This window comes from Oceanobacillus sp. FSL K6-0251, assembly GCF_038004725.1.
Taxonomy (GTDB): Bacteria; Bacillota; Bacilli; order Bacillales; family Amphibacillaceae; genus Oceanobacillus; species Oceanobacillus oncorhynchi.
Genome location: NZ_JBBORS010000001.1, coordinates 1406274 through 1463570, shown reverse-complemented (window position 1 = coordinate 1463570; position 57297 = coordinate 1406274). Strand labels below are relative to the sequence as shown.

62 protein-coding genes, 3 pseudogenes and 1 riboswitch (2 of these 66 running past the window's edge) are annotated in these 57297 nt (G+C 37.7%); of the genes and pseudogenes, 23 read left to right on the top strand and 42 right to left on the bottom strand.

The features are described from left to right. Positions 1–2696, bottom strand: partial view of an efflux RND transporter permease subunit gene (locus MKY45_RS07530; RefSeq protein ID WP_246529042.1) — the 5' portion only. Its footprint begins 496 nt before the window's first position; the window shows 2696 of its 3192 coding nt (coding positions 1–2696); the start codon lies at positions 2694–2696; the stop codon falls past the left edge of the window. Positions 2697–2832: 136 nt separating this feature from the next. Here MKY45_RS07530 and MKY45_RS07525 point away from each other — a divergent pair, with 136 nt between their 5' ends. Further along, positions 2833–3450 carry a TetR/AcrR family transcriptional regulator gene (locus MKY45_RS07525; protein WP_139089090.1) on the top strand — a complete coding sequence of 206 codons (618 nt, stop codon included), beginning with the start codon at positions 2833–2835 and terminating at the stop codon, positions 3448–3450. Positions 3451–3572: 122 nt separating this feature from the next. Here the strand turns inward: MKY45_RS07525 and MKY45_RS07520 are convergent, their stop codons facing one another. Together MKY45_RS07520 and MKY45_RS07515 are read right to left on the bottom strand one after the other, a co-directional pair. Next, positions 3573–3704: a hypothetical protein gene (locus tag MKY45_RS07520; protein WP_256705961.1), complete on the bottom strand. Its 132-nt coding sequence runs from the start codon at positions 3702–3704 to the stop codon at positions 3573–3575. Further along, the gene (locus tag MKY45_RS07515) at positions 3697–5580 is read right to left on the bottom strand and encodes a heavy metal translocating P-type ATPase (RefSeq protein WP_256705960.1); all 1884 of its coding nucleotides are present in this window, start codon (positions 5578–5580) and stop codon (positions 3697–3699) included. The genes MKY45_RS07520 and MKY45_RS07515 overlap by 8 nt, the downstream gene beginning before the upstream one ends. A gap of 223 nt (positions 5581–5803) precedes the next feature. Here MKY45_RS07515 and MKY45_RS07510 point away from each other — a divergent pair, with 223 nt between their 5' ends. Next, positions 5804–5995: a DUF6366 family protein gene (locus MKY45_RS07510; protein ID WP_256705959.1), complete on the top strand. Its 192-nt coding sequence runs from the start codon at positions 5804–5806 to the stop codon at positions 5993–5995. Positions 5996–6582: 587 nt separating this feature from the next. On the opposite strand, the gene MKY45_RS07505 is transcribed toward MKY45_RS07510, so the two are convergent. The 7 genes from MKY45_RS07505 to MKY45_RS07475 all read right to left on the bottom strand — a co-directional run bounded on the left by MKY45_RS07505 (position 6583) and on the right by MKY45_RS07475 (position 11745). After that, complete coding sequence (locus MKY45_RS07505) at positions 6583–7131, bottom strand: DUF2812 domain-containing protein (protein ID WP_052485004.1); 549 nt, start codon at positions 7129–7131, stop codon at positions 6583–6585. Next, the gene (locus MKY45_RS07500; protein WP_042532730.1) at positions 7115–7456 is read right to left on the bottom strand and encodes a PadR family transcriptional regulator; all 342 of its coding nucleotides are present in this window, start codon (positions 7454–7456) and stop codon (positions 7115–7117) included. Before MKY45_RS07500 ends, MKY45_RS07505 begins: the two co-directional genes overlap by 17 nt. A gap of 194 nt (positions 7457–7650) precedes the next feature. After that, a complete protein-coding gene (locus MKY45_RS07495) occupies positions 7651–8328 on the bottom strand; it encodes a hypothetical protein (protein WP_139089088.1) in 678 nt (225 codons plus the stop codon). 218 nt (positions 8329–8546) lie between these two features. Continuing rightward, a complete protein-coding gene (locus MKY45_RS07490) occupies positions 8547–9263 on the bottom strand; it encodes an FAD-dependent oxidoreductase (protein WP_193063174.1) in 717 nt (238 codons plus the stop codon). Between the two features lie 149 nt (positions 9264–9412). Further along, on the bottom strand, positions 9413–10354 hold the full coding sequence (locus tag MKY45_RS07485; RefSeq protein ID WP_042532726.1) for an LCP family protein: 942 nt from the start codon (positions 10352–10354) through the stop codon (positions 9413–9415). 24 nt (positions 10355–10378) lie between these two features. After that, the gene (locus MKY45_RS07480; protein WP_042532724.1) at positions 10379–11008 is read right to left on the bottom strand and encodes a DUF1232 domain-containing protein; all 630 of its coding nucleotides are present in this window, start codon (positions 11006–11008) and stop codon (positions 10379–10381) included. Between the two features lie 275 nt (positions 11009–11283). After that, the gene (locus MKY45_RS07475; protein WP_256705958.1) at positions 11284–11745 is read right to left on the bottom strand and encodes a GNAT family N-acetyltransferase; all 462 of its coding nucleotides are present in this window, start codon (positions 11743–11745) and stop codon (positions 11284–11286) included. 180 nt (positions 11746–11925) lie between these two features. Here MKY45_RS07475 and MKY45_RS07470 point away from each other — a divergent pair, with 180 nt between their 5' ends. The 3 genes from MKY45_RS07470 to MKY45_RS07460 all read left to right on the top strand — a co-directional run bounded on the left by MKY45_RS07470 (position 11926) and on the right by MKY45_RS07460 (position 14438). Then, positions 11926–12438 carry a cupin domain-containing protein gene (locus MKY45_RS07470; RefSeq protein WP_256705957.1) on the top strand — a complete coding sequence of 171 codons (513 nt, stop codon included), beginning with the start codon at positions 11926–11928 and terminating at the stop codon, positions 12436–12438. A gap of 354 nt (positions 12439–12792) precedes the next feature. Beyond that, entirely contained in the window at positions 12793–13257 is a 465-nt protein-coding gene (locus MKY45_RS07465; protein ID WP_256705956.1) for a hypothetical protein, read from the top strand. A gap of 20 nt (positions 13258–13277) precedes the next feature. Next, positions 13278–14438 (top strand): DUF418 domain-containing protein, encoded by a 1161-nt coding sequence (locus tag MKY45_RS07460; protein ID WP_042532718.1) that lies wholly within the window; start codon positions 13278–13280, stop codon positions 14436–14438. 185 nt (positions 14439–14623) lie between these two features. On the opposite strand, the gene MKY45_RS07455 is transcribed toward MKY45_RS07460, so the two are convergent. From MKY45_RS07455 to MKY45_RS07435, 5 genes are all read right to left on the bottom strand, one after another. Further along, positions 14624–16597: a TRAP transporter permease gene (locus MKY45_RS07455; RefSeq protein ID WP_042536086.1), complete on the bottom strand. Its 1974-nt coding sequence runs from the start codon at positions 16595–16597 to the stop codon at positions 14624–14626. Positions 16598–16632: 35 nt separating this feature from the next. Next, positions 16633–17142 (bottom strand): DUF1850 domain-containing protein, encoded by a 510-nt coding sequence (locus tag MKY45_RS07450; protein WP_052485003.1) that lies wholly within the window; start codon positions 17140–17142, stop codon positions 16633–16635. Then, positions 17096–18070, bottom strand: a complete 975-nt coding sequence (locus MKY45_RS07445) for a TAXI family TRAP transporter solute-binding subunit (RefSeq protein WP_042532716.1) — start codon at positions 18068–18070, stop codon at positions 17096–17098. Before MKY45_RS07445 ends, MKY45_RS07450 begins: the two co-directional genes overlap by 47 nt. A gap of 121 nt (positions 18071–18191) precedes the next feature. Then, positions 18192–18779, bottom strand: coding sequence for a hypothetical protein (locus MKY45_RS07440; protein WP_256705954.1), 588 nt, complete (start codon positions 18777–18779; stop codon positions 18192–18194). A 108-nt stretch (positions 18780–18887) separates the two neighbouring features. Beyond that, positions 18888–19718, bottom strand: coding sequence for a helix-turn-helix transcriptional regulator (locus MKY45_RS07435; protein ID WP_256706291.1), 831 nt, complete (start codon positions 19716–19718; stop codon positions 18888–18890). Positions 19719–19969: 251 nt separating this feature from the next. Between MKY45_RS07435 and MKY45_RS07430 the strand changes: the two genes are divergently transcribed. Further along, the gene (locus MKY45_RS07430) at positions 19970–20410 is read left to right on the top strand and encodes a cell wall hydrolase (protein ID WP_042532712.1); all 441 of its coding nucleotides are present in this window, start codon (positions 19970–19972) and stop codon (positions 20408–20410) included. 459 nt (positions 20411–20869) lie between these two features. On the opposite strand, the gene MKY45_RS07425 is transcribed toward MKY45_RS07430, so the two are convergent. Further along, positions 20870–21226, bottom strand: coding sequence for an MmcQ/YjbR family DNA-binding protein (locus MKY45_RS07425; protein ID WP_042532710.1), 357 nt, complete (start codon positions 21224–21226; stop codon positions 20870–20872). Positions 21227–21383: 157 nt separating this feature from the next. After that, entirely contained in the window at positions 21384–22250 is an 867-nt protein-coding gene (locus MKY45_RS07420) for an aldo/keto reductase (protein WP_256705953.1), read from the bottom strand. 415 nt (positions 22251–22665) lie between these two features. On the opposite strand from MKY45_RS07420, the gene MKY45_RS07415 reads away from it, so the two are divergent. The 3 genes from MKY45_RS07415 (at position 22666) to MKY45_RS07405 (ending at position 25027) form a co-directional block, all read left to right on the top strand. Continuing rightward, a complete protein-coding gene (locus MKY45_RS07415; protein ID WP_256705952.1) occupies positions 22666–23283 on the top strand; it encodes a DUF47 domain-containing protein in 618 nt (205 codons plus the stop codon). 15 nt (positions 23284–23298) lie between these two features. Then, a complete protein-coding gene (locus MKY45_RS07410) occupies positions 23299–24297 on the top strand; it encodes an inorganic phosphate transporter (protein ID WP_289585183.1) in 999 nt (332 codons plus the stop codon). Positions 24298–24649: 352 nt separating this feature from the next. Beyond that, on the top strand, positions 24650–25027 hold the full coding sequence (locus MKY45_RS07405) for an FAS1-like dehydratase domain-containing protein (RefSeq protein WP_193063165.1): 378 nt from the start codon (positions 24650–24652) through the stop codon (positions 25025–25027). Between the two features lie 152 nt (positions 25028–25179). Here the strand turns inward: MKY45_RS07405 and MKY45_RS07400 are convergent, their stop codons facing one another. Next, complete coding sequence (locus MKY45_RS07400; protein WP_256705950.1) at positions 25180–25926, bottom strand: SDR family NAD(P)-dependent oxidoreductase; 747 nt, start codon at positions 25924–25926, stop codon at positions 25180–25182. 244 nt (positions 25927–26170) lie between these two features. Further along, positions 26171–27256, bottom strand: a complete 1086-nt coding sequence (locus tag MKY45_RS07395) for an NAD(P)H-dependent flavin oxidoreductase (protein ID WP_193063213.1) — start codon at positions 27254–27256, stop codon at positions 26171–26173. Positions 27257–27452: 196 nt separating this feature from the next. Between MKY45_RS07395 and MKY45_RS07390 the strand changes: the two genes are divergently transcribed. Both MKY45_RS07390 and MKY45_RS23275 read left to right on the top strand, forming a co-directional pair. Then, positions 27453–28325 (top strand): LysR family transcriptional regulator, encoded by an 873-nt coding sequence (locus MKY45_RS07390; RefSeq protein WP_212929585.1) that lies wholly within the window; start codon positions 27453–27455, stop codon positions 28323–28325. A gap of 561 nt (positions 28326–28886) precedes the next feature. After that, on the top strand, positions 28887–28982 hold the full coding sequence (locus tag MKY45_RS23275) for a hypothetical protein (protein ID WP_425313062.1): 96 nt from the start codon (positions 28887–28889) through the stop codon (positions 28980–28982). Between the two features lie 87 nt (positions 28983–29069). On the opposite strand, the gene MKY45_RS07385 is transcribed toward MKY45_RS23275, so the two are convergent. After that, a complete protein-coding gene (locus MKY45_RS07385; RefSeq protein WP_256705949.1) occupies positions 29070–29450 on the bottom strand; it encodes a DUF6220 domain-containing protein in 381 nt (126 codons plus the stop codon). 87 nt (positions 29451–29537) lie between these two features. Beyond that, the gene (locus MKY45_RS07380; protein WP_256705948.1) at positions 29538–30032 is read right to left on the bottom strand and encodes a hypothetical protein; all 495 of its coding nucleotides are present in this window, start codon (positions 30030–30032) and stop codon (positions 29538–29540) included. A 569-nt stretch (positions 30033–30601) separates the two neighbouring features. After that, positions 30602–30755: riboswitch (cyclic di-AMP (ydaO/yuaA leader) on the top strand. 490 nt (positions 30756–31245) lie between these two features. On the opposite strand from MKY45_RS07380, the gene MKY45_RS07375 reads away from it, so the two are divergent. Together MKY45_RS07375 and MKY45_RS07370 are read left to right on the top strand one after the other, a co-directional pair. After that, the gene (locus MKY45_RS07375; protein ID WP_212929588.1) at positions 31246–31911 is read left to right on the top strand and encodes a potassium channel family protein; all 666 of its coding nucleotides are present in this window, start codon (positions 31246–31248) and stop codon (positions 31909–31911) included. Further along, positions 31895–33241 carry a TrkH family potassium uptake protein gene (locus MKY45_RS07370; RefSeq protein ID WP_212929589.1) on the top strand — a complete coding sequence of 449 codons (1347 nt, stop codon included), beginning with the start codon at positions 31895–31897 and terminating at the stop codon, positions 33239–33241. The genes MKY45_RS07375 and MKY45_RS07370 overlap by 17 nt, the downstream gene beginning before the upstream one ends. A 315-nt stretch (positions 33242–33556) precedes the next feature. Here MKY45_RS07370 and MKY45_RS07365 read toward each other — a convergent pair whose 3' ends face one another. From MKY45_RS07365 to MKY45_RS07345, 5 genes are all read right to left on the bottom strand, one after another. Then, positions 33557–33757, bottom strand: a complete 201-nt coding sequence (locus tag MKY45_RS07365; RefSeq protein ID WP_212929590.1) for a hypothetical protein — start codon at positions 33755–33757, stop codon at positions 33557–33559. 240 nt (positions 33758–33997) lie between these two features. Further along, entirely contained in the window at positions 33998–34378 is a 381-nt protein-coding gene (locus MKY45_RS07360) for a VOC family protein (RefSeq protein WP_212929591.1), read from the bottom strand. Between the two features lie 245 nt (positions 34379–34623). Continuing rightward, positions 34624–34953, bottom strand: a complete 330-nt coding sequence (locus tag MKY45_RS07355) for a DapH/DapD/GlmU-related protein (RefSeq protein ID WP_246529058.1) — start codon at positions 34951–34953, stop codon at positions 34624–34626. Between the two features lie 51 nt (positions 34954–35004). Continuing rightward, positions 35005–35151, bottom strand: a complete 147-nt coding sequence (locus MKY45_RS07350) for a LysR substrate-binding domain-containing protein (RefSeq protein WP_246529059.1) — start codon at positions 35149–35151, stop codon at positions 35005–35007. A 123-nt stretch (positions 35152–35274) separates the two neighbouring features. Beyond that, positions 35275–35562 (bottom strand): hypothetical protein, encoded by a 288-nt coding sequence (locus MKY45_RS07345; RefSeq protein ID WP_212929592.1) that lies wholly within the window; start codon positions 35560–35562, stop codon positions 35275–35277. Between the two features lie 9 nt (positions 35563–35571). Between MKY45_RS07345 and MKY45_RS07340 the strand changes: the two genes are divergently transcribed. After that, complete coding sequence (locus MKY45_RS07340; protein ID WP_332094236.1) at positions 35572–35772, top strand: hypothetical protein; 201 nt, start codon at positions 35572–35574, stop codon at positions 35770–35772. A gap of 167 nt (positions 35773–35939) precedes the next feature. Here the strand turns inward: MKY45_RS07340 and MKY45_RS07335 are convergent, their stop codons facing one another. The 5 genes and pseudogenes from MKY45_RS07335 to MKY45_RS07315 form a co-directional block, all read right to left on the bottom strand. Then, positions 35940–36269, bottom strand: coding sequence for a hypothetical protein (locus MKY45_RS07335; RefSeq protein WP_212929593.1), 330 nt, complete (start codon positions 36267–36269; stop codon positions 35940–35942). 192 nt (positions 36270–36461) lie between these two features. Next, positions 36462–37484, bottom strand: a complete 1023-nt coding sequence (locus MKY45_RS07330; RefSeq protein WP_212929594.1) for a ZinT family metal-binding protein — start codon at positions 37482–37484, stop codon at positions 36462–36464. A 367-nt stretch (positions 37485–37851) separates the two neighbouring features. Further along, on the bottom strand, positions 37852–37980 hold the full coding sequence (locus MKY45_RS07325) for a hypothetical protein (RefSeq protein WP_256705946.1): 129 nt from the start codon (positions 37978–37980) through the stop codon (positions 37852–37854). Positions 37981–38150: 170 nt separating this feature from the next. Next, positions 38151–38495, bottom strand: a complete 345-nt coding sequence (locus tag MKY45_RS07320) for an LLM class flavin-dependent oxidoreductase (RefSeq protein ID WP_256705945.1) — start codon at positions 38493–38495, stop codon at positions 38151–38153. Positions 38496–38833: 338 nt separating this feature from the next. Beyond that, positions 38834–39580, bottom strand: a pseudogene (locus tag MKY45_RS07315) (SDR family NAD(P)-dependent oxidoreductase). Between the two features lie 227 nt (positions 39581–39807). On the opposite strand from MKY45_RS07315, the gene MKY45_RS07310 reads away from it, so the two are divergent. Both MKY45_RS07310 and MKY45_RS07305 read left to right on the top strand, forming a co-directional pair. Beyond that, a complete protein-coding gene (locus MKY45_RS07310) occupies positions 39808–40221 on the top strand; it encodes a MerR family transcriptional regulator (protein ID WP_341173474.1) in 414 nt (137 codons plus the stop codon). 745 nt (positions 40222–40966) lie between these two features. Continuing rightward, positions 40967–41551 (top strand): N-acetylmuramoyl-L-alanine amidase family protein, encoded by a 585-nt coding sequence (locus MKY45_RS07305; protein WP_256705944.1) that lies wholly within the window; start codon positions 40967–40969, stop codon positions 41549–41551. A gap of 157 nt (positions 41552–41708) precedes the next feature. Here the strand turns inward: MKY45_RS07305 and MKY45_RS07300 are convergent, their stop codons facing one another. Both MKY45_RS07300 and MKY45_RS07295 read right to left on the bottom strand, forming a co-directional pair. After that, positions 41709–42725, bottom strand: coding sequence for a phosphotransferase (locus MKY45_RS07300; protein ID WP_256705943.1), 1017 nt, complete (start codon positions 42723–42725; stop codon positions 41709–41711). Between the two features lie 182 nt (positions 42726–42907). Next, complete coding sequence (locus MKY45_RS07295) at positions 42908–43033, bottom strand: hypothetical protein (RefSeq protein WP_256705942.1); 126 nt, start codon at positions 43031–43033, stop codon at positions 42908–42910. A gap of 363 nt (positions 43034–43396) precedes the next feature. Here MKY45_RS07295 and MKY45_RS07290 point away from each other — a divergent pair, with 363 nt between their 5' ends. Next, a complete protein-coding gene (locus MKY45_RS07290; RefSeq protein WP_256705941.1) occupies positions 43397–44500 on the top strand; it encodes a DNA alkylation repair protein in 1104 nt (367 codons plus the stop codon). A 247-nt stretch (positions 44501–44747) separates the two neighbouring features. Here the strand turns inward: MKY45_RS07290 and MKY45_RS07285 are convergent, their stop codons facing one another. Together MKY45_RS07285 and MKY45_RS07280 are read right to left on the bottom strand one after the other, a co-directional pair. Continuing rightward, complete coding sequence (locus MKY45_RS07285; RefSeq protein WP_042532689.1) at positions 44748–44945, bottom strand: cold-shock protein; 198 nt, start codon at positions 44943–44945, stop codon at positions 44748–44750. A 258-nt stretch (positions 44946–45203) separates the two neighbouring features. Continuing rightward, positions 45204–45842 carry a type 1 glutamine amidotransferase family protein gene (locus MKY45_RS07280; RefSeq protein ID WP_341173473.1) on the bottom strand — a complete coding sequence of 213 codons (639 nt, stop codon included), beginning with the start codon at positions 45840–45842 and terminating at the stop codon, positions 45204–45206. 123 nt (positions 45843–45965) lie between these two features. Between MKY45_RS07280 and MKY45_RS07275 the strand changes: the two genes are divergently transcribed. Further along, positions 45966–46898 (top strand): helix-turn-helix transcriptional regulator, encoded by a 933-nt coding sequence (locus tag MKY45_RS07275; RefSeq protein WP_212929579.1) that lies wholly within the window; start codon positions 45966–45968, stop codon positions 46896–46898. A 36-nt stretch (positions 46899–46934) separates the two neighbouring features. Here the strand turns inward: MKY45_RS07275 and MKY45_RS07270 are convergent, their stop codons facing one another. From MKY45_RS07270 to MKY45_RS07260, 3 genes are read right to left on the bottom strand one after another with little or no spacing between them, the layout of a single operon-like run. Then, positions 46935–47681: an NAD(P)-binding domain-containing protein gene (locus MKY45_RS07270; protein ID WP_256705938.1), complete on the bottom strand. Its 747-nt coding sequence runs from the start codon at positions 47679–47681 to the stop codon at positions 46935–46937. 8 nt (positions 47682–47689) lie between these two features. Beyond that, positions 47690–49813: a heavy metal translocating P-type ATPase gene (locus MKY45_RS07265; protein WP_256705936.1), complete on the bottom strand. Its 2124-nt coding sequence runs from the start codon at positions 49811–49813 to the stop codon at positions 47690–47692. Further along, positions 49806–50174 carry an ArsR/SmtB family transcription factor gene (locus MKY45_RS07260; RefSeq protein WP_042532685.1) on the bottom strand — a complete coding sequence of 123 codons (369 nt, stop codon included), beginning with the start codon at positions 50172–50174 and terminating at the stop codon, positions 49806–49808. The genes MKY45_RS07265 and MKY45_RS07260 overlap by 8 nt, the downstream gene beginning before the upstream one ends. A 653-nt stretch (positions 50175–50827) precedes the next feature. Between MKY45_RS07260 and MKY45_RS07255 the strand changes: the two are divergent. The 4 genes and pseudogenes from MKY45_RS07255 to MKY45_RS07240 all read left to right on the top strand — a co-directional run. Further along, positions 50828–51113, top strand: a pseudogene (locus tag MKY45_RS07255) (ATP-binding protein); the annotation flags it as partial. Between the two features lie 128 nt (positions 51114–51241). Continuing rightward, positions 51242–51700 (top strand): DUF4183 domain-containing protein, encoded by a 459-nt coding sequence (locus tag MKY45_RS07250; protein WP_256705935.1) that lies wholly within the window; start codon positions 51242–51244, stop codon positions 51698–51700. Between the two features lie 145 nt (positions 51701–51845). Next, complete coding sequence (locus tag MKY45_RS07245; protein WP_042536064.1) at positions 51846–52229, top strand: DUF4183 domain-containing protein; 384 nt, start codon at positions 51846–51848, stop codon at positions 52227–52229. A 182-nt stretch (positions 52230–52411) separates the two neighbouring features. After that, positions 52412–52810: a hypothetical protein gene (locus MKY45_RS07240; protein WP_256705934.1), complete on the top strand. Its 399-nt coding sequence runs from the start codon at positions 52412–52414 to the stop codon at positions 52808–52810. Positions 52811–53767: 957 nt separating this feature from the next. On the opposite strand, the gene MKY45_RS07235 is transcribed toward MKY45_RS07240, so the two are convergent. Together MKY45_RS07235 and MKY45_RS07230 are read right to left on the bottom strand one after the other, a co-directional pair. After that, positions 53768–54193, bottom strand: a complete 426-nt coding sequence (locus tag MKY45_RS07235; RefSeq protein ID WP_193063145.1) for a YugN family protein — start codon at positions 54191–54193, stop codon at positions 53768–53770. Between the two features lie 183 nt (positions 54194–54376). Next, a pseudogene (locus MKY45_RS07230) lies at positions 54377–55038 on the bottom strand (spore photoproduct lyase family protein); the annotation flags it as partial. Positions 55039–55562: 524 nt separating this feature from the next. Between MKY45_RS07230 and MKY45_RS07225 the strand changes: the two are divergent. After that, complete coding sequence (locus MKY45_RS07225; protein WP_193063141.1) at positions 55563–55847, top strand: transposase; 285 nt, start codon at positions 55563–55565, stop codon at positions 55845–55847. Positions 55848–56339: 492 nt separating this feature from the next. Here the strand turns inward: MKY45_RS07225 and istB are convergent, their stop codons facing one another. Beyond that, complete coding sequence (gene istB / locus MKY45_RS07220; RefSeq protein WP_341172803.1) at positions 56340–57107, bottom strand: IS21-like element helper ATPase IstB; 768 nt, start codon at positions 57105–57107, stop codon at positions 56340–56342. Next, on the bottom strand, positions 57104–57297 hold the 3' end of the coding sequence (gene istA, locus MKY45_RS07215) for an IS21 family transposase (protein WP_341172802.1). It continues 1348 nt past the right edge of the window; the window shows 194 of its 1542 coding nt (coding positions 1349–1542); its start codon lies off the right edge, out of view; the stop codon is at positions 57104–57106. The genes istB and istA overlap by 4 nt, the downstream gene beginning before the upstream one ends.

Here is a 57297-nt window from a genome sequence, read left to right as displayed (position 1 = left end):
TTGGTAATTAACAGAGACAAAGCAACCCCAATAAATGCTAATGGAATTGTCATAATAACAGCAAATGGTGCTTTAAATGATTCAAACTGAGCAACCATGACAAGGTAGATAAATACGATTCCAAGTGCAATTGCAAGGATTAATTGCGGAATGGCATCATTGAGCATTTCCATATCGCCGCCCATAGAATGCTCTGTATCTTCATGCAGGTCAAGGTCTGTAATAACGTCATCAATCAGCTGACTTGCTTCATTTAAAGAAAGGCTGTCGCTGAACGAAACCGTTAATTCCCTTGTATCTGTCATCTCATCTCTATTTATAAGCGTAGGCGATTCAGCCTCTTCTAACGATGCAATATCGCCTAAATCGATATACTCTCCTTCATCATTTGGGATAGAGATATTCTCAAATGCCTCTTCACTTTCTAAGACATCTGCAGGATATTTCACATTGATTGTGGTGTAGCCGCCGGATTCTTCTATTGTAGAAGCTTCGACACCATTGGTTGCCTCATATAGAGCCTCTCCTACCTGTGCCGGCTGAAAACCATTTTCACGCGCTTCTGCTTTATCCACAACTACTTGCAATTCTTCCACTGTCCCTGAATTGCTGGATGTCACACTGTTAATATCCGCTTCGTCCTCCAATTCATTGATGATGTCTGTTTCTGCTTCATCCAGACGTTCTTCATCATTATCGGAAACATTCAGTACAACTGTATTTGGTTCCCCGGCGCCAGCCTGTGACATCGGGATAACATTGATTTCTGCGGATGCATCTGTATCTTGAATATCATCTTCCACTTCATTGATAAATTCAGAAGTGGTCATATTTCGGTTACTTGCATCTGTTAATTGCACGCTTATGGTTGCTGTATTGCTTTCATCTGCAAAAGACATCATACCGGATGAACCAGCTGTACTTAGATAAGCGTCCACTTCCTCATGATTATCCAGTTCTGCTTCAATATCTTCTACAGTTGCCAGGGTGTCTTCCAGTAAGGTTCCCTGTTCTTTTTCCACCTCTATGGTTAAAAACCCTTCATCTTGCTCTGGCATAAACTCCATTCCCTGCACAGCCAAACCAAAGGCACCAGCAAGGAACAGAATAACAGCTGCAAACAGTACAGAGGCCCTGTGCCGCAACGACCATGCAGTAGCCTTTCTCAATCGTTTCATATATCCTTTTTGCTTCCGCTTCGTTTCATCCATATTTTTCGGTACCGTCAAAATACGGCTTGCCAGCATCGGTACTACCGTGACCGCTACAAATAGGGAAGCCAGCAGACTGAATACAACCGTAATTGCTAATGGCGTAAATAACTGCCCTACCAGACCAGTAACAAACACGACTGGTAAAAATACAGAAGCTGTCGTTAATGTAGAAGCAAGGATTGCTGTAACCACTTCCCTGGTTCCTTCTCTTGCTGCTTGTTTCGGATTTTTACCCATCGACAGATGTCTATAGATATTCTCAATAACAACAATTGAGTTATCGAGCAGCATCCCAATTCCAAGTGCTAAACCACCCAATGTCATCATGTTAATGCTGATATTTGTGAAAAACAGCAAAGCAAAGGTAGTGATGACGGAAAATGGAATCGATAATCCAATAATCAATGGAGCTTTCAGATTTCGTATAAATGCAAACAGCACAAACATTGCTAATACCGCACCGCTGATCAAGGAAACATAGATACTGTCGATTGCCATATCTATATACTCGCCTTCGTCATAAAGTGTACTGACAGAAAGCTGTTCATATTCCTCGTCATCAAGCAAAGCATCCAATTCTTCATTAAATTCTGCGTTTACAGAAGATGCATTCGCCCCGTCAGCTAACATCATTTCAAGCTGAACAGCATCTTCCTCGTTAAAGCGGGTAATGACGCCGCCATTATCTTCGGAAATAGAAATATCTGCCACGTCATTCAATGTTACCTCTTCATCAGGCATGTCGAGCAAAACGAGTTCCCGCAGTTCATCCAATCCATCCAATTCATTCATGGTACGAGTAGAAATGTTATAACCCTGCTCTGTATCTTCAATTGTATTAATAGGCATCGAAATATTATTCGCTTCAATCATTCCGGCAATATCCGATTGAGAGAGATTATAGTCACTTAGTGCTTCTGTATCTAATTCAACAGCTACTTCCCTTTCCATTAAACCATTAATATTAATTGATGCGACTCCTTGAATCGATTCCAGTTCATTTGCCAAATCATTGACCTGATTTTCAAATTCTGCTGTGTCTCCATTCGTAGACGTCGCTGCCATTTGTATGCTCGGCATCATGGAAATATCAAATTCGATAAAACTTGGCTCTTCCGCCTGTTCCGGCAGATTCGTAGAGGATATTGTACGAGTTATTTCATTCTCCACCTCATCTATCGTCATATCATAATCAAATTCCAAAATAACGAGTGAGGAAGCTTCCTGTGATTGTGAGGAAATATTTTGTAACCCTGTAACGGTAGAAAGATCCTCTTCCAGAGGTTCTGTAACGCTGTCTAAGACTTCCTCAGGCCCTGCTCCAGGGTAGCTTGTTGCGACAACTGCAACAGGCGGTTCAATCTCTGGCATCATTTGAATTGGGAGCCTGGTTAGCGATACGCCGCCCAGAATTAAAAGGACCAACATCACAACTATCGTGAATTTTGGTCTCTTGATAGAAAAGTTCGATAAATTCTTCACTTGCAAAATTCCTCCTATTAAATTTTTTGTTGTCTATTCAAAATTTCAACAACATGTTGTATTATTTATTGTAAGGAGATACGTATCATTAAACAATGAACAATTAGGGTCCATTTGTTGAAAAAAGGAGGGATTCATGATGGGTGTCAAAGAACAGACAAAATTTAATTTGCAGGAAGCATTTTGGGATATTTATAAAGAGAAACCTATCAATAAAATTTCGATTAAGGAAATAACAGACCGCGCAGGATATAACAGAGGAACCTTTTATAATTATTATACGGACGTATACGATATACTGAATGAAATCAAACAAGGCCTTGTACCATCAGAAGAATTAATCTCAGCTGTTTTACAGTGGTTTCAAGACCATGATCTGGGCAGTATTACAAAGGAAGAGAAAGAACGAGCCCGCTTTGAAGTAGAACAATCCTATGACGACGAATTGAACGAAAAAATGAATGAACGGATTATGGTGCTGCTTGGACCAAATGGAGATCCAGATTATTTATACGAATATAAAAAAGAAGCTCGAACGAAAGTAATGGAGCAAGTAAAAGATTTAAATGAAAAAGATCAAATCAAATTGGAATATATCATTGAATTTTTGCTTTCAGGAATCATTCATACGTGGATGCTTTGGAATGAAAATAACATGAATATATCCAAAGAGGAAGTAGATGGGATGTTTGACGAAATCTCGGAAATTGGATTTGAGAAGGTGCTCAGCGATATATTTAATAATAAAAAGTAACGCAGGATAAAATAATGAATGAAGGATGAACAGGATATGAAGCGTAAAGCCGCTGCAGCATAGAAAAGAAGCTTTCCCTTCTGAAATAAGACAGGAAAAGCTTCTATACGGTTAATTCCGCATTATTGTTTTGCTTTATCAAAAAACATCAACTCTTCATCAATCGGCTCTCTTGATTGTATATGAGATGATGGTGAATCAGAGCTATCTTCATTTGGCATGTGAACGACGGTATCCGCTGACTTTTTATTCACCCTTTAACATCCGCAGCCCATTAAGAATAACAAGAATCGTACTTCCCTCATGCCCAATAACACCCAGCGGCATATTGATAATCTGCAGAAAATTGCTGGCAATCAGAATAGCTATGATAGCAAGAGAAAAAATAATATTCTGTTTTACAATGGCATTCATTTTTTTCGAAATCCGAATCGCGTTAACCATTTTTGCTAAATTATTTTTCATCAGCACAACGTTTGCTGTCTCCAAAGCAATATCGCTTCCTGCGCCCATCGCCACACCAATGTTAGCTGTCGCCAGGGCCGGCGCATCATTTACACCGTCGCCAATCATTGCTGTCTGCTGGTTGTGCGCTCTCAGCTGCTTTAAATAATTTACCTTATCCTCCGGCAAGCAATTGGCATGGAATTCTGTAATTCCAGCTTCCTGAGCAATGCTTGCTGCAGTTGCTTGATTATCACCTGTCAGCATAATCGTTCTTAAACCAAGCTTATTCAGCTCTTGTATTGCTTCAACAGCATCTTGCCGGAGAGTATCCTTCAGCAAAAATACAGCAATAATCTCCGCATCTTTTCGCACAAATATATTGGTCGTCGCTTGTTCTTGTGGAGTAAAGACTTGCAGGAACTGATCTGCGTCCTGCTTTCCAACCAATTCTGCATTACCAATCCACCAAGACACTCCATCCAATTCAGCTGACAGCCCTTTTCCGTTATGGTGCTTGACAGCTGCAGATAACTCTCTTAGACCTCCCCGGGATACGCTCGCCCATTGTTTCATAGCCTGAGCCAGCGGATGAATGGATTCACTTTCCATCGTATAAATAACATTTGCCAAGGATTCGCTATTCTCTCCTTGCTTTATAAAATAATCAACGACGGCAGGTTCTCCTTTGGTCAACGTCCCTGTCTTATCAAAAGCAACCGCATCTAATTTAGCTAAAGCTTCTACATACACACCACCTTTGAACAGAATCCCCTGACGCGCCCCATTGGAAATTGCGGATAAAGTCGCCGGCATAATCGAAGCAACTAACGCACATGGCGAAGCGACAACCAATAGAATCATGGCGCGGTAGATGGTATCAGTCCAGGACCAGCCAAATAAAAAATGTGGAAGAAACATCATCACAGCAACAGTAACCAATACAACGTTGACATATACCCCTTCAAATTTCTCAATAAATTGCTGAGAGGGAGATCGTTCTTCATGCGCATCTTGAACCAGCTCGATAATTTTTTGAAACATGGTCTCTGTCGGTAACGTATTTATTTCAATTTGCAGACTGCTGCCAAGATTAACTGTGCCAGCATAGGCCTCATCGCTTACTGTTTTAGTAATAGGAATCGATTCTCCGGATAATGCACTCTCATCTACGGTTGTATCTCCTTTGACAATAATTCCATCTGCCGGGATTCTCTCCCCTGATTTTACAGTAATGCAATCACCCGGTTTTAATTCACTAATGCTTATTATCTCACCATTTAGCAGGGTAGCACTTTCCGGCTGCAGCTTCATCAGGCTTTTCAATTCATTCTTATTTTTATTTTCCGTATAGCTTTCCAAAGCACCGGATAAAGAAAAGATGAAAATCAAGATAGCTCCTTCTGCCCAGTAGCCGATGGAAGCTGCTCCAATAGCTGCAATAATCATCAGCAGCTCTACATTTAATTTTTTGGTTTTATATGTCTCTGTGATTCCTTCCTTCGCTTTTGCAAAACCGCCAATTAAAAAAGCAGCAATCAATAAAGTAATCCATAAGGCATGACTAATATGGCCGGATAATATCCAGGCAGTCAAAATAAGTATTCCGCTTATTGCTGCGGCAATGATTTCTCCATGTATTTTGAGATACAATAAGAAAGTACCACTGCTGTTTGTTCCCGTCATTTTACACTCCCCCTTTTAACACCATACAAATCTCTGATATTGATTATCATTTTCATTTATTTATAATTAATATTATATTATAATTATTATAAATAGTATATCATACTTTTCATTGGATTGTTTGTAGAAATGGTGACAAATTTTATTTAGGATATGCTATAGTCACAGATAAGAGACTTATTTCAATGGTTAGAGGAAATATTATCAAAGGTGGGGTTCGTTTATGCGTAATGACAAAGAAACTCCCGAAGAAACCAGAGAAAGACTCCGGCAAGAGGAATTAAAAAAATCATCAAGCAGTATTCATGGTGGAGGCCTGTCCGATTTAGTTGGCGGGTTAGGGTGGAAAGGTACAGGTATTTTAATTCTGCTTCTAATTATTGCCGGTGTTATTGTATTACTATTTGTAAAGTAGACAGCGGATTTAAGTTGCATGGCTTTAGAAGATAGTTGTTATTATTTATAACTCAACTTTCGCACCTAAGAATAAGCAAATATATTTTGCTATTTCAGGGTGAACATGTTCTCCATTACCATGCTTGCATTTTGGTGAAATATCCGGCCTTTTTGGAATTGGTGATGGTGCTTAGCTCCGCTCCGGCCAACCACTCCGCTTTCCGACGTACAAATGTTTTCGATGGGGTGAGTAATCGCAACCCCATCGAAAACATTTGTTGCAACGTCTGCACTAGTACGTCCTGTACGTCGGAAAGCAAAATGGTCCGCCTCAGCGGTGCTTTACACTTCACCTTTTATTCTTTGTCAAGGGGTTATCGAAGGAACGATCACCCCCCTGTTTCTATAGAAATGAAGTTACTTTTTAATGTGCGGAAGTTGAGTTTATAATTTCCAGCGATTTAAGTTATAAGCGTTTAAAAAAGTGCCTAAGTCAAACTCTCAGGCACTTTTTATAAGAACATAAAGTCATTGATTTATCACTTTTTCCTACTAATAAAAAGACAATAATCCCTGACAAATAGGCGGTTTAAATCAATCCTATTTTTATTCTCTAAATTGTCGCTCTTCTGCCAGTTCTTTTTTTCGTTTATTTATTTGGATCAATCCATATAAGAACAAGCATAGAATTAAAACGAATATAACCGTTGTAATCATTGATAAAATATAAGGAGTAGAATTATTTATCATCAACACAGTTGAAAAAATTAAAATCGTTATAATCGAAATAAATCCAGCAAGAAGACGCTGAAACATCCTCTTTAAGTGTACAATCCTTGAATCCAAATCAGAAAAGATATTAAATTCTCCTAGTTCAGCGTTTTTACGAAAATAAATCCAGTTAGAAAACTCTCCAATTTTCTCCGCTCCGGTTTCTTCCATAAAATCAATGTAATCTTTGCGTTCTTTTTTCGTTAATTTTGGATCGAGTAATTCCAATCGATAAATGTATTTATTGGGAGTGCTTTTTATAAAACGATAATTGGGTACACTTACTTTTACCAACTCCCAACCATCTGAAGCCATTTCGTTTAACCATTGCTCTTCTTCGGCAAATTTCCAGACAGTGAAAAGCTTTTTAACTTTTTTCTCCATTGTCCTTTTCCTCCATTTCTACTATTTTCTTTCCGTTATTAATCAGCTCTTGCAGTCTTAACAGTTCCATCTCCACCATTTTCTTCCCTTGGGCGGTAATGAGATACTCTTTTTTTCGATTATTAACATTTTTAGGAAGAGCCTCAATCCAGCCCTTGTCTAACAGGTTATTCAAAGCACCATATAGCGTACCCGCTGCGAGAGTCACTCTTCCCGCTGACATCATTTCTACTTTTTGCATAATCCCGTAACCATGAAGCGGCTTATATAGAGAAAGCAGCGTGTAATAAACCGCTTCTGTTAAAGCTATCTGCTCATTCTGCATCTTATTATCTCCTCGTCTTTTTATATTTGTTCACGTTATATCGACTGACGATATAATTTAGTATATCGTAACCCGATATAACTGTCAACGATATAAAAAACCTCGTTTGAAAGGTTCATCAATGCGACAAACCTTCCAAACGAGGTTTTTCAATTCCAAACATATTATTTTTTGAGAAGTTGTATAAAAACACCTTAGAATTTCCCAGCTCGATTGGACTGCTTCTCATTCAAATCGCGATAGAACCGCTCCTTACGAGAAGGGTAGCGTCCATTCCCCCGGCGTTCTCTGGATTTTTTCATTTGTGCCTGGATATACATCATCAGTGGCAGAACACCAAGTGCATATCTCCCATAACGCCCCACTTCAAAATCTGGTAAAACCGACTCAACCACAACAGGAAATACAGTAAATACCAAACCAATCATAGCAACTAAAATAATTTCAGCATGGAACCTTCTGCTGACACGCGTAACCTTCCGCCCCATCGCCAAAATAAACGAAATAATATATACAGCCACCAGGCAAAAGCCAGCATAAAGCATCGTAAAAAATGCTGCGTCTCTCGCATTATCACCAATCAAAAAGTTTATCGGCTCTCCTTGGTATAAGATTCCCTCTTCGCTTCCATTAAACGTAAAGAACACGATCACCATATAGCCGACCATAAAGAACATAAAGAAAGTTAGACCTAAAATAACAATACTCCACAGAATCAGAAAAAGTCTGCGAATAAAACGAAAGATAAGGCCGGAACCAGGTATTTTGCTAAAAACATAAACAATAAGTAAAAGGATCAAAAAGCCGCCAACTACAAATAGCGTAGAAAGAATTTCATCTGTAATCATCATCTGCTCCTTCATTTTTCTCATAGAGAGAAGTTGCTATTATCATATACAGACTTCGCGTTAGCTGGCAATAGGTTTTTCTAATCAATTCATCATCGTTATAATAAGCCCAGCCTTCCTTCATTTATCCTATCGTTACTTTGGAAATCACATGAAACACCCCTGAAAACAGATTAAAAATCTAATTTCAGGGGTGTTTTCTCTTTATTATTTCAAAGAAATTCATTCTAGAATATAACCTTTTAGTACCCTGCAAACTCCTCAGACCGGATATTATCTTCATTGACACCGGCATCTACAAGCATTTTCTGCATGGCTTCTACCATATCGCCGGGTCCGGATAAATAATATATCGGCTTATTAATATCGGAAACATACCGCTTAAGCAGCTCGGCATCGATATGCCCTCTTTCTCCGCTCCATTCATCCGCATCCGACCTTGTCATGACTGGGACAAAGGTGAAATGACGATTTCTTTTTTCCATATCTTCAAAATCAGATAAAAACGGTGCATCCTCCGGTGTTTTATTCGAATACAGCAATGTAAGGTCATGGTCTGTTTTCTGATTGGTAGCCTCTGCGATCATGCTTCGAATCGGGGTGATACCGATACCGCCAATGAGAAATACTGCCGGCGTTGATTCCGTTTTATGCAAGGTAAAGCTTCCGTTTGCTCCGTCAAATTCGACTTCACTGCCTTCGGGAAGGTCTTTTAATTCTCGTTTAAAAGCGGAATCTCTCAGCCGGGTTGTTGTAACTAATTCTTTTTCACTCGGTGCATAAACGAATGACAATGCTCTTTCCGTTCCTTTCTCATCTATCTCGCTTGGATTAATCAATTTAATATGGGTCAGCTGACCTGCTTTAAATTCAAATCCATCTGGCATTTCCCAATGAAAAGCCATTGTATCTTTTGCAACCAATTCTTTTTTCTTTAATTTGATTCTGCTGTTTGCCATTTCTATTCGCTCCTTTGTATAGAGTAATTCACTTACTCAGAAAGTTGCTGATTGTAAGTTATCATATGGACATATAGTAATTTTACCCTTATTTCTCTATTTACAAACAGGCTGGCGAATATAAGCTTAGAAATCAGTAGTACAAATTTTTATTCCCTATCTGCTGATAAAAATTCTTCAAGAGCTTGTTTATTTTGTTCTGCATCGATTTCTAACACAGCTCCAACGTCGGTCCGGACGTTTTGATAGGAATTATCTACAGGAATTCTTAATGTTTCCATCGGGTGTTCACTGCCGCTAATCAGTCCTTTTCCTATTGTAAGAATGGTTTTACTATCTACATTCGTATCAATGTATGGATCAGCAACGCCTAAAAGCTTTGGCAATTTCATCAGACCGTGGATACTTACCGCTTCATCTTTCAGCTTGCCTATTATTTCCTGCTGCCGCTGCACTCTTCCGTAGTCTCCATCTGCATCCTTCCGAAAGCGCACATAGCCAAGCAGTTCGTCTCCATGTAAGACTTGTCGCCCTGGTTCAAGTGTCATTCCGATATCCTCTGACATTTGATGCGGGATATCCACTTCAATACCATCAGGAGCGATAATATCTGCGATTTTGGAAAAGCCTTCGAAATCGACCACTGCATAATAGTGTAAATCGATATCAAAAGTTTGCTTCAGCGTTTGTCTGAGCAGTTCGGGACCATCAAATGCAAATGCAGCATTAATCTTCTGCATGCCATATCCAGGTATCTCTACGTATGTATCACGCATAATGGAAGCTAGTTTTATATCATGGGTTTCCTGATTATAGTTGGCAATCATAATTGTATCCGAGAGCCCGCGCTCTTCTCCACGGGTATCACTGCCTATCATTAAAACATTTATTTCTCCAAATTGCGGTTCTGATCCTTCAAATGGAATAAAGGTTGTACCATCGTCCTTGTATTGACCTTCACTTGCTTCGGATAATCCTTGATAATATTGCGTAATGATATAGGCTCCTGCCGCAATGATGCAGACGAAAACAAGTAACAGAACACGCCGTATCCATTTCCGCTTTCCAGATTTTCTTTCACGTCTTTTCATATTGAATGCTCCTTGTATATTCTTTTAGTTAGAAAGTTTTTTTAAAGCAATTTGTACTGCGATAGCATCATCCATATATCCAATAGGGAAAATATAATCAGGAACTACATCGAACGGTGTAATAAAATATAATAATACACCTCCCATGACAGCTAAAGTAAAGGGATCCCTCTTATATTGTGCAAATTGTGCATAAAAATCCTTGAGTTGATTAATAAATGGACCAATGCTGCCTACTTCATCAAGCTTTTTCTTAAACTGATTATGAATAATTTGTTTTCCTTCCTCTGTTTGGGCATTTTGTTCATACCTGTCTAATTGCTGCTCAACGGCAGTTGTACTTAAATGATTATTGTAAAGATCCGATGCCTTTAGTATTTGCTGAATTTCTTCTATGGATGTATGCATATCTGAAATCTCACGCGCTTCATCAGCGTGTATGGAATAACCGGCAGCGTGCAGAAGTTCTATAAGCGGTATATCAAAACAAGAAGCAAACTTTTTTAAGTGCTGGATGTTTGCTTTTCGTTTTCCATTGATAATACGTGAAATGGTCCCTTTATCAATACCGGTCTGCTCACTGCATTTTCTTACCGTCATTGATTTAGCATGTAATAGCATTTTTAATTTATTACCAAAATTATCTGCAGACATATATGCTATCCCTTCATTTATAGTGATGTTTGATGGTTAGCGTCACTTGAGTTAAGACAATTACAAAAGTATCAGTGACGGCTGTATCGTTTAAAATATCGCCAGTCAGATAAGCTAATAATCTATTAAACAATATATCCAAACGTTGACAAAATGTCAACAACCAAATAAACACTACAGCCCTTTAAACTTCGGGAAGATATTTATGCCGTCGATAAAAAATAAGGTGCAATCCTTGTTATAACAGAATTGCACCTTATTTTACTCTGTGTTGATTACTTTTCCATTTTAAAAATTAATTTCATTCCTTCATGGCTTGCAGAAAAACCTAATCTTTCGTAAAAACGATGCGCATCATTGCGCTGTTTATCTGTTGTCAGCTGCACTAGCCCGCATTTTTCCGCTTTTGCGATAGCAATCGCTTCTTTAAACAAAGCTTCCCCTACCCTTTTTCCGCGATACTTCTTATCCACCCGCACGCCCTCAATTTGCGCCCGCTTCATCCCTAATCTTGCTAATCCAGGAATAATGGTCAATTGAATACAGCCGATAACCTCCTCTTCTTCCAAAGCTAAAATAACCTGATTTCCGATTTGAGCCTCCATTGCATCAAAAGCTTGATCATATTCCTCAGGCAAAGGATCTTCATACCTTTCACGTCCGGAACCTAATCCATCGTCAGCTAATAAGCGGACGATGGCAGGTAAGTCTTCTTTTTGAGCTTTTCGAAAATGCATTTGACTGTCTCCTTTCATGCAGCAGCTTCCTCATTTTAATTTGTAATACCCTTCCACCAAGCTTGTTCTTCTTTTCCATGTATCTATTATTATAGAAGAAATTATTTTACATTCACATGTTTTATTTCTTCGTTGCAGGGAAAGAAAGCAACAAAAGCTTTTTGAAGGAGGGGAAGAAGCATGAAACATCCGGAAGATGTGGAGATAAAATTCTTGCAATTCAAAGATGACGGCTCAATTCCAAACAATCCGACCTATCCGCTGCTTTTATACAGAGATGTAATAACTTCAACGGACGATGTAAAAGCAATTTTAACAAAAAATAACTGGCTGGGCGCATGGCGTGGAGGTGTTGCTTCTTTTCATCATTATCATAGTAATACACATGAAGTTCTTGCCGTAGTCAGCGGATCCGCTCAGCTTCAGCTTGGCGGGAAACAGGGAGAACAGATACAGGTTGAACAAGGCGATACAGCCATTCTTCCAGCCGGGGTTGGTCACAAACTGCTGGAAGGCAGTACAGATTTTGCTGTAATTGGCGCCTATCCGAATGGGAAAAGTTATGATTTTTGTTATGGAAAGGCTGAAGAGCGCCCCGAAAACTTGGCGAATATCAAGAACGTTCCATTACCTGATACCGATCCATTGTTTGGCGAACGTGGTCTCCTGTTTTCATATTGGGCGGATGAATAAAGCAGATGCTTCATCGTGTTTTAAAAAGCATTCTACGAATAAAATACAGAATATTTCCCTCACAAAGAAACCATGTTGATGACAGCCTTATCAAATGGTTTCTTTTTGTTAATGAAAAGATGATAACCAATACAAAATATAAAGCCAGCAACCTCTCTTCTACATACGCTTAAATTGACCTGCCTATTCCCTGAAATCCATCCTGCTGCCTCTTGAAGGCAGGATTTTTTGTCAGCTAATAGATTGATAGCTTACTTGACAAAGAAAGTCCTAAATGATAAATTTTAATTAAACAACCAAAAATATAATCAATCAACCAAATTACATGTTGATTACTTAATAAAGGAGTTTAAAATGGACAATAAAACTGATGAATTTCATCATCTCCCCCGCTGGTTCCAGCGTATCATACCGTTGCTAAGTATTATTTTATCGATACTTTCATTTTCCTATGTGATGCACCTTTACAGTTTAGAATCCTTGGTATTCGCCCAATGGATTCGTTTCATTATCTTTTCTCTTATAAGTGTGGTATTTATACTGGCTGCTATTATTTATTTTTTTAATGGAGCATTGGCTTGGAATTGGTTTATTGGCGGTTTTGGTCTGCTGCCAATCTTGCTTTTACTGCAGCTTATTATATTTCTGCTGACGATAGTCAGAACAGCTGTCGATGCAATCTTTCAAGGAAGCCTTCCTGAACCGGTCCGCACGTTTATTGACAATTATCCAAGCAAATTTGATGTTGTTATATTAGCTGTGCTTTTTATAGCTGGAGTGATATGGATGATTAATAAGCTAAGGAATAAAAAAGGCTGAAGAAATGAGGAGGAGGATTCATGGCTGATTTAGAAACAACTCAAACAAAGCGTGCACTTTCTTTGGATCTTGCACGAGGCTTCATGCTTTTTCTGATAATCCTTTCACATATCCCATTGTTTTTATATACCATCGAACCAGGCGTCATCACCAAAGTTTCCGGCAGTACAGCATTCGATCATTTCTTAAATTTTCTAATGGAAATCACCGTGGATAATCGGGCACGTCCATTATTTGCTATCCTGTTCGGCTATGGTCTCGTCATGATTTACCGTAAGCAATCAGAAAGAAAAGGTACAGCAGAAGCAAAGCGATTGATTAAGAGACGCTGCTGGTATTTGATATTATTTGGCGCTATCCTCGCCGGGGTTGCAGGCGGTCAGGATATCTTGATGACCTATGGTATTGCAGGTCTTTTGTTAGTCTCCTGCTTGAAAAAGGATAACAAAAAGATTAAAAAATATGTGCTTATCTCTACGGTTATCTGTATCATATACATTCCATTGTTTTGGGGTGGTGTCCTGACAGAAAACCAGTCGTACGGATTACCGGTAGAGCTAACTGGTCAGGAAACATATGCAGGTACGATACTGGAGCGTCTGGTTTCTATCCCGATTATTCCATTATTTACGCATATTACCTTCCCTGTTATCCCTTCCGTCCTAATTGGAATGTGGCTGGGGAATATAAATATATTAATTAAACCGCAGCATCATCTTAAGCTGTTAAAACAATTAAGCGTCATCGGGGTTACCATTTCACTTGCCGGCGCCATCCCGCTTGTGCTGATTAACGATGTTTGGTTTCCAAGTCTTTTCACCGCCGGGATTGTATATGGCATCCATATTCTCACTGGTTTTGCCGGCGGCTTAAGTTATGCAGCACTGTTTGGATGGTTAGGAGCCCGCATGAAACAGCGCGGCGGCCTCGTAAAAGCAATTGCTGCAATGGGCAAACGTTCCTTAACATTTTTCGTGCTGCACGAGGTTTTAATAGTGATCCTGTTGTCCCCCATTGCTTTTAATCTAGGGGCATCCTTAACTGTCACCACGTCGTTATTGATCGGTACCGTGATGTGGATGGTTACGCTGTCGATTGCGTATTGGATGGAACGTCGTCAAATAGCCGGGCCTTTAGAAAATTATCTGCGGTATTTAATTTATAATAAGCAGCGATCTTAAAGAAGAAGGCTGGAGAGGTTTCTGCTCCAGCCTTCTTCTTTCTTTGGCAGTTAAGTAAGTATAAACTTTCTTACTGCATAAGTGTAACTATGGTTGTCACCTAAAGGCTTGGTGCCAACCAAGTTTTCTAATATTCCACAAGCAGCAAGAACTGCATCACGACTCCTTCTAATCTTATTTGTTCCTTAAGAAACAGCTGCCGGCGTTTCTTTTTTACTCTTAATATAGTTTAAAACAAAAATCAAAATAATAATGGGGTATCCAATGATATCCGTCATGAACTCTGGTACGATCAAAAGCAACGAACTAATCCCAAGCACCAGCCTGGTTAAGACATTTAGATTCGTATGAATAAATCCTTCAACGGCAGCGCTGATAGCTACTACTGCTATGGCAGAGCTTACAGCAACCATTATAATTTGAGGGATCGCTGCAAAAGGAAACTCTGTGGCATTCGCAGGCAAGCCCGATGGATCAATCAAAAGCATGGCCGGTTCATAAACAAATATGAATGGGACGATGAATCCCGCTATGGCTAACCTCAGCGATATAAAGCCTGTTTTCATCGGGCTCCCGCCTGCCAGACCGGATGCCGCAAAAGAAGCCAACGCAACGGGCGGCGTGATGTTGGCAAAGATACCAAAATAGAATACAAACAAATGTGCAATAAGAACCGGAATACCGAACTCCGCCAAAGCAGGCGCAGCCATGGTAGCCGTAATAATATAGGCTGGAATGGACGGCAGACCCATCCCTAAAACAATCGACGCAAGCATCGTCAGGAGTAACGTGAACATCAATGAACCGGCACCAAGACTCGTTATAGCCGAAGATAATGTGGCCCCAAAACCAGTTAAGTTAACTACTCCGATAACGATGCCGACGACCCCGCAGGCAACGATTGTCGATAACGCTTGTCTGGTCCCGGTTTCCAATGCCTGCAGAATATCTTTGAAATGCATTCTTGTATGTTTTCTAAACCAGGATACAACAACGGTAATCATGATGGTGTAAAAGGCCGCATAAGAAACAGGCACATTAGCAAATAGCATCATAATCAAACTGATGAGCGGTATCAATAAATGCCAGCCTTCCTTCAACACCTTCTTTACCTGAGGAAGATCCGCTTTCGGCAAGCCTCTTAGATTTGCACGTCCGGCGCGGTAATGAACCTGCATGATACTGCTTAAAAAAAATAAAAATGCGGGGATAATTGCGGAAAGAGCGATTGTTCCATATGATATTCCTGTGGTTTCTGCCATAATAAATGCGCTCGCTCCCATAATAGGAGGTAAAATTTGGCCGCCGATCGAGGAGCTGGCTTCTACAGCACCTGCGAAATTTTTATCATAGCCTATTCGTTTCATTAAAGGAATTGTAAAGGCACCAGTGCTTACAACGTTTCCAACGGCTGAGCCGTTGACTGATCCCATAAAAGCACTTGAAATAACAGCTACCTTTGCCGGTCCGCCCTGCTTATGACCAGCAAGTGCCAGAGCCAAATCATTAAAAAATTTCCCCATTCCGGATTTCGCTAAAAAAGCGCCAAACAAAATGAATAAGAAAATGAATTGCACAGACGCACCGATTGCCGTAGAAAATAGCCCTTCAGTTTTTGTGTATAATTGCCCGAAAATATCCGCTAAATCAAAAGGCCTTGTTAATAGCATTCTCGGCAGCCAATCCTGATGGCTAAAGAAAGGGTAGGCTAGAAATAGCAGAGCCAATATAGGTAAAACCCAGCCGGTAACCCGTCGTGCAGCTTCAAACACTAAAACAACTGTCAGTATCGCCATCAAAATATCGGCAGTGTTCGCAACGCCGCCGCGTACCGTTACAATATCCTGATAGACGGTAAACAAATAAATACAGGAAGCGATTGTTAATCCAAAAAGCATCCAATCGTAAAAAGGAATTTTCCTGCGGTCTTGGGCTTTAAATGTTGGGTAAAGCAGAAAGACCATTCCTAAGCCAAACATTAAATGAAAATTACGCTGCAGGAGCGTGGGGAGCGGGTTAAATGTAATATACAAATGAAATATTGCATAGCTGATCGCCAGAATGCTGAAAAACCAGACAATCGACTTATTGTTCCATTTCCGTACATTGGATTCCAAATCATATTTTTCGAGTACCTTCTTTACCTTGTCCTGTGACATCTCAGAATCTGCGGCAGCGTGCAGCTTATCATTTTTCAAAAATAATCACCCCTTATGTATTCCCAGACAGGTAATTTTCGTGTTGTAATCATGACATTTTCATATTGGTCAAAATGGTGGTATAAAGGTATTTCACGATCGCCAATAAACAGCGTAGTTTGTACAAATTCAGAAATAGTTACATTTAAATCCTCATAATCTATATCAAGCTCCATTTGAATAAATCCATTTTCTGTCATTGTTTTCTTGGCTTGAAAGGGAGTTCCGGCACCAAATGTTTTAAAAAACGTATCGCTTAAAATGATTTTCTCATCTTTCCTCTGATATCTTTCAAACCATTCCTCTTTTTCAATCGAATGAATCCATCCTAAAACAAACGCTTCCTCTTTGATAAAAAAAGAAGTATCCTCTCCCGCTACTTCGATGACAGGAATACGATAGAAAAGAGGAAAAAGGAGCAAGATAAGCAACGAGCTCCCTATCCAAATTCTTTTTTTCTTATTGCTCATTAAAATATTTTTCAGCTCCCGGGTGTAACGGCGCAATAAGCCCCTCCTGAGCATTTTCTATTGAAATATCCTCTGCTGCTTGATGGGAATTACTTAAGGTATCCAGGCTTTCAAAGAATGTTTTCGTTAATTTATACACATCCTCCTCGCTAAAATCACTGCGCACAACCAGCGCATTGGGTACAGCTGCAGTTGGAACAGCCTCCTCGTTACCATACGTGCCAGCCGGAATTTCAAAGTCTATAAAGTAGGGATGTTCCTCTGCGATTTCTGTAATATTATCTGCATCGATGGTTACTAAATTAATATCCGTCGTTTCCGATAATTCTAATAAAGAAGCATTAGGCAAACCGCTTGTTAAAAAAGCCGCATCAATCCGCCCTGAAGATAAGCCATCCGCTGCCTCAGCATAGCCAAGGTAATCTGCCTGCAAATCGTCATAAGAAATGTCGTGTCCCTCCAATAACGCACGGGCATTCAGTTCTACTCCCGATCCCTGATCACCGACAGCAACGCGTTTTCCAGCTAAATCTTCTATTGTTTCAATCCCAGCATCTGCCCTGGCAACAATCTGAACCACATTCGGATATAAATTCGCAATCTGGGAAATACCCTCTAAGGGTTCTGAGAAGCTCGCTTCCCCATTTAACGCCTGACTCAACGCATCACTCATCACAAAAGCCATTTCCACTTTTTCCTCTGCCATCAGGTTTAAATTCTCAGCCGATGCTCCAGTTGTCTGTGTTCTTGAGTTTACATCGTACGTATTCGTGTAAATATCCGCTAAGGTAGTCGCTATAATATTGTAAGGACCAGACGCTCCGCCTGTAGCAATCGTTACGATATTGCTGTCCAAGCTCTCGCTCTCACTTTCTTCATCATCTCCATTGCTTCCACAAGCCGCAAGCAGCAGCCCAGCTAGTACAATAAATGAGATTAATAACCCCAGCTTCTTATGTTTCATCATTTTCTCCCCCTTTTCCCCTGCTCTCTTACATTTATAATCCTCCCATTTTTAAAATAGAACTTTTCTCAGGTATATTGACTATTTATTTTTGTCATGTAAAAACAAAGACGGCTCTCTATCAAGAGGAAGCCGCCTTTGTTGATTTATGAATGTTTTTTTGTCTATTTTTATTGAATTCATATTTCATGCTAAAAAATGTTAATGCTGCATTCACAAGTATATTCAAAAGTACTAACAAGATCGGTAAGTCGATATTTGGTGCAAAAATGGTATGAGCCAATGTAATAATCACTCCACTAAGAATGAAATAAGAACTGACCCCAAACACTTGAAAAATGAAGTTTTTACTCTTAACGGTATATATCCCCAAAGGAATCAATAAAACAATACTTAGATAAGAGCTTATCGCCAGCCAGCTCACTGCCTCAATGGAATGATTCGCGAGCAAGGAAGGCCATATATTTAGCAGCGTTTTTAATCCAAATATATAGAAGCTCATATAAAATAACAGCCCTGCTATGTTCAGAAAAATACGTTCCATCAGTAGATACCAAAAGCTATGTCTCTCATGTTTGGTTTCATATATAAGTTCATAAATAACCCCCAATAATAATCCTCCTGCTATGACATATAATTGCACCATTGGCAGGTTCCCTTTAAACATTTCGAGAAAGAATTTGGCAACCTCTATGAGCTCACCCAACATTGGATTCACCTCCCGCTTTTGTTATAGCTAAGCAGCCTCCCTTGATATATTGAGATTCCGTTTGCTTACTAACTCTTATACGAAAGCTAAATGAAATCAGCGCTTCCATTATATTTCTTCTTCAAATGATAAATTTACTGGTTCGTCCTGCAGTTCACCCTGTATCTCCAGATTTGTTGTGGGCGTATTTTCATCTACTTCTTCAAATGTAAATTGATCTGACCATACCGTTCCCTGACCGGCTAAATTGATGCCAAACGAAATAACCGCACTTTTTTCCGGTACATCTAACACAATCGAATAACGATTCCAGTTTGTCGTCCCTTTAATAGGGCGATTACTCATATTATCAAATTGAACGACATCCTCCGTCGTGTCATCTACCCGCATCCACATCCCAGCGTAGGTTTCTACATCTTTCGTGCGGATAAAACTCGACAACCGAATGCGTTTTCCTATAAAACGGTCTGCTTTAAATGCCTGCATCATCGTGGCGAAATGCGTTGAATCGAGTACGGTCTTGGATGTTAAGTAACCAGAAGCTTTGCCTTGGTGAACAATTTCATGATCCACACCCATTTCATAACTAAACGGATCTGACCCGCTCAAAAACCAGCCCTTTATTTTTGTTTCCATGTACGATTCCTCCTTGTTTTTTATCACATCAGACATCAGCCTGCGATATTGGCCAGGGGGCAGCTTATATATTTTTTTAAAAGCTCTTGTAAAGGATTCTTGTGATTCAAATTGATAGTAAAATGCAATATCCAAAATTCGTTCCTTTGAGTAGAGTAAAGCAGCAGAGGCATTTGCCAGCCTGCGCATCCGAATATACTCCGTAATCGTCATACCTGCCGATTTTTGAAATATACGGTGGAAGTGGAATTTCGAAAAATTGGATTGCCGCGCGATGTCTTCTATTGTAAGCGGCTCGTGCAGATGCTCTAATGGATTTTTTTACAACGAATTTATAGTTATTCAACGTAAGCTCCCCTCCTTATCTAAATATAGAATATCAAAATCCACGATTTGCTTTTTGATATATTTTGCGGTGTGCTTGTTTTCCTTCTTTCTAATTACTTTCACTCGTATAGCAGATGTTTTTCCACCTGTATTCATGTACTTCAAAATTATAGCTGACATGGTCATGAATGCAGCCTTTCCTTCATATTATATCTAGAGGTGAGATAATGGGAAGAATAGCTTACCGAGAAGCAGATGTTGACGTAATGGCGAGGATGATGAGAGCAGAAGCGGAAGGCGAAGGAAAACAAGGCATGCTATATGTTGGAAATGTCATTGTGAATCGCGTTGTAGCAGATTGCAGTGATTTTGTTGACTTGCGAACTGTTGACGATGTCATTTTCCATGTTCAAGGAGGAAATTATTCATTTGAAGCCGTTCAAAAAGGAAATATGTTTTATCAAAGAGCAAGAAATTTTGAAAAAAGATTAGCAAGACAGAATCTGGATTTTTGGAGGGAACACCCGGCGAAGTATGCTCTTTGGTACTTTAATCCGTATGCCCCATGCCCTCCAACATGGTATGATCAGCCTTTTTCCGGTCAATTTAAGCAGCATTGCTTTTATGAACCGGCGCCTGGAACCTGTGACAGCGTTTATATGAGATGATGCGTTTTCTTTTGGATACCTTTTGTAATGCTGATGAGAGAAATGATTTTTCACAATCAGGTTATTAGAACCTAGCCAATGAAAAATGGCTCTATTAAATGAATTATGATGTATGAGAAAAAGGGACTGTTGGACAATGGTTACTTCATTGTGCAACAGTCCCTTTTTTAAAGAATTAAAATTTTTAATAGTACCTATTCAAAAAGCAGGATAAAAAGGATCTAGAATTTCGAGGTGACGCAGCTTTGAATACTAAAGTATACATAAATGGTAAATGAGGAACGAAAAAGCAAGTCAACGGACTTCCACAGGAGGCGGTAACTTCTACGTTGCCCGCATGGTGTGGGCGTTTTTAGCAGAAGGTTCTCTTTCTTAAGTGTCATTTTCACCGAGCTTTTTAAACATCCTCCAATACCAACTCTAGTCGTGTATTAATTGTAAAGTGACTAAAAGTATTATTTAGGTAGTTAATTCATAGCTTTCTGCAATCAAATCTCGGATATCGTCTAAATCCTTTGTATAATCTAGAACAATGCTGACCCAATTATTTTTATCCATGTGATAAGCAGGATATATATTTTCATTTTTTCTTAATGAACCTATAAATTCTTTTCTAGCTTTTACATTTAATATATCAATTTTTCTATCGCTTTTTATTCCTAACTTATCCTCTGTGATATCCATAATTAAGCCAAACCATTTTTCATTATTTTTATGCCTTAAAGCTGCAAAATTTAGAGATTTTTCCCAGGGATAATCCGGTTTAACATCATATCTTTCTTTAACATATTCAAAAATATCTTTTCTTTTTAACATTGATAATCCCCCTATACGCTGGTTTATCTACTTATTTATGGATTGCTTTATCCAATAATTTGTTCCCTTTTCTGGGTAACATCAAACCTGCATAAGCGTTATCAATAAATTTACGATTTGGATAAGAAAAGCTATTTAAGTGAGGAGCTGTATTCTTTTATTTCAATTTCCCGCCAAACACAGGCATGTCACTCGCATCTCCATAATCTTTAATGCGCTCGACATTTTTCAAGAATTCCATATCCTCATCAGAAATGGTAAAGTCTACATCGGCATTATTTTTCATATGCTCCGGATTAGCTGTTTTAGGCAATGGCAGCAAGCCAAGCTGTAACGTATAGCGGATACTTAATTGCGGAATGGAAACATCATATTTTTCAGCAATAGCTGCAACTTCCTCATTTTTAAATAATTCTCCATGGGCAATTGGTGAATATGCCTCGACAAGTATGCCTTGTTCCTGCGTATATGCAATCAAATCAAATGGTGTATTGCTGATATGGGCTAAAATCTGGTTAACTATTGGTTTGACATTGCAATGATAAAGAATATTATCCAAACCCTCTTTTTGAAAATTAGATACCCCGATGGCACGAAGTTTTCCTGCTTCATATGCTTCTTCAAGAGCACGCCAAGCTTCGCGATTCCCTTCAAAGAAACGCTCTTCTCCGTCAAACTCCATCCATGGCTGCGGACTATGGATAATCATCATGTCAATATAATCAAGATTTAACTTCTCCAGGGATTGGTTAATCGATGAAACAGCTTCTTCATAGGATTTTACTTCTGCAGCAAGTTTTGTGGTAATAAATAAATCTTCTCGATTCACACCACAATTTATGATTCCTTGACTGATGCTACTTTCATTTCCATATGCCTGAGCCGTATCAATATGGCGATAACCAAGTTTCACAGCCTCTATCACTGCCTGAGCGGCATCATCATTATCAATAAACCACGTTCCAAGACCTATTTTAGGAATTTCAATCTTATTTGACAGCTGATACGTTTCATTTAAAATCATTTGAACATCTTCTCGTATTTATAAAACGAATAGACTTTATTTTATAGCTTACCCGCTTTGAAAATGATTATAGTACCTATAGTTAACTATAGGTCAATCGTTTTTATTATAATTGGATAAAACCTGTCTTTACATATCCTTCGTTCAGCACTTCCCGGAATAGAAATACATTGTTATTTCCTCTCCTCATCTATCCTCCAAGGATAATAGCAGAAAATTGCGGAAATTCAATATGAAAAATATTTGGATATTCTTTAACAGAAAGCTACAAAATATCAAATGAAAGTGTATAATGTACTTCGTGACGAAAATGGACAAAATCGGACAGTTATTTTTTATTTTCTATAAATCACTGGTAAAATATATAGGAAACAAGGATACGAAGTTTCTTTTTGTTTAATGGAGGTTAAGAAATATGTTCAAGAAAAAACCAGATAAATTTTCCCTTTATCTCGTTGATTTTGCAAAGCATTTACATGAAACGGCAGATTATTTTGTTCATTTCAAGGTAAAAGACTCGGAGACATTGAAACAATTTTCCGATACGATAAAAAAACATGAATCCGTCGCGGATGATAAGGTTCATGAAATTATTAAAGAGTTAAATCAGACTTTTATTACGCCGATTGAGCGTGAGGATATTCTTCAGCTTGTTAATAATCTGGATGACATTATGGATGGGATTGAAGAGTTCTCCTCCAGAATGGATATTTATCATATTTTATCTTCAGATGATTATATTGATCAATTTACAAATTATATATTGAAATGCGCCGAAGAAATTTTGACGTCCATGGAATTGATTGCTAACTATCAATTAAAAGATGTAGAAGGGCATGCCATACGGATCAAAGAATATGAAAGTAACTGCGACGAGTTATACCGTGAATCCTTAAGGAACTTATTCCAAACCGAAAAGGATGCTATTAAAGTCATTCAGTATAAAGAAATTTATGAGATTCTGGAAGAGATTGCTGACTATTGTCAAAATGCAGCAAGTACACTTCAAAGTATCATCATGAAAAACGCGTAAAAGAGTGGTTAAAAAATGGATTTTCTTACTGTAATTACCGTATTGATTGTAATTTTTGCTCTTCTCTTCGACTTTATAAACGGGTTTCATGATACAGCAAACGCCATTGCAACATCGGTATCAACAAAAGCCTTGACACCCAGAAGAGCAATTATATTGGCCGCTGTAATGAATTTTGTCGGAGCATTAACCTTTACCGGTGTTGCTCAAACGATTACGAGCGGCATTACGGACCCATTTGAATTGGATAATGGGTTAGTCGTTATTTTAGCTGCTTTGATTGCGGCAATCATCTGGAATCTGGTAACATGGTATGCAGGAATCCCGAGCAGCTCCTCTCACGCAATTATCGGAGCTATTACGGGAGCAGTTATTGTATCTGCAGGAGTTCATGCCATCCATTTTCAAGGATTTCTCTCGATTCTTGAAGGGCTGCTCTCCTCGCCAGTGATTGCCTTTATCATCGGATATATTATATACAGTATTATTAAAGTTATTTTTAAAAACAGCAATTTAGCAAAAACCAATAAACGATTTCGGCTCGTACAAATTTTAACAGCATCGGTACAATCCTTTGCCCATGGTACGAATGACGCTCAAAAATCAATGGGGATTATTACGATGGCATTAATTGTCGGCGGCATGCATCCAACGACAGATATCCCCTTTTGGGTACAAGCTTCATGTGCTACAGCAATGGCGCTTGGAACTTCTGTCGGCGGATGGCGAATTATTAAAACAGTTGGCGGAAAAATTATGAAAATCCGTCCGGTAAATGGGGTTGCAGCTGACCTTACTGGTGCTGGAGTCATCTTTGGAGCAACACTCATTCATTTACCTGTAAGTACCACCCATGTTATTTCATCCGGTATCCTCGGGGTTGGAGCCTCGCATCGGCCTAAGGGAGTTAATTGGGGAGTAGCCAAACGGATGGTTGTCACCTGGGTGATTACATTGCCAATAACCGCTGCGCTTGGCGGGGCTATTTATTATATTTTAGATTTGTTTATTTGAAAATGGTTTAGCTGCTGTTACAACAAATCATGAAAAGCTTGGTATCTCTGCTGTAGGTTTAGCAGAAAGGCTTTATACACTTAGATAATCTGGTCTTTCCTTAATTAGGGAAGTCTTTTTTTATTGTTGATGTTAGTATGTTTTAATTAACAACAAGGTGAATGCATGTTTCAATGGATTCATCTTATGTCGTTTTAAAAAAACGCCCTGCCATAAATAAGCTGAGAGGAAGAATAGCGAGTTATATCATATCAGCACACATGATGGATAGCTTAAAGAAGTAAACTACTATAAAATAAAAATATATTTTTAAAATAATTACTATTTACAACTAACCGGAGGAATAGAAATCATGTCATTAAAAGCTGGAGATACCATTACATTTGAACGAACCTTTACATTAAAGGATGTTGAATTATTTACAGCACTTTCGGGTGATGAAGGCATTCATCATCAAACTCCTGATGAACAAGGAAGGCTTGTTATTCAAGGCCTGTTGACTGCCACACTGCCGACCAAAATCGGCGGAGATAATAACGTGCTTGCCCGTAATGCAAATTTTGAATTTCTACGCCCTGTCTTAACCGGAGACACAATCACTTGTGAAGTATTCATTGAAGAATATAAAGAAACAAAAAAGAATCGAAAAACAATTGATACGACCTTCTTATGTAAAAACCAACACGGCAAAAACGTATTAAAAGGAAGCTTTTCCGGGATAATACTTTAAATTTTGTCAGATCTTTATATTGGGAAAATGAAAAAGGAGCAGAGGAATACCTCCCCCTAAAGCAGGCCTGAAAACTGCTACAGGGGGGATTAAATCGTAAAAATAATGTGTTTAAAATCGCTTCATTACAATATATTTCAAAAGAGAAAAAATTAAGGCAAACTCAGCTTGGTTGTTCTGCCTCCATCTACTGTATAAACCTGTCCTGTGATAAAGCCTGCTTCATCAGCAGCGAGAAATGCTACCAGCGCTGCTACCTCCTCCGGTTTTCCGGTCCGTCCCACAGGATGAATTTTTCCGAGATCGCGTTTGAATGCTTCAGCATCTGGTGAATTTTCGATAAGATTAATGTTCAAATCGGTGTCAATCCATCCAGGCGCAACAGCATTGCAACGTATTCCTTCATGTCCATGATCAACTGCTATGGAACGAGTTAACCCTAAAATTCCCGACTTTGTGACAGCATAGGCTGCATGCCCGGGATTTGCAGCCAGCCCCTCCACCGAACTGGTATTGACAATACTGCCTTGTGTCTTGCGCAGATAAGGCAAAGCGGCACGAGTCAATAGAAACGGTGCAGTCAGATTCAAATCTATGTTGCGCTGCCAGTCCTCTAAGGTCATTTCTTCAATTCCTGCTTCCATCATCATGCCAGCATTATTAATCAGAACATCCAGCTTTCCAGCACGGTCAATGACCTCCGCTACAACGCGCTCAGGTGTCTGTGGATCGGAGAAATCAGCAGGAATCCAGTCGAACATCTTATCCTCGCCGCGCTGCGCAGTGATGACAGTCGCCCCCTCTTCATGCAGGCGACGCGCGATGGCTTGCCCGATTCCCGAACGCCCCCCTGTCACCAATGCTACTTTACCTTCAAAACGATTCATTTGGTTTGTCATTATCCTATTCCCCCTTTGCCTAATCATGTTACACATTTGGATGGACGCTGTAAAACACGGGGATTATGGGGGAGCTAGGTCATATATAAGGCAATCTATTTTTGCCTCTATTGAGTCAAGTGATATTAAGGCTGCAATATTATTGTATCGACAGCCCCTGCTTTACATATCTTGCATATTAAAAAGGGACAGCCTAATAATTCAGCTGACCCCATCATACAAAAACGAATCAATAACACGATTTTTATATATTTACATTTAATTTTTTAGCTTCTGCAACCATATTTTCAATTAATGCTTCAACCGTTTGGCTCTTAGCTAACCTGGTACTTTGCCCGGACCAAAGAGACATGAAATCTGGATTATTCTCTGCAGAGGCAGCTTTTCTAATATCCTGCGTCAGTGTATTTTGAACAGGAAAATCCGGCAAATATACTTCATGATTTTGCATTTCTAAGATAAAATGATTTTTAACTCCCCGCGCCCATTTACCAGAAAATGACCGGGTGTAGACCGTTTGATCCTCACTAATGCTCAGAACGGCTTCCTTGTGGACCGGATGTGCTCCGCTTTCGACACAAGTCAGGAAGGCCGTCCCCATTTGCACTCCCTGTGCACCTAAACACATCGAGGCTGCTAATCCTCTCCCATCCATGATTCCTCCAGCAGCAACGACAGGTATCGTTATCGCATCCGTCACTTGTGGTAGCAGGGACATTAAACCGACAGAATCAGAGCTTTCCTGTTCCTGATTAAGAAACCCTCCTCGGTGACCTCCAGCTTCACTTCCCTGGACCACGACCATATCCATTCCTGCCGCTTCATTTTGAACTGCCTCCATAACCGTTGTAGCCGTTCCCATCAGCGTTATATTATGTTGTTTTAATTCTGCAATCACTTCCTGGGATGGAATGCCAAAGGTAAAGGAACAAATAGGAACCTGTTCTTCGATGACAACCTGAATCTGTTCTTTAAATGCTTCCAAAACTTCATTATAATCAGCAATTCCAAAGTTATCCTTATCAGGTAAATGTAATTGCTGACGAATTGTGGTTAAAGCCTGATTGGCCGCTTTCATACTATCTTCTGAAACATCAAATGGTTGAGGGACAAACAAATTAATTCCAAACGGCTTGGATGTCAGCTTCTGAATTTCCTTGATTTGATCCCGTATTTGCGTTGGAGCCATGTACCCTGCCCCAATCATCCCCAAACCGCCTGCATTCGAAGTCTCGGCTACTAATTTTGAAGTAGTCACCCCGCCAGCCATTGGTGCCTGTATAATCGGATACGCTATCTTTAAACATTTTGTCATTTCATTACGTAGCATCATTTCCCGCCTCCCTATTCTTTTCCTTTACGCCTCTATTCTTCTTATCATGCAGCATTTCATTGTGGACTATATGGTTTTCGATTAAATAATGATATATAAATTATACAATTTTTTTGGTATATTGAATAATACGTAATTATGATATTGGATATCAATACATTAGATAGCAAAGAAAACCGGGGGAGGGACTTATATGGATTTGCATTTATTAAACATTTTTCGTACGGTTGCGAGGCTGGGGAGTATTTCACAGGCTGCAAAAGAGCTCCAATATGCACAATCAAACATTACCATGAAAATTCAGCAATTGGAGAAAAGCCTGCAAAGCCCCCTTTTTTATAGATATAATCGCGGGATGACATTGACGGACAAAGGAAGCTTGCTTTTAGCATACAGCGAAAAAATATTCCATCTGATAGAAGAGACAGAAGCGGCGATGAAGGATGACCAGACACCCGACGGATCGTTAATTATCGGGTCAATGGAAACAACTGCGGCCGTGCGTTTACCGCCTTTTCTTTCAACGTATCATCAGACTTTTCCCAAAGTGGATTTAACCTTAAAAACAGGTCCTACCGAACAAAATATCCAGGGTGTGCTTCAGCATCAGATCGACGGTGCATTTATTGCCGCACCTGTTGAGCACCCTGCTCTCATCCAAAAGGAAGTATTCGAAGAGGAAATGGTTCTGATAACCGATACGAAGCATCCGGATATCTCTTCCATCGAAGATATTCAAACCGATACCATACTCGTCTTCCGTTCAGGGTGTGCTTACCGGGAAAAGCTTGAACATTGGCTGCATCAGGAGGGGTTGATTCCTGCTAAAATTATGGAGCTCGGAACAATGGAGGCAATTATTGGGTGTGTATCGGCCGGACTTGGCCTAAGCCTGCTTCCATTAAGTGTTGTTTCCAAGTATATACAAGAGGGAAGCCTGAAACAACACTCTATCCCTCATCCATACGAAAAAGTGAAAACCATATTTATTTATAGAAAAGACAGGTATATTCCGGCATCTTTGACGGCTTTTATCAACCTATTTCAGGAGGAGGTGAGGTCTTAAATTAGAAAAACCGAACAACGAGCCTGCTGACATAAGAAAACATGAAGAAACCTTATAAAATCAACGTTTTCAGGCAGTGCTCAAGTGGAATTTGAACAAAAACCATAATTTCTAAAAAATAGACACCTAAAATGAGCGTCTGTTTTTTACTTTAATTTTTATGAGAAAATACTTTCTTAAAGAGCATCTTCAAGGAAATGAAATATCAGAGAAGACATTAAAATCATGACTTTTTTCTAAAAGTGTGATAATGAACAAATAAATCCCCCCCCTGCTTCTAACATGGGGGGAGATAAACATTAGGAAACAGTTCCAAAAATACCTTGACGCCTATAGGCACAACAGTTTGGAGTACATCAAAATGATGTCAAATTTTTAATGCTTGTTGTCATCTTTTTTAATTAAGAGAAATATACATGAATCTTGCATTTTAGTATTAAAAATTAAAGGACAGCATCCAAGCATACAGGTATTATATAATCTTGTATCGTTACTCAATGTGTCCGTTGAGGAGTTTTTTCTGCCTGCCTCGGTTATGATTAAAAATACAAAAAGAAGACAATTAGAAAAAAACTTGATAATTTAACAGATAATGACCTTATTATTATGGAAAGCGGTGCTAATGGAATTATTAAATCAAAGACAGTGGAGGGATAGTCATCCTCCATCTTTTTTTAGATTAAACACTGCTATTACAAAAGATAAATGCCTAAAATATTTATCATAATTAAAGTAGATAATGTATCAAGTCCTGTTTTTTAGAAGAACTATAGAACGATACAAATTTCCAATTGATAAAATCGTTATCAAAAACCCTAAAACAGGGTGCAATGCTCCTAAATAAGAATGTAGAAAACCGAGGTTTGCACTTGCGTACAATGTCACAATAAGTATAAACAACCCCAGAATGAAAAAATAATCATTCTTTTTGGAATTACCCATAAAAGCACCAATCATCATTATTACTGGTACATTCAATCCAAACAAGTGAACCAGCATTTTATGAGCAGACCAGAACTGTCCTCCTCCAAAAATTGCCATACCTGCCAGAAAAAATTGTGCTAATGTACATATTAAAAAAATCATTGAAAAAACAGCATAAATCCAGCGTCCCGTAATTTGCATTTGTATTAGCCTCCTTTAGTGTTAATTCTCAGGGTACTATTAAAAAATAAATAATTTATTAGATAGATATTAAATATTTCTTAAATGTCATTGTTCCAAGGATTGAACAAGTTCATCTCTGTTTAAAGTGACAAATCCGTCAATTGTTTCCTCAGAACCTTCTATAAAACAAGCAATCATTAAAGTATTTCCAGAATGTTCGTTAATGATTTTATCCCCTAACTGGTACATCTGGTCTTTAAGGCTGTTATTTACAATGGTTTCATTGACAGTTAGCTCTCTTATATTTTTTCCTTCTAAAATCTCCATATTAGGATGTTTATCTGTGTCAACGGAAAAATACATAACATCTAAATTTTGTTCTCCATCTATTTCTAATTGTGCAAAGGTCATATCTAATGGTGAGGTTCCACCATTCAGTTCATTACTGATATCTTCCACTTGATCTTCTGTCAATTCTGAAATAACAATTTGTCCTTTTTCTTCTGAATCAATTACAGCATGGTCAGCTTCCAAATTTAGTAATGATGAACTATCCGCCAAAGATAATCCATTAGCCAAGCCTGTAATAAAAAATACCAAAAAATAAATCGCATCCCATCGTCAAGGCTAACAATGTGTACTTTAATTTAGATCGTTTTATCTCCCTAAATGCTAAAAACATTTTTATTCCTCCTTTTTTTCTTATTACTTCTGCGATTATCATAAAACTAAAAAATTCATGATTTCTTATTTAAATGTTCCTTAAATAAAAAAGTGTTTTTCTCTTCCTTGAACTTTGTTTGTATGAACAACTTCGACAAGAGGTTCTTCAAGTAGAACAATCATATTACGATATAATGTTGATTGAGGAACTTCACCAAGCATGTTTACTAACCAGGGAATAATATTTGGTTTTCCCATCATTAATTTTTGGATAATATGTAATTTAACGAGATAGAGAAGTACTTCTGAGTTTTCATGCTTTTTATTACCTTCAATTTATTCTATTAGTCAAGTCTTGCATTAATTAATTTCCTAGCTGGCATTATTAAATTTTTTCCTTCCTATTTAATTTATCTGCGTACCAGAATTTGAAAAAAATTGTTGTTGACAATCTTTGGGTTTAGCGTTATTATACTTCTGATTCAACTATAAATATAAAAATTTAATAATCAAAACGACATAATTTCCTAATTCAGGAAAGCGGGGGAACCAACGAAACCTGCTCGTTTCATGGGGTGAATTATTTATTTTTTATAAATAACGGACACTCTCAAGTCCGAATCCGACAGCTAACCTCGTATGTTCATTGAGAGAGAAAATGAAATCCTAGACTTTGCATGCCATTGGAATAATTCTCTTTTCCAATGGCTTTTTTTATTTTTTAGAGAGATTAAATTTATGAAAAAAAGAAAATGTAATGGCATGTATATTAATGAAATTGACTGGTAACCTGTTAATAAACAAAGGTGTTTATTTAACACATTTATTTAACGCTTCATTAATTGTTTTATATTTATGCAAAGATGGAGAAAGAGATCATGCAGAAGAACAAGAAATAAGAAGTTTAGCGAATAGATTCTGACGCACAATTTATTTCGCAACTCTATAAAGATGAGATTTACAAAGTCACCACGATTCTTGAAATTGCAAAACAATATCACATCACTCAATTACTTGTCGGACAATATCATCTAAGCCGTTGGGAAATTATAAAAAAAGGGGATTTTATTAATCGCTTGCTAAAGAATTGCGGTGAAATCGATTTGCATATCGTTTCTTTAGAAAAATAAGCATGGGAAGGATCTTATTTATGAAAAAGCAATTTATTGTCATTGGTCTTGGAAGGTTTGGAATTAGTTTAACCAGAACCCTTATCCAAAATAAACATGAAGTACTCGTGGTAGATAAAGACCTGCACCTAGTTGAAGCCATGTCTGATATCGCTACCCAAGCTATTCAGGGAGATTGTACTGATGAAGATGTATTAACAGAGTTAGGTGTGAAGAATTTCAGTCACGCCATTGTTGCTGTAGGAGAAAACTTGGAAACAAGTATTTTAGCAACCCTGTTGTTAAAAGAATTGGGCGTACCAAAGGTAACAGCAAAAGCAAAAAACGCGACACATGGGAAAATGCTGACAAAGATTGGAGCCGACCAAATCATTTATCCGGAAAGAGATATGGGGATACGACTAGGTAAACAACTGAGTTCGGAAAATTTGATTGACTATATTGAGTTATCTCCTGATTATAATCTAGTAGAAATGAAAGCTCCACCAGCAATGAATGGTCGTACACTTCAACAATTAAGCATCCCTGCAACTTATGGGTGTAACATTATGGCTATTAAACATGGAAAACAAATTAATATAACTCCTAAGGCCGAGGACACTATTCAAACAGGGGATACATTGTTATTAATGGGAAATAATGAAGATATTCGACATATGGAGGAAAAATATGAACGAAAACGGTAAACGTCAATGGAATGTGAGCCCGCCTCAGTTGGTGATGTTAATATTTATATTACTTATCACTATCGGAACTATTCTATTAGCCCTGCCTGTATCCTCTGCTAATGGTATATCCATCGGTTGGAAGGACGCACTTTTTACAGCAACATCTGCTGTTTGCGTAAACGGGTTAGTTGTGATAGATACGGGTTCATCTTTTTCGACTTTTGGGCAAATTACCATTATGATTTTGATTCAAATTGGCGGGCTTGGTTTTATGACTTTAGGGGTAATTATTGCCATCCTGCTGGGTAAAAGGATAGGCTTAAAACAACGATTGGTGATACAACAAACGACTCACTCAAGTTCTAATCAAGGTTTAGTCAAACTCTGTTTATATATTATTCTCATTGCTTTATCGTTTGAAATCATAGCAGCTATCATTTTGACTTTTCGATGGATGGGAGATATGGGACTGGGGCAAGCAATGTATTATGCATTATTTCATTCTGTCTCTGCATTCAATAATGCAGGATTTGCTTTATCTTCAGATAGCCTTAGTGCCTATATTCAAGACCCTATAGTGAATATAATCATTATTACGCTGTTTGTTTCCGGAGGCTTAGGCTATATCGTTATTGTTGAGCTCTTCAGGAAACACTCTTGGCGAAAGTTTTCTTTGCATACAAAAGTAGTACTGATGACCTCCGGACTATTAATGATAAGCGGGTTTTTCTTACTTTTTTTATTAGAAAGCTTTAACTCTGCTACATTTGGAGAATTAAATTTGGGAGAGCGCATATCCGCTGCTTTTTTCCAAAGTGCGACACCAAGAAGTGCCGGCTTTAATACGATTGATATTGGAAGCATGTTATCCTCTTCTCAACTGCTTCTTATTATACTCATGTTCATAGGAGCATCATCTGGGGGGACAGGCGGAGGTATAAAGACAAATACCTTTGTCGTTCTAATATTAGCTACTATCAATACTTTTCGTGGTGGCGGACAAATCCATGTATTCCAGCGCCGAATTGCGATAGATACTGTCATGCGAGCATTAGCTGTTGTCGTGAGTTCGCTTGCCTGTGTCCTCATTGTAGCTTTATTATTAACCATCACAGAAGGAATGCTAGAAGAACATTTTTTAGAGGTATTATTTGAAGCTACTTCAGCATTTAGTACTACTGGCCTTTCGATGGGATTAACAAGCGAATTATCACCAATCGGAAAAATAATTGTCACCATAACAATGTTCGCTGGGCGGTTAGGTCCACTGACTTTAGCGTATGCATTAGCAAAGAAAAAAAGAAACTCTAAAATTGGTTATCCAGAGGATCATATCTTAATCGGATAGAAATTATTAATGATGGAGGTGCAAACATTCCAATCATTCCAATTAGATACTTTTTTTCGCCAACTTCATACGCCATACTTTTGGGGTAGTGTATTCATTACCCTTTTTGTATGTCTGCAAGTTACTTTCTCTACTACTTAGATTTTTTAAATGATAGATAACTTTTTAATAATGGTATCATCGTTGAATTGCAATCCCTATTTTGCAGAGAAGGGATTGCTCGCAAGTATGAAAACATGACAATCAAGTTAAGTTAATATTTACCTTTTGCCTTTTCATTTTATTTTTAGTTAAAGAAGGTAAAGCTTTTTTCTTTCACCTCTTTTTATTTTTTATTTCTTTTGCCCTTGCTTCTAATTCCAATAACTTAATAATACCTAAACCAGTAATCGCCGTTAAGAGAATATCTACTAAACCAGTCGCAACAGAAAGGTATCCAGAAAAATAAAGTATCGTTAAACTTATAATCGCAACAGAAAAGAAATAGATAGCAAAAAATCCTAATTTATCATTCATCACTTACCCCTCCCTCGAAATGGTGTCTACTTTTTTCTGTAAGTGACAGAAAATCGACCTCTATTCTCTCTCTATTCAACTAATATGGCTATCTATGAACAGTTCTCTTTGAATTGATAAATATGCCTTTTGTTAATCATAAGCAAATGGATGCTGGATTCCCGGCAATTAAAATATTATCGGGCACTTCCTTTATGACGACGGAATCCGAAGCAACCCTATATCCATCAGCTTCTCCTATTACACAGTCAATTCTATCAAGTTACCTTCCGGGTCCTCAAAGACACTTTCATAATACCCGTCCCCAGTCACACGCGGGCCATTTACAAGCGGGTAGCCATCCTTTTTTAATCTGGCAGTCATTTGGTCAACGAGCTCTTTGCTGCCCAGCGAAAGGGCAATATGAGCCCAGCCTAGCAGTTCAACAGAAGCGGATTGTTCAATATCTGCTCTGCGCATGATTTCTAAGCGTGCAGACGTATCAAATGTTAGAAAATAGGATTCAAACCCCTTCTTTTCATTATGATACTTCTCACCTGCAACCGCCTGAAAATATGTTTCATAAAATGTCTTCATCTTTTCTAAATCCTTCACCCAAATTGCTACGTGTTCTATTTTCATATTTTTTCTCTCCCTTCGGATGGCCACTCTTAACAAGAAATCCAGTCCGAGACTTTGTAATCCATTTAAATAAGTATGCACCTGCTGGATATTGCTTTGTTCGTCATAAGTGCACTTAATTAATATCATTAAATCCATAATAACAGAATTCGTTCCTCTGCTCTTCCATTCTCTACAACAATTATTATGAATACTTTTATTCTACACTTGCTCGATACGCTTCGTACAGGAGCTGCCAATCATTTTTATCTTTTTTCTGTAATTTCTCTTTGAACGCTACAGGGATTCCCCAAAGCAACAACATTTTTGGGTATGCTCTTTGTCACGACAAATCCGGAACCAATCACACTTCCTTCACCAATAGTTACCCCTGGATTGATTACAACATCCCCCGCTACCCAAACATCATCTTCAATCGTAACAGGCGAGGCATATTCTAGACCAGTATTCCTCCCCTCTCTATCAATGGGATGCAGTGCAGTGTAAATGCTGACTCTCGGACCAATCGCAACATTATGAATCTTGTTTAAGTCTAAAAAAATACAGTTAAAATTGCAGAAAAAGTTATTTCCCACATAAATATGCGCACCATGCTGCAATAAAATGGCGGTTTGACAGTATACTGTTTAGATTGGTTTTATTAATACGCCAACGTCTAATAATCCTCGATCCAGCTTATCAATAATATCCTCACCTGTACCACTGAAAATGCTAAACGTTACTTCAGGATAATCTGCAATAAATTCCTCTAGAATCTCTGATAATATTACCACTGCAATTTTTACTAAAGTTATTTTGAAAGTGTACATAAAAAACTTGGTTGCCATCAAGTCATGAAGCAGCAACCAAGTTTGAACTTATGCAACAAGCATCATTTTTCTCATTTGTTTTCTACATTAATTTTCAAGTGATTCCCGAAGCATTTTTACTTCTTCCATGTTGAGGCTTGTTAATTGAGTGATTTCTTCATCCGAATAGTTTCTCTCTAACAGCTTGGTGGCAAAATTCCGTTCCGCTTCTACCCTGCCTTGCTTTATTCCCTGTTCTTTTCCTACTTCTACTCCTTCCTGTCTACCTTTTTCTATACCTTGTTTCATGCCTTTTTCCATGCCCTTTTTTGTCGCCTCTTCCTCGATTTCTCTAAACAGTCTTCCAAACGTCGGGGTATCTCTCAATTTTTCCATTCTTTAGCCATGCGTAATCAGAAAAAGCATGCAGGAAGCGCATCTGCTTTCTTAGGAATTCTGCCTTATCTATTAGGCGGCATCGCGATCCCTTTTGTGGGGATTGCCGGAGAAAGTACTGCTGTTCCAATGGGGATCACCATGGTGATTGCCAATCTTGGCGGGTTGTTAAGCTATCTGCTATTTGTTCGTAAAAATCCTTCAGCTTAACATGCGAAAAGGCATTCCAGACTAATAAGCTGGAATGCCTTTTTCAGCTGTTCTTATCTTTCACTTCTCTTCCGATTCCATCCATTTTATAACGAGGGATGTCTCCACCAAATTCCGTACAAGACTTCTACAGGAACGACTCGCTTCACAGCAGGACAATTTTTTACTTAACTAGATTGATTTCCTTCCCAATAAGGAGCTGCATATCCATATGGGCTAGAACGAGGAAAATTATCAATCGCCAGACCTGTGATGACTCCGCCCAAAAATGGCACGCCATATTGGAAAACTGGGTTTCCATAATACGGGCCTCCAAAACCTGGTCCTATAAAGCCAGGTCCATAAAAACCCGGGCCGAATCCCGGGCCAAATCCTGGGCCGAAAAATCCCGGTCCCCACGGCCCCGGTCCTCCAAAAAAGAGCCGGGAATCCATCATTCCATGTTGATTATATTGCTGTGCAGAAGGCATATGCGTCTCATCCATATTCATGCTCATTCCTTTCTCTTTTCACATCCACTTTTAATGTATGCATTCACCTAGAAAAGGAATGGGCTTGGATTCTCGTTCTATTTCTCAATTGCTATTTAAATAGAAAGACTATAAACCTTATAATATAGAATCGATAAGGTTTATAGTCTTTCTTTAATTATCTACATGTAACAGCACATTATAGAAATCCTTAAATGCTTAGTGCAAGTACAGATCATCTATAATCTGTTCCTCGCTCCAATCTTCAGGATAGTAAGTCGGCCATTGGTCAACTTCTTCCAAAAGTTCGTCTTTGTCATCTCCCCAATAAATATGGAAATGAGAAGATTTCTGTGGTGCGATGATATGGTCGCTGAACTGAATGTTCTGAGGTGCTTCCTCATCGCCTTCTTCTAATTCAAACAGGAATCGGACACCACGGTTTCCTGCTTCATATTCAAGGATTTCGTAGCCGTCATATGCATAGGTGCCTGAATAGGTTTCGTCCCCTTCATGGAAGGTAAACTCCCCATCTTCTGTGATTTCGATGTTATCTACATCCGTTGCATAACCTGTGTCATAATACTCCTTGTACTCTTCAAATGTCATATCGTCACTTTCTTCAGCTCGATGCTCATATACTTCGTCAAGAGCACCTTCTTCAAAGTAAGGGTAGATGGATTTCCACTCTCCAGCCCAGTCCGAAATATCTCTGTCTTCCACATCTTCATCATCAAAGTAGCCTTCATACACATCGCCATCATGGTCATCAATTACTACGGTGACAGGCTCCGTTTCACTGATGACTTCATGGTCTTCACCATATAATGTTGCCTTTATCTGCTGGTGGTTTACTGCTTCAGATTCGAAAGTTTCTCCATCTCCGCCGTCAGCTTCTTCCCATTCCCCTTCATCGCCGCCTCTGACATACCAATGCCAATGACCGTCTCCTTCATCTTCAGCTGAGACTGCTGTAAGATTTAATGTATCGCCAGTGTGATAATGGGCATTGAATCCTTCAATCTCAGCACCGCCAGCTTCTGCATTTTCTTCGGACTCATGATCATGGTCGTGATTGTGGTCCGCTTCTTCGTCTGCCTCTGAATCCTCTGTTGCTTCTTCTTCTGTAGCTGCTGCTTCTTCCTCCGACCCGGTATCTTCTTCGTCCGCAGTATCTTGACATGCTGCAAGCACCAGTGCCAGAAATAATATTCCTGCAATTCTGAGCAAGTTTTTACTCATGCAAATTCTCCCTTTCTTTATGTAAATAGTAACGATTACGTTTTACATGTTACCATCATATTTGAAAGAATACAATAGGGGAATGAAGATAAATTTTTTACTATTTTAAAAAGCGTTAATTTTAGTAGGTTTATTTTGGGTGATTACGTAATAGAAGGAAGACGGGTAACCACCTATCTCCCTCATTACATTGGATATAGTTTTATTATCTATTAGTCAGACCTTAAAAGGCTTGCCTTAAGTTAGCTTCTAATTACTGTTTTCACAGATTGAGCATTCAACCCTAAATTTAATGTGGGTATTTTGTAAAATCACTAAAAAACTACCAAATTTTTCTTGGTAGTTTTTTGATAAGAATTATATAATCTCACTCATTACTTTCTTTTAGTAATTCTTTTACCCTTGGAATAACCTTTTCCCCGTATAGACGAATCGTCTGGAAACGCTGTTTTTGAAGCTGTCCCCCCACACTATAAGCTAAATTAAATCGCTGCACGAACGATAGACTCCGGAATACCGCCCACACCACCAACAACATCCAGTTTAGGATAGATTTGAACATAAACCAGTGACTGGGCGTGAGATTGCCTTTCTAAGTGACAGGTTCATTTTTAATTAATTCATTAAGAAGCGCAATCTTTTCTTCAAAAAGTTCATTGTAGTCTCTTAAACTATAACCAAAAAGCGGGAAGACCCCGTATAGGCTCCACGTCCGATCATCCGCCCGTTTGATAAAGCATCAATTGTCGCAAAACGCTCGTATATCCTCACTGGGTCATCTGAACTTAGAACCGTTACTCCTGTACCTAACGTAATATTCTTCGTTACCAAAGAAAGAGCAGCTAAAACGGCCTCTGGACTTGAAATAGCATATTCTTCACGGTGATGCTCGCCTAAAGCAATCGCATCTACACCATATTCATCCGCTAATTTTGCTTCTTCCACAATGTTTCGTAATGATTCTTCATAGCTCATCCGTTCTTTTGTCTCATCTTTAATAAGCAATATCACCAAATGTATCCAGTCCAAATTGTAACTGGTCAACATCTATATTCAAAATTTTTATTGAATGAATCAAATCATACGTTTGTATTCATTTGGTTACTAAAGTTAGCATAAATCTAACGTTTCTTTTTGGGAAGAAGGCACTTTATTTAAACCTGGTTACTTTTAGGAAACTATATGAAATACAAGTGATTTACGTATACCCTTAGAAAAGAGAAATGCAAAAAAACTTCTACTATCCCCCGCTGACAGGCAGTCATAGTAGAAGTTCTTTCATTGTACTAGAATCGATACGGAACTTTTTGAATCAGAACTAAAAAAAAGCGCTGCGTATCTTCAAATAATTATTGAACTGTATATCCTCCATCCACAGATATTGATTGACCAATGACATAGGTTGCGGCCGGTGAACATAACCAGTGGACAACGGAAGCAACTTCCTCCGCTTTACCTATACGGCGAATAGGGAGTTGGCTGATTAATTCCTCCATTGCATCACTTTCATTAATTAACATATTTTCAACCATTGGCGTTTCAATGATTCCTGGTAGAACTGCGTTAACACGGATGCCTTTTGAGGCAACTTCTAAGGCAGTACTCTTCGTTAAACCAATCACTCCGTGTTTAGATGCGTGGTATACGGAACGGCCAGGAACACCAACAATTCCTCCCATGGAAGAACAGTTAACAATAGCTCCTTCGCTGCCTTGTTTCTCAAATTGTTTCAATTCATATTTCATGCAAAGTCAAACGCCCTTCGCATTAACATCCATGACATTATCAAAAACGACTTCTTCTAAATCAACGGTGTCTGTCACCGGGTTTTGAATACCAGCATTGTTAAATGCATAATCTAATCTTCCAAATGTATCAACTGTTTTTTCTACCATTGCTTTAACAGCTTCTTCGTCTGAAACATCACATTGGATGGATATCGCCTGATAGCCTGCATCAACTAAGGCTTGTGCTTCTTGTTTAGGTTCGTTTATATCCACTAAGGCTACACTTGCTCCTTCTTTTGCAAACAATTGTGCCGTTGTAAGCCCCATTCCACCTTTTGCTCCAGTTGCCAGTGCTACTTTACCTTTCATCGTTGTCATGAAAACCACTCCTTATGATTTAATGAGAATACGCTTGTACCTCTGCGTTATTTTCTCTTACAAAACAAATGTTAAGCCTTCCAGTCAACTCGAGGTCAAGCGCTTTTATAAAATTTTTTAAATCATATAGTTAATTGAAGCGTTTGACACTCAGAATATATCACGATAACCTAGAGTTATATCGAAGTCTATATTATAAAAAAGAAAGGTGCGTAATGATGAAGACATATTCTATCAGTGAGGCTGCTAAAGAATTGAATCTGACTGTATATACCCTGCGTTACTACGATAAAAAAGGGCTTATGCCTTTTGTAGAACGTACAGCTAGCGGGACAAGAGTGTTTAAAGAATCTGATATCCAAACTTTAAATGTCATTGAATGTCTAAAGGATACAGGGATGCCTATTAAGGAAATTAAAACATTTATTGATTGGATTTCTGAGGGAGATTCTACGTTGCAACAAAGATATGACATGTTTATCGAACGAGAAGCTACGGTAGAAGCACAACTGGAAAAAATGAAAAAGACGATGGAGGTCATCAAGCATAAACGTTGGTATTACAAGACAGCCTTGGAGGCAGGAACGGAAGCTATTCATAAAAAAGATGAAACTGAAATTCCTATGGACTAATGTATGTTCAATCATTTTCGGGAAAGAATGATCCGATGGATTGGCAATCAGGAATGGCTATTGTTTTGAAAAGATATGAATATTTTCAAGCGGTGTTTCTGTTTAATTTTGCATAATCAACACTTGTGCTATTTTTAAAAAAGTTATGGAATATGGTATTCTTTGTCATAAGGACGCCCCTCTGTAGTTTGTATGTTTGTTAACATTCTACGGGAAGGTGTCTTTTTTGTTTTTGTATATTATTGGTTAATCGACACTCGTGAATCTAAAATGCTGACGTGGTAAAACCTCCAACTCACCTCCCGCCTATAATTCTTTGGAGTTTTTGAGGAAGGAGCCCTCTTGGCTGAAACAATAGACTATTCCGTATCTGTTCGTATTTTAATGAATCCTATGGTTTATTGTATCCAACTCCTTTCATTACGGCTAATGGAAGAATACCCCTCCTAACCTGACATCTAGTGTATCAGGATTAAATAATGTTTTTGAAATTTTGGATGTCAAATGAATAAAAGGTGTCAAACGGAATTTCTAACACCTGTCACTTTACGTTTTTTTGAACATCTAGAAATATATTTCCTCAATCTATCAACATATCGGCCTATCGACAAATTTTTTAATAGATTCTAAAATGGTTGAATAACTATAAAGAAGGAGGAATAGCATTATCTTTTCCAAACAAGTAAAACAAGACTTAAAAAAGCTTCTGTTTGTTTCTATTATTTTGGGAATTGCCTTAACAGGTATGACTATTTCCCATCATGCAGTAGAAGCAGCAAACACGCGCATTTATATCGATCCAGGACATGGCGGAGCTGACCCAGGGGCATCAGCGAACGGTTTACAGGAAAAGGATGTAACGCTGGATATCGCATTGAGAACCAGAGACATTTTAAATGAACAGTATAGCAGTCACACGATTAAACTTTCACGGACGTCCGATGTAACCAAGTCATTAGATGCGAGAACAAATGAAGCAAATAATTGGGGAGCTAACTTTTTTGTTTCCATACATATCAATGCAGGTAATTCTACAGGCTATGAATCTTTTACATGGAACGGAAGCTATGAAAATAAGGAGAGAACCAACGCCATAAGAAAAACAATCCATAATGAAACAGTGGAACAAACAGGCTTCACCGATCGCGGAAAAAAAGAAGCCAATTTACATGTCTTACGCGAATCGAGTGCACCAGCTATTTTAACGGAAAATGGGTTTATCGATAATGCAGCAGATGCGGACAAGCTGAAAAATGCTGCATCTATAGAAAAAATAGCACAAGGGCATGCGGATGGAATAGCCAAAGCGCTTGGGTTGCCTGCGAAATAAGGTTTTGTTCGTTTTCGAAATCTTAAGCAGGGTTAGAGCAAGTGGAAAAAATCAAATATGTTTGATGGAAAACGTACCGCTATCTACAGGAAAGATGGCGGTACGTTTTTTCTGTTCTTCAAGTATAGGTTATACACTTTATAGTATGGATACCGTCTTAAGACATGAAGGGGAAAACTTTACGTTCAAAGTTAATTATTTCCTCATGTTTGTATTTAAACGCCATATTATCTGTATCTTTGAGAATAAAATTTAGGAAAAAGAGACAAAAATAAGATTGCCGGTACTTAGGCTCAAACGTTAAATGGAAAATAGCAAAAAGACTCGTTAATCCTTCATCAAAATCCCCTGCGATATACCTCCTATAATAGGAATAATTATGGTGTACATCTAATTCGTTCCAAATAAATTTGAAAAAATCATAGAAGAAAACATATTTGCCTGCAGTTTCCCAGTCGATATACCATAAAGTTTTTTCCCCTGCTTCATCAGTTAAAAGAATGTTATCAGACCACAAATCGCCGTGTAAGTTGATAAACGGCAAATTTAGAGAAAGCAATTCTGGGGAAACTTTTTCTATTATTTTCTCAAACTGATGGATATGCTTCCCATTTGAACTTGTGTTCAATAAGCGGTTCAACGTTTGATAATCAACCTTTGAATGAAGCGTTAGATAATTGAAATAACTACGATAATCATCATATATTTTTTTCAAAATGAAAGCTTCATCGTTATCTGTTTTATCTTCAAAATGAACGAATTCTTCCTTCAACATGTTGTGCTTGGCGTCTTGATTGATTAATGAGGGGATACGGAAGAAAGGTGAAAAATAAGTATAGTTTGCGATTTTCATTTGATAACTTTCTTTATTGGTACAAATGACAAGTACCTCATCATCTGAAAAAATTTTGATATCGCCATTAATACAGAACCATAAGATACTTCCATTGAAATACTTCAGCCTGGAATCTCCTATTTCCAGTGAAAGTTGATCCTCATTTTTTGTATTTTTAAGGTTATTAACCATAGGATGAGCAGTTTTTGTTGTATTAAAAACAGTTCTAAGATCTTTATCCAACGTATACAGCCCGTTCTCTAAGTAAGCACTCCATTCTATTACTTGGTCTTTTTTCGCCTGGACTTCTTTAATGTATTTTTTAAATTCTTTTGTCATCCGCTACCTCCTAACCTTTCATACTCAGATTCATTGTAATACAGCTCTCTCAGACATTTCATCAAAACAATTTCTTATTTTATTGTATAAATAGACCATTTGACTTTTATACCTATTTTCTGTCTCTGTTGCGCAACAATTACGCCCGATTCTTGCTGCTCTCACTATATTTTGTTAAATATTCAGATTTTATCGCTTTTAACTTTTAAAAACTCCTCAAAATCCAGAATTTTATCCTCTTCTTGTTCAGGTGTTTCATCAATAATTTTAAGTAACCGATCCTTAGCTGTATTCATCACCACTTTCATGAATATTTTATCTCTTCTTGTTTCATTACACTATTATATATTCATGTTTCCAACATTGGTATATAGTCGCGGTTATTTGTTTCATCATTTGAACATTTATAGTTATACAGACAATGAATGGCTGCAACTCCTTGAAAGTAAGGAAGTTTTACAGCCTTTTGTAATTATTTATATCAATATATAAAGGAATACACTTCAAGCATGAGGTTGTATCTATGCTTTTATCATATATTAAGCTATAATAGCCACATACTAGCATGTGAAAGGGAGTAAATCAGCTTGACTATAAAGGCAGTTATTCCTTTGTTATCCCGTTAATTGTGGAGTACTCTCGGCTACACACCATTTGAGAAGGAGAAGCATATGGCAGAATTACTAAAAAACAAGTATAATTACGAGTCCGTTCACGAGCTGGCTTTAAGTATTCGGTCTGTATATCATTCGTTTCAGATTGATGATTTTGTCAACGACATTATGGACGAAAGATGGAATGAATTAGGATTGAAAGCACGTATGCGGCAAATTGCAATAAATTTAGGAAAGTATTTGCCAGCCGATTATGAACAGGCGCTTGATATCCTTGATGAAGTCATTGCGGGTTATCCTGCAGGATTTAACGACTTTTCTTTCATGTATTTACCAGATTTTGTTGAAGTCTATGGGCAGGATGAACGCCATTGGGATCTGTCAATTGCTGCGTTAGAAAGATATACCTCATCCTCCTCTTCTGAATTTGCCGTGAGACCTTTTATCATAAACCATGAAGAGCGTATGATGTCCCAGATGGCTGCCTGGGCCAGGCATGACAATGAGCATGTCCGGCGGCTTGCCAGTGAGGGTTGCCGCCCTCAACTGCCATGGGGACAAGCATTAATCAGTTTCAAAAAAGACCCATCGCCAGTTCTTGGTATTTTAGAACAGCTTAAAGCTGATCCATCACTGTATGTCCGTAAAAGCGTGGCCAATAACCTAAACGATATTTCCAAAACACATCCTGACCTGGTTGTAGAAATTGCCAAGGATTGGTACGGTCAAAACGAGCATACGGATTGGATTGTAAAGCACGGGTGCAGGACACTTCTTAAAAAGGGCAACAGGGATGTATTGACCATCTTTGGATTTGCAGATGCCGATTACGTGGATGTTGACGCCTTTACGCTAGATGCTACGTCTATTTCCATTGGCGGGAATATGGTCTTTTCTTTTAAGATTGAGGCAAAAAAAGCAACCAAGGTTCGGCTGGAATATGGCATTGATTATGTAAAAGCAAACGGGAAGCGAAACCGTAAAATATTCCAAATATCCGAGCTTTCTTTAAAGAAAAACGAAACGAAGACTTACACAAAAAAACATTCTTTTGCAAATCTAAGCACAAGGAAGCATTATACAGGCATCCATTCGGTTACGCTTATTGTGAACGGCGTCGAGCAGTATACGCTGGATTTTGAATTGTTAGCTGCTAAATAGGCTAATCTTGGATTCCGTTTTAGCGGCTTTATCATTTTCAATATGTACTGCTTCTATTCATGTTACTTCACTTTTTATAAAAATATAATAAAAGGCTATAAATCCTTGTAAAGAAAAGGTTTATAGCCCTTTATTATCATTCAATATCTCGACAATACAATATAGTGCAATACCGTTGATATCATGCGGTCTGTAAAAAATAAAAAGCCTTTCTATGAAAGAAAGACTTTTTATCAATTATAAATTATTACTTAACAACGTTAGTTGCTTGTGGTCCACGGTTACCTTCTTCGATGTCGAAAGTAACTGCTTGACCTTCTTCTAATGTTTTAAAACCTTCGCCTTGAATTGCTGAGAAGTGCACGAATACGTCGTCTCCACCTTCAACTTCGATAAATCCAAAACCTTTATCTGCGTTAAACCATTTTACTGAACCTGTGTTCATATGAAATTCCTCCATTGTGCATAATGCACACATTTATTACTTTGGTTGTTCTGATAATAATTCAAGACGATGATATAAATTGTAAAGTTATGACATAAATCCTGTATTGCTAGCACGAACAATTAAGTTATTTATAATATAACACATGTCACTCAAAAAAGATACCATTCTATATATATTTTAAAGACGGTCTTCTTGTGATACAGCCTATACATCAGCAGTAAATTCATTAATTTATTCACTCGACATAAAAATAGGTTAATTTTTATTATTAGACGGTAAAGTTTGCATAAGTTCAAAGAAATATTTAGAATCGCCAGTATTAAAATAGTTATACCAAGATTCTAATGTGTTTGATTTAAAAACATCTAAGCACTCAATGATTTGTTTCGTCCATAGTAAAGCTTCAGTGGAACCAGCAGTAATAAGGTTATTAGATGCAATAGATGGTTGATCTATATAAAAATCTTTCCCTTTATAATCAGAACAAACTATTTCAAGGAATCCTGGACCATTGCTAGTATGGGGGTGATTATCTAATATTCCCAAATTTGCAAGTGCCGCAGTAGCTCCACAGATTGCACATACTGTAGCACCTGCAGTGAGCAGCTCGCTTGCTTTTACGAGAATAGTTTCATGCTTTGGATCATTCCATGTATCTGCACCTGGTAATAACAGCATGTTTGTTTCACTTACCATAATGTCATCAATGAAGCAGTCAGGAACTATTGTCATTCCGCCCATTGTACGGATGGGTTGTTTAGAGTAACTGACTGTTTTAATCAATACTTGATTCGCATCTTCTTTGAAAAATCTCCTGGAATTCAACTCCGCTGTAACATATCCCAGTTCCCAGTCTGCTAAAGTATCAAGTACATAAATATAAATTATTTTCATCATTTTCCTCCATTTGATTGTAATAAATTTACTGTTTGATTATTATTATACTTATCTATTGTTGACAACAATATGGCAACAATCTAGAATGAAGAAATATTTTTCCTGAAAGGTGGTTAACAGATGAAGGTTAGCAGGCTTGTTAGCATTATTATGATACTGCTCGATAAACAACGGATAGGCGCACAGGAGTTAGCAAATATGTTTGAAGTTTCAACACGCACAATCTACCGTGATATAGATGCCATCAACATGGCAGGTATTCCAGTTCGCTCAACATCAGGAGTAGGAGGTGGCTTTGAAATTATGAAAAACTACAAAATGGATAGTACGGTTTTTTCTACTGCTGATATTTCTACTATTTTGACAGGACTTTCCAGTCTCTCCAATATGATACAAAGTGACGAACTGATAAACGCCCTTGCAAAAGTAAAAAGTTTTATCCCAGCGGATAGAGTTGACGAGATTCAATTAAAAACGGATCAAATACATATCGATTTAAGTCAGTGGATAGGTTATAGGAATGTACAATCCTATTTAGAAATCTTAAAAATAGCTTTGCAAGAAAACAAACTGCTTTCGTTTGAATATGCCGACCGTCATGGAAACAGCACGGAACGAGAAGCTGAAGCCTGTCAAATTGTATTAAAGGGTAATCATTGGTATTTTCAAGGCTACTGTTATAAAAGAAATGATTTTCGTCTGTTCAAATTAGCTCGTATATCAAACCTAAAATTAGAAGAGATCTTCTTTACGCCACGAGATTATCAAAAACCACTATTGGATTTCACTGATATTTTGGCAACGATACAAACAAAAATCAAACTTCGTATTCATAAATCTATCATGGATAGAGCACTTGATTATTGTAAATATGAAGATTTTTCACCAGACGGTGATGAGTACTACATTGTTACTTTCCCTTTTGTAGAAAATGACTATTATTACAATATCCTTTTAAGTTTTGGTGATAAATGTGAATGTTTAGAGCCTTTACATATCCGAACAGAATTGAAACGGAAAATACATGTTCTAGCTAATTTATATGAAAATTAAATCAAGCATTTCAATTTTATCCTTATATTGTTCTAGTTAGTTAAATCTGTTTACTTTTATCAAGGTAAAATAGTGACATTTAAAACTATACATGATACGTACATATAACATTTTTCCCACAAAGGAATATGGCTTTGCTCGACCAATTCGGAATGTTTCCAACCACCAAAAAAGACTTCGCCCAGCAATATTTTGAGGAACACGTTTCATTGGTTTGCTTTGTGACAGTGTAACTTGGTGTGTCTTACTCAATTCCGCCGCAATTTGAACACCTGTATTACCAGCACCTACGATTAAAACATTCCCATTAGGTATTTGAGATGGATTCTGATATTTGGAAGCATGAATTTCAAAACCTGCTGTCCCATCATGAACCTTTGAAACACAAGGATTGTGAAAAGCTCCAGTAGCAATAACTACTTGTTTAGCTGTATATATTTTATTTGGAGTGGTGACTAAAAACTGTTTCCTCTCATTCTGAGTTAGTCTGATAACTTTCTCACGATGAACGGGTAATTCATTCTGTATTTTAAACGCAGCTAAATAATCTGCAATTTCATTCTTATCTGGAAATCCTTTGGGATCGCCCTTCAGATGAAACCCATGCAATTGACTGTAACTTCCAGGAGTAAATAAACGTAATGAATCATAACGTTTTCGCCAAGACATGCCAGTTTGCTCATTCTCATCAAGAATAACGAAAGGAATGTTTTTCTGTTTTAATGAAAACCCCAAAGCTAAACCAGCTTGCCCACCGCCGATTATGATAACGTCATATGTCATGGAATAACTCATTTCTTAATTCTCAATAATCGTAAACTGTTTAATGTCACAAGCAAGGTCGCTCCCATATCTGCAAATATCGCTATCCATAAGGTTAACCAACCAGGAACAACTAATAGTAAAGCAACAGCTTTAATTCCTAAAGAGAAGGTAATATTCTGCTTGATAATCATCAATGCTTTCCGGCTTAATTGAATGGTATATGGTAACTTATTCAATTCATCTGACATAAGAGCAATATCTGCTGTTTCTAGTGCTGTATCAGTTCCTGCACCGCCCATAGCTACTCCGACCGTAGAAGCAGCCAGTGCTGGAGCGTCATTCACACCATCACCAACCATGGCTACTTGTTGATGTTTTTCTCGAAGTTCTTTAATAAAGGTCAACTTTTCTTCTGGCAATAAACCAGCTTCGACATCTACAACCCCAACTTGTTGTCCAATCGCATGTGCAGTTCGTTGATTATCACCTGTTAGCATGACTGTTTCGACTCCAAGATGATTTAATTGGCTGATAACCTCTTTAGATGATTCTCTTATTTCATCTGCGACAGCAATGAATGCAAGAATCTCTGTTTCTGTTCCTAACACCATGACTGTTTTTCCAGCTGTTTGTAAAGAGGTAATCTTTTCTTTTTGGTCATTTTCTATTTGGTTATGCAGCTCTTCAAAAAGACTTAGACTTCCTACATAATATGTTTCATGATTTATCTTAGCTTTAATGCCTTTTCCTGTAATGGATTGAAATTCTTCCATAGCTATATCATTGTAATATAAACCTTTTTCTTCCGCCTTTCTTATAATAGCGGAAGCGAGAGGGTGTTGTGATCCTTTTTCAATTGCTGCGGTAATGGTGATTAATTCGTCTTCACTTCGGCTATACGTTACAACATCTGTGACAGTAGGAACCCCTCTTGTAAGTGTTCCTGTTTTATCAAAAGCGATAACTTTAAGGTTTCCAGTCTCTTCTAAATAGACACCGCCTTTAATCAATACCCCATTTTTTGCTGCATTCCCTATGGCAGTAACTACAGCTACTGGAGTAGAAACGACAAGAGCACAAGGACAACCAACTACGAGTGCAGCCAGGCCTTGATAAACCCATGTATTCCAATCTCCACCAATAAATAAAGGAGGAATAACAGCTATTAATATAGCTAAAATAACAATAGCTGGTGTATAATATTTAGCAAATTTATCGACAAATGCTTGAGAGGGTGCACGCTCTGCTTGTGCTTCTTCTACAAGATGAATGATTTTTGAAAGTGTAGTATCTTCCACTCGTTTGGTTACGCTAATTTCAAGTAAGCCTTCTTCATTTAATGTTCCAGCAAATACTTCATCATCTACTGTTTTCGTAACAGGAACACTTTCACCTGTAATAGCAGCTTGATTTAAGGTGGAAGTTCCTTTGAGAACAGTACCATCCATCGCTAATTTCTGACCAGGCTTTACAATCATCATATCGTCAATTTCAATGTCATCTACATGGATACTTATTTCTTGATTTCCCCGACGGATTAATGCTTCTTTTGGTGCGATATCCATTAACGATTCAATCGATTGACGGGCTTTATCCATGGAATAGCGTTCCAATGCTTCACTGATAGCGAACAGGATAACAACCGTCGCACCTTCCATCCATTCGCCAATAATAGCTGCACCGATAATCGCAATGGTCATAAGCGTATTCATATCAAATTGTAATCTACTCAGATTTCTAAGCCCTTTAATAAAAAGCGTGTAACCGCCAATTAAAATAGACAGTGCATACCCGATTGTTGGTAAAAAATTTTCTTCTCCTAATTGTTTTCCTAAAAACCAGCTAACCAAAAGCAATATGGCTGAAATATAAACCTTTATATTTTCTTTTTGTTTCCAAAAAGGTTCATGATCTACCTTTTGTTCTTTTTCATCTCGAACCTTTAAATTTTCAAAGGATCCTGCTTTTTCAAGCTCTTCAATGGTTATTTGTCCCTTTACATATACTTTTGAAGCTCCAAAATTAACTTCGGCGTCTTCCACCCCTTGTATTTTCTTGACATTATTTTCAAAAGTTTTTGCACACCCGGCACAACTAAATCCTTGAACACGATATGCTTTTACATCTTGCTTAGTTAGTGATTCAGACATTTGCTTTTTCTTCTTTCTGATGGATTAATGTAATCGAAATTAATTGCTTAATATGTTCATCGTCCAATGAATAAAAAGCAAGTTTTCCTTCTTTTCGGTACTTCACAATTTTTTGTTTATGCAGTGTCCGCAAGTGGTGGGAGGCAGTTGCCACAGAAGAGCCTATGATATTCGCAATGTCACATACACACAACTCATCGTCTATACATAAGGCATAAGAAATTTTTGTTCTATTTTCATCTGCAAGTACTTTGAACAATTGAGAAACATGAGATAAGTCTTCTCTTTGTAATTCTTCTTGTATACGATTGACTTTTTCCTCGTCATAACAATACACTTCACACATATCTTTTTTAACCAAAGTAATCACTCCACCTTCATTCAAATACTCATTTGAATATATAGTATCTTATTCACGAATTTCATTCAAGTATATATTTGAATAAAGAGGTGAAATACTTTAATGGAATTTTGGTTTTTAAAAAGAAAAAACGACCTTCTGGCGGAGAACATTCTCTACCTAAGGTTGTTAAGATATTTTAATAATAACTCTAATTTTTCACGTATTAAAACTTAAAAAGCTGTCTATTCGTCCACTTCATTGACTTTATCATCAAAAAAAGAGCCACGCTTTTATACAGTAACCCTACTTCCCTGCCTATTCCTTTTGCGGGATTTTGGCGGGGAATCTATTGATTTTTAATCATTTCTTCCATTTTATGTCTCCCTAAAATACTGCCAAATTAACGTTTTCACTTCAAATCATACTAGTGAATTATTCTCACTCAATTGTCGGTGAGCTACCTAGAACCCTTGCCATCACTATTTTCAGCTAAATTTTTCTCTATGGCAGGTTTTTGGCAAAGAACCAATTCCATCTTAATGTATTGATTTCCATTGAAATCCACATAAGTTTCCTTAGAAAGATTAAACTGAATATTCACTGGCATTTTTTCAGCAAGTGGCTCATCATTTCTACTCCATTAATACGCATAATGTTTTATAATTATTTCTGGCGAGCTCTCTAGGCTGATTAAACAGCTTGATAGACTGGATTTACTTATATTAGACATTCCTCTCCTTAAAGAAGGTGCAGAGTTATTGTTTCAGGTAATCTCTATGTGTTGTGAAAATAAAAGCTTGGTGATTACTACTAACCTTCCATTTGGGCAATGGAATCATGTTTTAGGAGATCCAATATTAACTGAAGCGGTGATTGGCCGGCTTATTCATCATTCACATTTACTCCTTTTTTAACCGTGAAAGTTTCCGTTACAAAGAATCATTCATACAGCAATAATTCGGGACAGCAAGGGACATACATTTTTACTTGCCAAATACAGCCAGCTGCACAGTCAAATCACCTTCTTTTTAAATAAGATATAAAACAACACATCAAAATTTCACGTAGGAGGGGGTGAAATACCGTTGAATGAAAGCTATTATCATAGTAGAAAGCTACGCGGCAGGGATTCTTGTCCAAATTGCCACTGGCATCATTGCAGTAAAGAGCGCAAAAAAATTCATGAGGGAAATAAAAATAACACATCCAATACAAATACCTTTAATCCTATATTTAATCCATCCATTACAGTCAATATATCTCCTGAATATACACCAACCCCCATAGGAGTGGAGACGGTCCAATACCTTACCCTTGCCGAAGAAGGGAAAAAGGTTTATACGAATAAAGATGCATTAAAGCAATATGGAAGCAGTGATATACTTGATCCGGACAATGTTTCCACTCTTAATTTATTTGTCAATGGAGTGTTGCAGCCCCCGTCCATTTACACTGTCGAGGAAGGTATTCTTCACTTAGAGTCCAGTGACCTCCCTCCAAAGGATGCCCCAATTACGCTTCTGTTTGTCACGGTTAAAGGATAATATTACCTGGCTATGTAATAAATATGCCTTTTTTAATGGGGCATTTTGTTAACTTTCAATACGAACTAATTCGTCTGACCAAGCATTTCCAACTCCTCTTCATAGAATAAAATGTGGTTGATATAAAATGGAGGTGAAAATGAATATGGCACTTCAATTAATGAAAATCGCTATTAGCGGTACAATTGACACAGATGTTAATCCTGAGTCCGCAAAATTCTTTTACATCACAACAGAAGATACAGCAGCAGGAAGTACCTTATCTATTGATGCTGCAAGTTTCCTGGGGGATGATGGTGAAGCGGTAACGACACTTCCAGAACTTGCAGAAGATAATAGTTATTTCACTGTGGAAATTAACGGTGTTGAGCAAATGCAAGGCATATCAACATATACACCAGGTGCTACAGGGACTGGCTCATTAGACATTGCTGTTCCTGCTGGCGGAGGGTCCATTCCAGCAAACCAAACTGTTATCCTGCAAGTTGTTAATTTCGCAGCAACATCCTCAGGGACATTTGACACCTAGAATATAAGTACTCCTTTGTGCCCGCCAGATACTGGCAGGGCACAAAGAAATTTATCTATTTTCATCATAAATACCTCATATAAGAAAAGGTCTGTTTAGATTACCGCACTTTTTTGGAAGTTTGAATACATTATACTGTCATGCTTTTTAATTTCCATTAAAGAATACGAGGGGGATTAGTTATGAGTATTGAATTCTTTACATTGGGTCCGACAGCTATTCAAATATATGAGGCAGGAGAGCAAAACCCGCAAAAAGCAAAACGAATGGTTTATGGACAGGCTACGTCAAATGCAAATGGGATAGCTACACTTTATTTCACAGACAATGGATTAGCAGATGGAAATCCATTATTAGATACGATTGATTATGCGGTATCGAGCGTATATTCAACAAATGCTACGATAAATGCAAGACCAAGAGTGCAAATGCGTGAGAAGAACATTACGGGAAAATATGTTTCGGCCAATGTTACAAATATTAGTGGTGTAACCGTTCTAGGCATAAGTGTATTGGGTTCGGAAAATCCAGTGAGCGGGATTGTTGTGGATTTTATGATTTTGGGTAGTTTTCATAACTAAGATAGACCTTCTCTGAATAGAAAAGTATCAGTAAATGTACTTGTTCGAGTATCATATCATGGGGTGTTTTATTTTGTTCCATTAATTTTGGATAGTATAAACAACAGATAGTGAATAAATTGAAATCATGAAGTAATACAGCAATGATTCTACCTATAATACGAATGGTGATGAGATTATTGGAAATATAATGCCGGCAAAAACGAGTAATAAAGAGCATAATAATGATTGTTCAAACTATAATATTTAACATAAAAAAAAATATTAAATGCTATCAAAGTCTATAAGAGGTTAAGATTGAGTATTATGTGCTTTTTCCTCATGGTAAACTGGGGTGTGTTAAACAAAGAAAAACAATGGTTGTGTTTTAATGTGTGATTTGGAGCGTATTAATTATCAATTTCAAGAAGCTTTTGGGTCATATCAGAATATCATTTAATGTATATTGATACTTGGTTTTAGCTAGATTGAGTATTGCCATGAAGGAGACCCAGGTGTGCCATCTTTTTGACCCGCTTCTGCCATAAGTGCACCCAGTGTAGTCTTAACTCCATCCCCCTTGAACTTGTTTGTGTCCCTGGTAGTGAAATTTATAGCGGATAGCAAAAAACAAACCTTTTATGGCTCTATCCGCATCAATAGCGTACCCTGGACAATCAATTCTATGCTCTGCTGGCGGGGCCGGTCCCCCTTCCAGCATTCACTAAGAATTGGCACGGCGGTAAAGAGCAAGTAAATGACACTGCGGTTAATAGGTTCTAATCCTTTAGTTGGATGGATCAATTTTTTGTCGCATGCGGGTCAAAAAGATCATATATCTAGAATGAGTTTTGTTATTTTTTACTGTTGCCATTGTACCGGTATGACTGTCATTAAGTATTTTCTCAATACTTTTTTATATTGACTCACATTTAATCGCTCCTTATTTAATGATGATAACACTGTGTAAAAGCAACATCAGGAAACTTGCATGTCATTCAATGAACTAACAACACGATGAACCATTTGCTCACCAGCTTCTTCCCATCTGCTTTTATCCAATATGTTACCATCTTTATCTACAGGATTCTGGAATTGATTAAATCCTGTTGCCGTTAATAAAGAATTTTCATCCCAATCCAGTCCTATATTCACAACATGTTTGATGACATATGGTTGTCCAAATTGAATATATGCATTTGGGCGATCCAGTTCTCCATGCAAAACGTTAAAGGGGACTCTTATGTAAATTGTTTCTCCACCTTCTCGGCATAAATTCATATCAAACTTTCCGTGGGTGTATTCAAAATTACTGCAGAAGGTAAATCCATTAGCATCAAATACATTACGCACTTCACCAAAATATACCTTTTTGCCTTCAATATCAGTCTGTAATTTCAGCATATTTTCACTCCCTTTTTTGATAACTAGTATTAACATATTTAAATAAAAGATACCCATGAGTTATGCTAAACACTTAGTTATACATTAACTATCTTTTATTGATGTTCATGTAAAATATTCAATTCTTGATTCAAGAAAATAATGATGAATATAGCCCCCAATTGTATCTTTGATATCTTCCTGTTCTGCGACTTTCACTCCTGCTTCAACGCGCTCGTTCAGTCTAGATTTACCAGGATCAATAAACTTAATAATGAAATTATTATTGATACTGAATCGAAAATATGTCCTGCCATTATGTTTGGCATCGAGAAGATGGTACACATACGCAAACTTGGTTACAAAACGATGCTTGCCATACTTCGAATTACCAAAATATTAAATTGCTCGTTTAAGCGTAAGAGTTAAATGATCTATACCAACAATATATGATGTACAGAAGGCTTCAAATTTTGTAAATTCAAGAGCCCTCTCCTCCATATAAAATTCTGCTGCCTCAAAAATCTCGTTAACATATGTCACATGGCTTGCTGCTCATCATTTTTTGTATATAACCAAAATGACAATGACCAATACAACCTGTTGCAAAGGGAATAGTATATTCTGCTGATGGCTTAGATGTACCGAATTTTAAGGTTTTTCGAATTCTGATAACAAGAGTTGATTTAGCCGTACAATATTTTTGGGAATGGTTTTCACCAGGTAAATTACGGATTTGATTATGTGATGTTATTTTTCTGGTTAATCCCTATCTTTTCAAATTTAGATACAAATTCTTTCCCAAGTGGGTATTCTAGTGCTTTAGGTTCCACATAAACAAGTTGAGAAATAAAAAGTTTAACCATAGAACTCCCCGAAAAAAAAACAGCCAATTCATTGGGGTTATCTGGATTTCCAAAAACTGCTGCTTGTTGGGCTTGGGCAACATTCTAAGCTTGAGGATATACATAACTTCGCCTGGCCTATATGTTTGATTGATGTCCATTTTCTCACTATCTTTCTTCATTTAATATTAATCATCCCTCAAGGCGTATATTTTATGACGAAAGGATTTCATTTAGAATGATATGAAACAAAATGGTAATACTAATAAACTGGGGAAGGTAGTGTTAAAAGAAATGTGAAGGCTTGACATGAAGTCTCTACAAGCATGAATTACTACGCAAGAACGTAGCTAATCCTTGTTGCGTAAGGCTTTACAGTTTATCATGCTTGTGGCTCCAAGTAAAGTCTCACTGAAAAAACTTGTATGACTTCCTATATTTAAGGAGGGGGATATTTTTTTGTTAACAGTCCCTTTCATATCAATGCTTTGACTAATTTTTATTAAAAACTTTTGACAATACCATGGAAAAATAGGGGTGTTTTTATGAACGTTTTCCTTGTATTAATAAGTATATTGATTCCACTTGCAATGTACTTCCTGCGAAAAAAATGGGATAAATTGCATTTCATTTTTAATCTTATTACCCTTGTATCAACGCTTGTCTTTGGAAATATTGTTTCTGTCTCCATTTATCAAATTATTAAAGATAAAACCGTATTTATGACAAATATCCATGCCATTTTCCTCAATCCCTTTTTCTTAATTGCCGGTGCTTATTTAGGTATATATATTATTTATCAGTTGTTGAATGTAACCTTGAAAAGTTAATTGATTCTATTGAAATGGCGTTTAGGACAGATGATAACATTGAATACAAGCTGTACTACGAGGTGAAATAGTACCTTAAAACGTATAGCATTAAAATTCATTGGTTATTGTCAATTTCGAATATGAAGGCAAATAATATGGTTATAGCCGACAAACTGGCGCTTTAAGCGTATAACGTTGCGCGAGAAAAGGAACATTTAACGGCATAAATTATAGGGAACAATCTTATGAGTGAATTTCCTAGCCGTTCCCCTCCTACTCCTTTTTTTATATAATAAAGTGTAAAAACCAGATTATTGGTATAAACACTGGATCTACAAAAGCTATTCAAGGATGAAATACTCCATTTTACCACTAATTTACTACTTTTGGATGAGTCTTGATACGATGAAATATCCTAGAAAAGTGAAGAACAATAATAGATACTTCCATTGTGAAAATTGAATATGGAATAGATGTGAGCGTCAAGTAGAAATGAACACTTTTTGCTAATTAAATTTGGACACTTTCTTCCATAAAAATGGAAGAACGGTGTTTCATTCGATAACTATCATCATCATGAAAATGAATAACTTCAGCTCGATGTAAAATTCTATCTAGGATAGCCGTTGTAATCCCTGGATCACCTAGTAATTCTCCCCATTCATTTGGTCCTTTATTAGAAGTTAATATAATTGAAGCCTTATCATAAATGTCATTAATAAGATGGAAAAATAAATTCGCTTCACGTGTATCCATTGCCATAAACATTAAATCATCAATAATCACTAAATGAGAGGAACGAATTCGTTTCATTCTCGTTTGTGACTTTCTAGTAACTTCTTCTGTTTTTAATGTTTGAATCAGTTGCCCCATGGAAATAAAAGAGACTTTATATCCTTTTTGTATGGCTTCTATGCCCAGCCCTGTAGCTAAATGTGTTTTACCTACACCTGGCAGTCCTAAAACGATTAAATTATAGAGTTGATCTAGCCAGGTAAACTCCTTTAATTGATTTACTTGTCTTTTGCTGAGTGATTGCTGCTCATAATGAAAGTCCTCCAACGTCTTATAGGAAGGGAATGCAGCCCATTTTAATCGTTTTTCGATTAATTTTTCATCCCTACGTTTTAATTCATATCCAGTCAATTGTTTCAAAAGTACTTGATATGTCCAATCTTCTGACTCTGCTTGTTGAATCAGAGATGGCAAATAATTTGCCGTCTCTGTGAGTCTCAACGATCGAAACTGTTGTTGTATTTCTTCTATTGAATGACTCATACCGTTGCTCCTTTCAATAACTCTATATAAGAATCCAATTCTCTTGTTTTTGGCTTGATTTGAAGCAGCGTATCATCCATACCATGCAATGTTTTGATAGCTTCTATTTGCGGAGGCCTTTGATGAGAATCCGTTTGTCTTTGGATAAACTCTACGACATCTCTAAACTCTGTTGCACTATATATTTTGC

Coding starts and splice junctions, on each gene's coding strand:
- MKY45_RS07400 (WP_256705950.1), bottom strand. CDS start 25,926: ATGACAAACCAAATGAATCGTTTTGAAGGTAAAGTAGCATTGGTGACA.
- MKY45_RS07360 (WP_212929591.1), bottom strand. CDS start 34,378: ATGAAAATAGAACACGTAGCAATTTGGGTGAAGGATTTAGAAAAGATG.
- MKY45_RS07505 (WP_052485004.1), bottom strand. CDS start 7,131: ATGGAGAAAAAAGTTAAAAAGCTTTTCACTGTCTGGAAATTTGCCGAA.
- MKY45_RS07285 (WP_042532689.1), bottom strand. CDS start 44,945: ATGAACACAGGTTCAGTAAAATGGTTTAACGCAGATAAAGGTTTTGGA.
- MKY45_RS07465 (WP_256705956.1), top strand. CDS start 12,793: ATGGACAATAAAACTGATGAATTTCATCATCTCCCCCGCTGGTTCCAG.
- MKY45_RS07225 (WP_193063141.1), top strand. CDS start 55,563: ATGAACGTTTTCCTTGTATTAATAAGTATATTGATTCCACTTGCAATG.
- MKY45_RS07490 (WP_193063174.1), bottom strand. CDS start 9,263: ATGGCAAACAGCAGAATCAAATTAAAGAAAAAAGAATTGGTTGCAAAA.
- MKY45_RS07240 (WP_256705934.1), top strand. CDS start 52,412: ATGAGTATTGAATTCTTTACATTGGGTCCGACAGCTATTCAAATATAT.
- MKY45_RS07390 (WP_212929585.1), top strand. CDS start 27,453: ATGGATTTGCATTTATTAAACATTTTTCGTACGGTTGCGAGGCTGGGG.
- MKY45_RS07340 (WP_332094236.1), top strand. CDS start 35,572: ATGCGTAATCAGAAAAAGCATGCAGGAAGCGCATCTGCTTTCTTAGGA.
- MKY45_RS07485 (WP_042532726.1), bottom strand. CDS start 10,354: ATGAAAAGACGTGAAAGAAAATCTGGAAAGCGGAAATGGATACGGCGT.
- MKY45_RS07305 (WP_256705944.1), top strand. CDS start 40,967: ATGACTATTTCCCATCATGCAGTAGAAGCAGCAAACACGCGCATTTAT.
- MKY45_RS07455 (WP_042536086.1), bottom strand. CDS start 16,597: ATGTCACAGGACAAGGTAAAGAAGGTACTCGAAAAATATGATTTGGAA.
- MKY45_RS07235 (WP_193063145.1), bottom strand. CDS start 54,193: ATGCTGAAATTACAGACTGATATTGAAGGCAAAAAGGTATATTTTGGT.
- MKY45_RS07370 (WP_212929589.1), top strand. CDS start 31,895: ATGAACGAAAACGGTAAACGTCAATGGAATGTGAGCCCGCCTCAGTTG.
- MKY45_RS07495 (WP_139089088.1), bottom strand. CDS start 8,328: ATGAGAAAAATGAAGGAGCAGATGATGATTACAGATGAAATTCTTTCT.
- MKY45_RS07430 (WP_042532712.1), top strand. CDS start 19,970: ATGGGAAGAATAGCTTACCGAGAAGCAGATGTTGACGTAATGGCGAGG.
- MKY45_RS07310 (WP_341173474.1), top strand. CDS start 39,808: ATGAAGACATATTCTATCAGTGAGGCTGCTAAAGAATTGAATCTGACT.
- MKY45_RS07405 (WP_193063165.1), top strand. CDS start 24,650: ATGTCATTAAAAGCTGGAGATACCATTACATTTGAACGAACCTTTACA.
- MKY45_RS07515 (WP_256705960.1), bottom strand. CDS start 5,580: ATGACGGGAACAAACAGCAGTGGTACTTTCTTATTGTATCTCAAAATA.
- MKY45_RS07270 (WP_256705938.1), bottom strand. CDS start 47,681: ATGACATATGACGTTATCATAATCGGCGGTGGGCAAGCTGGTTTAGCT.
- MKY45_RS07480 (WP_042532724.1), bottom strand. CDS start 11,008: ATGTCTGCAGATAATTTTGGTAATAAATTAAAAATGCTATTACATGCT.
- MKY45_RS07420 (WP_256705953.1), bottom strand. CDS start 22,250: ATGATTTTAAATGAAACGTATCAGCTGTCAAATAAGATTGAAATTCCT.
- MKY45_RS07335 (WP_212929593.1), bottom strand. CDS start 36,269: ATGAGCATGAATATGGATGAGACGCATATGCCTTCTGCACAGCAATAT.
- MKY45_RS07300 (WP_256705943.1), bottom strand. CDS start 42,725: ATGACAAAAGAATTTAAAAAATACATTAAAGAAGTCCAGGCGAAAAAA.
- MKY45_RS07470 (WP_256705957.1), top strand. CDS start 11,926: ATGAAACATCCGGAAGATGTGGAGATAAAATTCTTGCAATTCAAAGAT.
- MKY45_RS07345 (WP_212929592.1), bottom strand. CDS start 35,562: ATGGAAAAATTGAGAGATACCCCGACGTTTGGAAGACTGTTTAGAGAA.
- MKY45_RS07460 (WP_042532718.1), top strand. CDS start 13,278: ATGGCTGATTTAGAAACAACTCAAACAAAGCGTGCACTTTCTTTGGAT.
- MKY45_RS07415 (WP_256705952.1), top strand. CDS start 22,666: ATGTTCAAGAAAAAACCAGATAAATTTTCCCTTTATCTCGTTGATTTT.
- MKY45_RS07525 (WP_139089090.1), top strand. CDS start 2,833: ATGATGGGTGTCAAAGAACAGACAAAATTTAATTTGCAGGAAGCATTT.
- MKY45_RS07275 (WP_212929579.1), top strand. CDS start 45,966: ATGAAGGTTAGCAGGCTTGTTAGCATTATTATGATACTGCTCGATAAA.
- MKY45_RS07425 (WP_042532710.1), bottom strand. CDS start 21,226: ATGTTAAAAAGAAAAGATATTTTTGAATATGTTAAAGAAAGATATGAT.
- MKY45_RS07500 (WP_042532730.1), bottom strand. CDS start 7,456: ATGCAGAATGAGCAGATAGCTTTAACAGAAGCGGTTTATTACACGCTG.
- MKY45_RS07410 (WP_289585183.1), top strand. CDS start 23,299: ATGGATTTTCTTACTGTAATTACCGTATTGATTGTAATTTTTGCTCTT.
- MKY45_RS07290 (WP_256705941.1), top strand. CDS start 43,397: ATGGCAGAATTACTAAAAAACAAGTATAATTACGAGTCCGTTCACGAG.
- MKY45_RS07445 (WP_042532716.1), bottom strand. CDS start 18,070: ATGAAACATAAGAAGCTGGGGTTATTAATCTCATTTATTGTACTAGCT.
- MKY45_RS07395 (WP_193063213.1), bottom strand. CDS start 27,256: ATGCTACGTAATGAAATGACAAAATGTTTAAAGATAGCGTATCCGATT.
- MKY45_RS07385 (WP_256705949.1), bottom strand. CDS start 29,450: ATGCAAATTACGGGACGCTGGATTTATGCTGTTTTTTCAATGATTTTT.
- MKY45_RS07475 (WP_256705958.1), bottom strand. CDS start 11,745: ATGCATTTTCGAAAAGCTCAAAAAGAAGACTTACCTGCCATCGTCCGC.
- MKY45_RS07375 (WP_212929588.1), top strand. CDS start 31,246: ATGAAAAAGCAATTTATTGTCATTGGTCTTGGAAGGTTTGGAATTAGT.
- istB (WP_341172803.1), bottom strand. CDS start 57,107: ATGAGTCATTCAATAGAAGAAATACAACAACAGTTTCGATCGTTGAGA.
- MKY45_RS07365 (WP_212929590.1), bottom strand. CDS start 33,757: ATGAATGATAAATTAGGATTTTTTGCTATCTATTTCTTTTCTGTTGCG.
- MKY45_RS07280 (WP_341173473.1), bottom strand. CDS start 45,842: ATGAAAATAATTTATATTTATGTACTTGATACTTTAGCAGACTGGGAA.
- MKY45_RS07295 (WP_256705942.1), bottom strand. CDS start 43,033: ATGAAAGTGGTGATGAATACAGCTAAGGATCGGTTACTTAAAATTATT.
- MKY45_RS07245 (WP_042536064.1), top strand. CDS start 51,846: ATGGCACTTCAATTAATGAAAATCGCTATTAGCGGTACAATTGACACA.
- MKY45_RS07510 (WP_256705959.1), top strand. CDS start 5,804: ATGCGTAATGACAAAGAAACTCCCGAAGAAACCAGAGAAAGACTCCGG.
- MKY45_RS07440 (WP_256705954.1), bottom strand. CDS start 18,779: ATGTTGGGTGAGCTCATAGAGGTTGCCAAATTCTTTCTCGAAATGTTT.
- MKY45_RS07265 (WP_256705936.1), bottom strand. CDS start 49,813: ATGTCTGAATCACTAACTAAGCAAGATGTAAAAGCATATCGTGTTCAA.
- MKY45_RS07330 (WP_212929594.1), bottom strand. CDS start 37,484: ATGAGTAAAAACTTGCTCAGAATTGCAGGAATATTATTTCTGGCACTG.